The organism is Enterobacter sp. HMSC16D10, from assembly GCF_001807145.1.
GTDB lineage: Bacteria > Pseudomonadota > Gammaproteobacteria > Enterobacterales > Enterobacteriaceae > Enterobacter > Enterobacter roggenkampii.
The window spans coordinates 1-57,671 of record NZ_KV787899.1 but is presented as its reverse complement, the minus strand read 5'-3'; the positions used below and the strand labels follow the sequence as shown (position 1 = coordinate 57,671).

42 protein-coding genes, 1 tRNA gene and 2 pseudogenes (1 of these 45 running past the window's edge) are annotated in these 57,671 nt (G+C 54.0%); 28 read left to right on the top strand and 17 right to left on the bottom strand.

What is annotated here, in order from left to right:
• Positions 1-820, top strand: the 3' portion of a protein-coding gene (locus HMPREF3143_RS18515) for a LacI family DNA-binding transcriptional regulator (RefSeq protein ID WP_070534024.1). It extends 188 nt beyond the left edge of the window; the window shows 820 of its 1,008 coding nt (coding positions 189-1,008); the start codon falls outside the window, past its left edge; the stop codon is at positions 818-820.
• Here HMPREF3143_RS18515 and fosA read toward each other — a convergent pair.
• On the bottom strand, positions 806-1,231 hold the full coding sequence (gene fosA / locus HMPREF3143_RS18510) for a FosA/FosA2 family fosfomycin resistance glutathione transferase (RefSeq protein WP_070534021.1): 426 nt from the start codon (positions 1,229-1,231) through the stop codon (positions 806-808). The two genes, HMPREF3143_RS18515 and fosA, sit on opposite strands and share 15 nt — an antisense overlap.
• A 199-nt stretch (positions 1,232-1,430) precedes the next feature.
• On the opposite strand from fosA, the gene trpS reads away from it, so the two are divergent.
• Complete coding sequence (gene trpS, locus HMPREF3143_RS18505) at positions 1,431-2,432, top strand: tryptophan--tRNA ligase (protein WP_059365219.1); 1,002 nt, start codon at positions 1,431-1,433, stop codon at positions 2,430-2,432.
• Between the two features lie 44 nt (positions 2,433-2,476).
• Here the strand turns inward: trpS and HMPREF3143_RS25150 are convergent, their stop codons facing one another.
• Positions 2,477-2,932 carry a SymE family type I addiction module toxin gene (locus tag HMPREF3143_RS25150; RefSeq protein WP_075287554.1) on the bottom strand — a complete coding sequence of 152 codons (456 nt, stop codon included), beginning with the start codon at positions 2,930-2,932 and terminating at the stop codon, positions 2,477-2,479.
• A gap of 300 nt (positions 2,933-3,232) precedes the next feature.
• On the opposite strand from HMPREF3143_RS25150, the pseudogene HMPREF3143_RS18495 reads away from it, so the two are divergent.
• Positions 3,233-4,102 (top strand): annotated as a pseudogene (locus HMPREF3143_RS18495) (phosphorothioated DNA-binding restriction endonuclease).
• Positions 4,103-4,539: 437 nt separating this feature from the next.
• Here the strand turns inward: HMPREF3143_RS18495 and HMPREF3143_RS25145 are convergent.
• Both HMPREF3143_RS25145 and HMPREF3143_RS18490 read right to left on the bottom strand, forming a co-directional pair.
• The gene (locus tag HMPREF3143_RS25145) at positions 4,540-5,298 is read right to left on the bottom strand and encodes a caspase family protein (RefSeq protein ID WP_084832200.1); all 759 of its coding nucleotides are present in this window, start codon (positions 5,296-5,298) and stop codon (positions 4,540-4,542) included.
• Positions 5,299-5,303: 5 nt separating this feature from the next.
• Entirely contained in the window at positions 5,304-5,789 is a 486-nt protein-coding gene (locus tag HMPREF3143_RS18490; protein ID WP_070534019.1) for a hypothetical protein, read from the bottom strand.
• A 310-nt stretch (positions 5,790-6,099) separates the two neighbouring features.
• Between HMPREF3143_RS18490 and HMPREF3143_RS18485 the strand changes: the two genes are divergently transcribed.
• The 7 genes from HMPREF3143_RS18485 to HMPREF3143_RS18455 all read left to right on the top strand — a co-directional run bounded on the left by HMPREF3143_RS18485 (position 6,100) and on the right by HMPREF3143_RS18455 (position 21,027).
• Positions 6,100-6,702, top strand: coding sequence for a BREX-1 system protein BrxA (locus HMPREF3143_RS18485; RefSeq protein WP_102135186.1), 603 nt, complete (start codon positions 6,100-6,102; stop codon positions 6,700-6,702).
• Positions 6,699-7,301 (top strand): BREX-1 system protein BrxB, encoded by a 603-nt coding sequence (locus HMPREF3143_RS18480; protein ID WP_044865654.1) that lies wholly within the window; start codon positions 6,699-6,701, stop codon positions 7,299-7,301. Before HMPREF3143_RS18485 ends, HMPREF3143_RS18480 begins: the two co-directional genes overlap by 4 nt.
• A gap of 11 nt (positions 7,302-7,312) precedes the next feature.
• A complete protein-coding gene (brxC, locus tag HMPREF3143_RS18475; protein WP_070534016.1) occupies positions 7,313-10,954 on the top strand; it encodes a BREX system P-loop protein BrxC in 3,642 nt (1,213 codons plus the stop codon).
• Between the two features lie 44 nt (positions 10,955-10,998).
• Positions 10,999-14,679, top strand: a complete 3,681-nt coding sequence (gene pglX, locus HMPREF3143_RS18470; RefSeq protein WP_070534013.1) for a BREX-1 system adenine-specific DNA-methyltransferase PglX — start codon at positions 10,999-11,001, stop codon at positions 14,677-14,679.
• A 190-nt stretch (positions 14,680-14,869) separates the two neighbouring features.
• On the top strand, positions 14,870-17,467 hold the full coding sequence (gene pglZ, locus HMPREF3143_RS18465) for a BREX-1 system phosphatase PglZ type A (protein ID WP_070534010.1): 2,598 nt from the start codon (positions 14,870-14,872) through the stop codon (positions 17,465-17,467).
• A 10-nt stretch (positions 17,468-17,477) separates the two neighbouring features.
• Complete coding sequence (brxL, locus tag HMPREF3143_RS18460; protein WP_021240660.1) at positions 17,478-19,562, top strand: protease Lon-related BREX system protein BrxL; 2,085 nt, start codon at positions 17,478-17,480, stop codon at positions 19,560-19,562.
• A gap of 277 nt (positions 19,563-19,839) precedes the next feature.
• Positions 19,840-21,027, top strand: coding sequence for a phospholipase D-like domain-containing protein (locus HMPREF3143_RS18455; RefSeq protein WP_070534005.1), 1,188 nt, complete (start codon positions 19,840-19,842; stop codon positions 21,025-21,027).
• A 60-nt stretch (positions 21,028-21,087) separates the two neighbouring features.
• Here the strand turns inward: HMPREF3143_RS18455 and HMPREF3143_RS18450 are convergent, their stop codons facing one another.
• Positions 21,088-22,077 carry a restriction endonuclease gene (locus HMPREF3143_RS18450; protein WP_021240662.1) on the bottom strand — a complete coding sequence of 330 codons (990 nt, stop codon included), beginning with the start codon at positions 22,075-22,077 and terminating at the stop codon, positions 21,088-21,090.
• A gap of 363 nt (positions 22,078-22,440) precedes the next feature.
• Between HMPREF3143_RS18450 and HMPREF3143_RS26360 the strand changes: the two genes are divergently transcribed.
• Positions 22,441-24,210 (top strand): DEAD/DEAH box helicase family protein, encoded by a 1,770-nt coding sequence (locus HMPREF3143_RS26360; protein ID WP_070534000.1) that lies wholly within the window; start codon positions 22,441-22,443, stop codon positions 24,208-24,210.
• A complete protein-coding gene (locus HMPREF3143_RS26355) occupies positions 24,102-25,748 on the top strand; it encodes a DEAD/DEAH box helicase (RefSeq protein WP_254668441.1) in 1,647 nt (548 codons plus the stop codon). The genes HMPREF3143_RS26360 and HMPREF3143_RS26355 overlap by 109 nt, the downstream gene beginning before the upstream one ends.
• Before the next feature lie 373 nt (positions 25,749-26,121).
• Here the strand turns inward: HMPREF3143_RS26355 and HMPREF3143_RS18435 are convergent.
• From HMPREF3143_RS18435 to rraB, 4 genes are all read right to left on the bottom strand, one after another.
• A tRNA-Leu gene (locus HMPREF3143_RS18435) sits at positions 26,122-26,206 on the bottom strand.
• A 105-nt stretch (positions 26,207-26,311) separates the two neighbouring features.
• Complete coding sequence (locus HMPREF3143_RS18430) at positions 26,312-27,034, bottom strand: topoisomerase II (protein WP_070533997.1); 723 nt, start codon at positions 27,032-27,034, stop codon at positions 26,312-26,314.
• 30 nt (positions 27,035-27,064) lie between these two features.
• A complete protein-coding gene (gene miaE, locus HMPREF3143_RS18425) occupies positions 27,065-27,823 on the bottom strand; it encodes a tRNA isopentenyl-2-thiomethyl-A-37 hydroxylase MiaE (protein WP_070533994.1) in 759 nt (252 codons plus the stop codon).
• A gap of 46 nt (positions 27,824-27,869) precedes the next feature.
• Positions 27,870-28,295 (bottom strand): ribonuclease E inhibitor RraB, encoded by a 426-nt coding sequence (gene rraB / locus HMPREF3143_RS18420; protein ID WP_023324077.1) that lies wholly within the window; start codon positions 28,293-28,295, stop codon positions 27,870-27,872.
• A gap of 99 nt (positions 28,296-28,394) precedes the next feature.
• Between rraB and HMPREF3143_RS26125 the strand changes: the two genes are divergently transcribed.
• From HMPREF3143_RS26125 to xynR, 3 genes are all read left to right on the top strand, one after another.
• A complete protein-coding gene (locus HMPREF3143_RS26125; RefSeq protein WP_213014347.1) occupies positions 28,395-28,490 on the top strand; it encodes a putative translational regulatory protein ArgL in 96 nt (31 codons plus the stop codon).
• A complete protein-coding gene (argF, locus tag HMPREF3143_RS18415) occupies positions 28,460-29,464 on the top strand; it encodes an ornithine carbamoyltransferase (protein ID WP_010427327.1) in 1,005 nt (334 codons plus the stop codon). The genes HMPREF3143_RS26125 and argF (HMPREF3143_RS18415) overlap by 31 nt, the downstream gene beginning before the upstream one ends.
• A 191-nt stretch (positions 29,465-29,655) precedes the next feature.
• Entirely contained in the window at positions 29,656-30,414 is a 759-nt protein-coding gene (xynR, locus tag HMPREF3143_RS18410; RefSeq protein WP_070533991.1) for a DNA-binding transcriptional repressor XynR, read from the top strand.
• A gap of 4 nt (positions 30,415-30,418) precedes the next feature.
• On the opposite strand, the gene HMPREF3143_RS18405 is transcribed toward xynR, so the two are convergent.
• The 5 genes from HMPREF3143_RS18405 to HMPREF3143_RS18385 form a co-directional block, all read right to left on the bottom strand.
• A complete protein-coding gene (locus HMPREF3143_RS18405; RefSeq protein ID WP_070533988.1) occupies positions 30,419-32,029 on the bottom strand; it encodes a glycoside hydrolase family 43 protein in 1,611 nt (536 codons plus the stop codon).
• A gap of 11 nt (positions 32,030-32,040) precedes the next feature.
• Complete coding sequence (locus HMPREF3143_RS18400; protein WP_070533986.1) at positions 32,041-33,423, bottom strand: MFS transporter; 1,383 nt, start codon at positions 33,421-33,423, stop codon at positions 32,041-32,043.
• A gap of 226 nt (positions 33,424-33,649) precedes the next feature.
• Positions 33,650-35,617: a xylonate dehydratase YagF gene (gene yagF / locus HMPREF3143_RS18395; RefSeq protein WP_070533983.1), complete on the bottom strand. Its 1,968-nt coding sequence runs from the start codon at positions 35,615-35,617 to the stop codon at positions 33,650-33,652.
• A 14-nt stretch (positions 35,618-35,631) separates the two neighbouring features.
• Positions 35,632-36,540, bottom strand: coding sequence for a 2-keto-3-deoxygluconate aldolase (gene yagE, locus HMPREF3143_RS18390; protein ID WP_070533978.1), 909 nt, complete (start codon positions 36,538-36,540; stop codon positions 35,632-35,634).
• A gap of 223 nt (positions 36,541-36,763) precedes the next feature.
• Positions 36,764-37,216, bottom strand: coding sequence for a YhcH/YjgK/YiaL family protein (locus HMPREF3143_RS18385; RefSeq protein WP_039265386.1), 453 nt, complete (start codon positions 37,214-37,216; stop codon positions 36,764-36,766).
• 675 nt (positions 37,217-37,891) lie between these two features.
• Between HMPREF3143_RS18385 and arcA the strand changes: the two genes are divergently transcribed.
• The 5 genes from arcA to HMPREF3143_RS18360 all read left to right on the top strand — a co-directional run bounded on the left by arcA (position 37,892) and on the right by HMPREF3143_RS18360 (position 43,076).
• Positions 37,892-39,112, top strand: a complete 1,221-nt coding sequence (gene arcA / locus HMPREF3143_RS18380; RefSeq protein WP_070533975.1) for an arginine deiminase — start codon at positions 37,892-37,894, stop codon at positions 39,110-39,112.
• Positions 39,113-39,122: 10 nt separating this feature from the next.
• A complete protein-coding gene (gene arcC, locus HMPREF3143_RS18375) occupies positions 39,123-40,034 on the top strand; it encodes a carbamate kinase (RefSeq protein ID WP_023293410.1) in 912 nt (303 codons plus the stop codon).
• 26 nt (positions 40,035-40,060) lie between these two features.
• Positions 40,061-41,065 carry an ornithine carbamoyltransferase gene (argF, locus tag HMPREF3143_RS18370; protein ID WP_008501386.1) on the top strand — a complete coding sequence of 335 codons (1,005 nt, stop codon included), beginning with the start codon at positions 40,061-40,063 and terminating at the stop codon, positions 41,063-41,065.
• Between the two features lie 47 nt (positions 41,066-41,112).
• A complete protein-coding gene (locus tag HMPREF3143_RS18365; RefSeq protein WP_008501387.1) occupies positions 41,113-42,516 on the top strand; it encodes a YfcC family protein in 1,404 nt (467 codons plus the stop codon).
• Positions 42,517-42,596: 80 nt separating this feature from the next.
• Positions 42,597-43,076 carry an arginine repressor gene (locus HMPREF3143_RS18360; protein WP_025912003.1) on the top strand — a complete coding sequence of 160 codons (480 nt, stop codon included), beginning with the start codon at positions 42,597-42,599 and terminating at the stop codon, positions 43,074-43,076.
• A gap of 3 nt (positions 43,077-43,079) precedes the next feature.
• Here the strand turns inward: HMPREF3143_RS18360 and HMPREF3143_RS25805 are convergent.
• Positions 43,080-43,197, bottom strand: a pseudogene (locus tag HMPREF3143_RS25805) (hypothetical protein).
• Here HMPREF3143_RS25805 and HMPREF3143_RS25135 point away from each other — a divergent pair.
• The 4 genes from HMPREF3143_RS25135 to ridA all read left to right on the top strand — a co-directional run bounded on the left by HMPREF3143_RS25135 (position 43,177) and on the right by ridA (position 45,182).
• Positions 43,177-43,281 carry a pyrBI operon leader peptide gene (locus HMPREF3143_RS25135; protein WP_022646880.1) on the top strand — a complete coding sequence of 35 codons (105 nt, stop codon included), beginning with the start codon at positions 43,177-43,179 and terminating at the stop codon, positions 43,279-43,281. The pseudogene HMPREF3143_RS25805 and the gene HMPREF3143_RS25135 sit on opposite strands and share 21 nt — an antisense overlap.
• A 34-nt stretch (positions 43,282-43,315) precedes the next feature.
• A complete protein-coding gene (gene pyrB / locus HMPREF3143_RS18355; RefSeq protein ID WP_023326589.1) occupies positions 43,316-44,248 on the top strand; it encodes an aspartate carbamoyltransferase in 933 nt (310 codons plus the stop codon).
• Positions 44,249-44,260: 12 nt separating this feature from the next.
• Entirely contained in the window at positions 44,261-44,722 is a 462-nt protein-coding gene (gene pyrI, locus HMPREF3143_RS18350; RefSeq protein ID WP_008501390.1) for an aspartate carbamoyltransferase regulatory subunit, read from the top strand.
• A gap of 73 nt (positions 44,723-44,795) precedes the next feature.
• Positions 44,796-45,182, top strand: a complete 387-nt coding sequence (ridA, locus tag HMPREF3143_RS18345; RefSeq protein ID WP_008501391.1) for a 2-iminobutanoate/2-iminopropanoate deaminase — start codon at positions 44,796-44,798, stop codon at positions 45,180-45,182.
• 51 nt (positions 45,183-45,233) lie between these two features.
• On the opposite strand, the gene HMPREF3143_RS18340 is transcribed toward ridA, so the two are convergent.
• Entirely contained in the window at positions 45,234-47,618 is a 2,385-nt protein-coding gene (locus HMPREF3143_RS18340; RefSeq protein ID WP_070533970.1) for a beta-N-acetylhexosaminidase, read from the bottom strand.
• Positions 47,619-47,817: 199 nt separating this feature from the next.
• Positions 47,818-50,526, bottom strand: coding sequence for a magnesium-translocating P-type ATPase (gene mgtA, locus HMPREF3143_RS18335; protein WP_070533965.1), 2,709 nt, complete (start codon positions 50,524-50,526; stop codon positions 47,818-47,820).
• Positions 50,527-50,917: 391 nt separating this feature from the next.
• Between mgtA and treR the strand changes: the two genes are divergently transcribed.
• The 4 genes from treR to nrdD all read left to right on the top strand — a co-directional run bounded on the left by treR (position 50,918) and on the right by nrdD (position 57,622).
• Positions 50,918-51,865, top strand: coding sequence for a trehalose operon repressor TreR (gene treR / locus HMPREF3143_RS18330; RefSeq protein WP_021240675.1), 948 nt, complete (start codon positions 50,918-50,920; stop codon positions 51,863-51,865).
• 129 nt (positions 51,866-51,994) lie between these two features.
• Complete coding sequence (treB, locus tag HMPREF3143_RS18325) at positions 51,995-53,413, top strand: PTS trehalose transporter subunit IIBC (protein ID WP_070534080.1); 1,419 nt, start codon at positions 51,995-51,997, stop codon at positions 53,411-53,413.
• A gap of 51 nt (positions 53,414-53,464) precedes the next feature.
• A complete protein-coding gene (treC, locus tag HMPREF3143_RS18320) occupies positions 53,465-55,108 on the top strand; it encodes an alpha,alpha-phosphotrehalase (RefSeq protein WP_070533962.1) in 1,644 nt (547 codons plus the stop codon).
• Between the two features lie 375 nt (positions 55,109-55,483).
• Complete coding sequence (gene nrdD / locus HMPREF3143_RS18315) at positions 55,484-57,622, top strand: anaerobic ribonucleoside-triphosphate reductase (RefSeq protein WP_070533959.1); 2,139 nt, start codon at positions 55,484-55,486, stop codon at positions 57,620-57,622.
• The last annotated feature ends 49 nt before the right edge of the window (positions 57,623-57,671 follow it).

Here is a 57,671-nt window from a genome sequence, read left to right as displayed (position 1 = left end):
CCAGGAAGAGATCGCCCTGCTGGTGAGCTCCATGCAGAGCTTTGACCCGTTTATCGACGCCATCAGCCAGGCGCGGGAAGCGGCGTGGCGCAACGAGACCCTGCTCACCGTCTACGACTACGGCGACGACATCGAGCTGGCGCTGAACATCATCCGCCAGCTGGAGAAGCGCAACTGCATCGGGATTGTCCTCGCCTCACCGGTCACCACGCTGGTGGACATGACGGCATTCCAGGACTGCACCCGCATCCCGCTGGTGCTGCTCAACCAGCGCGACCCCGGCTCGCCGCTGTTGCCGTCGTTTATCCCGGACGACTACGCCAACGCCTTCCAGGTCACTAAACACCTCATCGCCTGCGGGGCCACGCGCATCGCCCACATCACCGGGGAGAGCTGGATGGAGGCCTCGCGCCAGCGTCTGGCGGGCTACCAGGCGGCATTACAGCAGGCCGGACTCGCGTGCGACGACGGCCTGGTGCGCCAGACCAACTGGCAGTTCAGCGAGTCCTTTACCGCGACGACCTCTCTGCTGGAACTGGCCGAGCGCCCGGACGCCATCTTCTGCGCCAGCGACTGGCTGGCGATTGGCTGCTATCAGGCGCTGGCGGTGAACGGCGTGCGCATCCCGCAGGACATGCTGCTGGCGGGCTACGACGACCAGAAGATCTCCGAGCAGCTCACCCCGCCGCTGACCAGTATCCAGCTGCCTTACAGCGAGCTGGGACGGCTGGCGGTGGAGTACCTGTGCAATCAGGAAGATGCCGCCACGCACGTGACGCTGGCGGGCAGGCTGAAGGTGCGCGCCTCAAGCCTCGTCTGAGGTAAACACCATACCCGCATAGGGCTTCTCGCGACACGCCGCCAGCCGCGCGGCGAGGCTGCCCACGTGCAGCTCCAGCTTGTGGCCGTCCGGGTCGAGAAAGTAGAACGACGCCCCCTCGCTTTTGTTCTGCTTCCAGACGGTGACGCCCGCCTGCTCAAGCCTCTGCGAGAACGGTTGAAAATCCGCTTCCGCCACGGTAAACGCGTAGTGGGTATAGTCGCTCTCCTGCGGCGGCACGTACCGGCGCGCCTCGTCGAACGACAGGCAGACCCACAGATCGCCGCAGGTGAGATAGGCCCCGGTATTCCAGCGGGCGTGCAGCGTCAGGCCCAGCAGCCCGTGCCAGAAGCTGATGCTTTTTTGCAGGTCGCTGACCGCGAGGGTCAGATGGTTGAGTGATTGCAGCATGACGTGCCCTTTTGTTTTTCGCGCCGGACATGGTACGTTGAAGAGATGAACATAAACCACGCCATGCTCACCGTAAACCGCTGGTGGCTGCCTTCTTAAAGGCGGCACGGAGTAGTTTTCCCCATTTTCAGATAGCCGCCGAAAGGCGGCTTTCTCACATCTAAGACCCCTTTCGGCAACTGCATATTAAGGAGTCTTTATGAACGCACCAACTATCCTCACCGGCGACCGCCCAACCGGCCCGCTGCACCTCGGCCACTTCGTCGGATCGCTGCGCCAGCGCGTGGCGCTCCAGCAGACGCACAACCAGTTTGTGCTGATTGCCGACCTGCAGGGGCTGACCGACAACGGCAGCAACCCGCAAAAGATCCGCGACAACATTCCCGAAGTGCTGGCCGACTACCTCGCCGCCGGCATCGACCCGAACCTGACCACGATCTGCCTGCAGTCCGCCCTGCCCGCTCTCGCCGAGCTGACGATGCTGTATATGAACATCGTCACCGTCGCCCGCGTGGAGCGTAACCCGACGGTGAAAAACGAGATTGCACAGAAGGGCTTCGCCCGCTCGCTGCCGGTCGGGTTTATGGCCTACCCCATCAGCCAGGCGGCGGACATCACCGCGTTTAAGGCCGAGTGCGTGCCCGTCGGCGACGACCAACTGCCGATGATTGAGCAGACCAACGAGATTGTGCACAAGATGAATAGCCTGCTGCCCGCCCCGGTGCTGCGCCACTGCAAGGCGATGCTGAGCGACACCAGCCGCCTGCCCGGCATCGACGGCAGCGCCAAGATGTCGAAATCGCTCGGCAACACGCTGCACCTTTCGGCCAGCGAAGAGACCATCCATCGCGCGGTAAGCGCCATGTACACCGACCCGAACCACCTGAAGGTGAGCGACCCGGGGCAGATTGAGGGGAACGTGGTGTTTACGTATCTCGATGCGTTTCATCCGGACAAGGAGAAAGTGGCGGCGATGAAGGCGCACTATCAGGCGGGTGGGCTTGGGGACCGGGTTTGTAAGAACGAGCTGGAGGCGTGCCTGCAGGAGCTGATTGCGCCGATGCGGGAGCGGAGGGCGATGTATATGCGTGACAGGGGCGAGCTGATGGCGATGCTGAAGCGCGGGACCGAACGGGCGCAGGGGGTGACGCAAGGGACGTTGAGGGAGGTGAAGGTTGGGCTGGGGGTGCCGGTGTTTTAAAACACAGCTTAAATAATAATCCCGGCGCAAGGCCGGGATATTTATCAGGCGTTACGCTTAATCACCGGAATATCACCGGTGTCATTTAACGCACCCGGAAACGTTTTTAACCACTGCGCGACTTTCTGTTTATTTATATTCACTACGCTCATACCTTCCAGGCATCCCCATAATTCTCTTGTATGTTGTGGCGTAATCACAATACAGTCTTTCATGGCGCGGATTTTTACGGGCATGCCGTTTATGAAACCCGCGCGTTTTAACCAGTCGCCACCCAGAAGAAGGTATTTCATGTCTATGCGAGCATAGAGTTCGCAGCAGGCGGCACTTTCCTGCGGCGTTTCCGCGCGAGGGTGGACGGGCGCCGCGTTGGGCGGGTTGCCGTGCAGACGGCGGGCGCTGTTTTTGCGTACCAGCTCGCGGTTTTCAATCATGCCGGTGAAAGCGTCTGATTCTGTTTTGCAAACAGTAAACTCTGGCTTAAAATTCGTCGCAGCCATTTTCAACTCCGTTATAGTTGTTTGTGGTTAGCGGTATGGGGGTGTTGCAGCACCTTCATATCGCGAATTCTCGGTTAAATTCTCTTTGATACTTCCTTTGCCGTTCGGCGTATTTTCTGATGCTTATTATACAGGGCTGAATATAAATACAGCGGTTTGGTATGGGGTAAATTTAGAATTTGCGAGGGGGGTTCAGGAAATAAGGTTGTGTGCGGTAAGGTCATATTTTTGTTGATTGTGGGTTGCCTGTCCTGAGTTTTGCGAGCATCATCGCAATTATTTACCTTCTTGCGTAACGCGATGGCTTCCAGCAAAACTCTCGAACAGGCAATTGCCGACATCACCATCTGGCGCAAAGGAGAACAGCGTGCGCCGCATAAGCCTTTATTGCTTCTGTACGTGCTGGCGAAGTATCAGCAGGGGCATGCGCGACTGTTTGATTACGGAACTGAGGTCCACGAGCAGCTGCTTAGCCTGTTAGAACGCTTTGGCCCACAGCGGAAGGCGCATTACCCGAATATGCCTTTCTGGCGGCTCAAAGGGGATGGTTTTTGGGATTTAAAGAATACTGAGTTCTGTTCGACCACGGGTAGCAAACAGCCACCAGTAAAAGAACTTGTGGAGCATAACGTCGCAGACGGGTTTGATGAAGAACACTTTGCTCTACTGAGTAAGAACAAGAAGCTGATCGGCTCGCTGGCGCAACAGATCCTTGAATCGCATTTTCCGGCAAGTATTCAGGAGGAAATTGCGGATGAGATGGGCTTTGATATTCAGCAGATCCGTAAGGTTCGCGATCCGCTGTTCCGTCAGCAGGTGCTGCGAGCTTATAACTAAGAGTGTGCTATTTGCGGGTTTAACATGCGACATAATAACGCCTCTGTTGGACTTGAAGCTGCGCATATTAAATGGAAGCAGTTTGGCGGGCCGTGTGAGGTCCCGAACGGACTGGCGCTGTGCGCAATCCATCATAAGGAGTTTGATAAGGGATCGATTGGGCTGGATGACAGTATGCGGGTACTGGTGTCTGAGGCGGTGAATGGGGGCGGAATTGTTGGGCGGCTTTTCTGGGATTTTGCAGGGAAGCAGATTGCTTTGCCGATGGTCAAAGGGAATTATCCAAGGGAGGGGTTTGTGGAGTGGCATTGGAGGGAGGTGTTTAGAGGATGAGTGCGAAGGCCGGACTCGCCTTTTCGTTTAATTTATTGAAAATTAATGGATTGTGAGGATTTGTTTTGGAGGTTTGCCCCCAGAATGGGACATAAAATTGAATACTGGGTGGAAGATCGCAAAGTTGCGTGATTATTTTCCAAGTCCGAAACGCATTCGAGGGTAAGGCCTCTGCCGGCATTTAGCCAGTCGCAGCGAGATTTTTCGAAAGCTTCCAGACCAAAACCACGAGATGGCTAAAGTGCTGTATGAGAGTGGAGAACCCTTCACTATAATCGAATAATGTTCAGTTAGCTTATATTCTGAGCGTTGTAATACCTGCGTTCTTATCATCAATATAATACTTTCTAACAGGAAGTATAGCACGAGGCGAATGGACTTCGCCTTGGCCAGTAACGAAGTCCTATGATGTTATCTAATTAGCATTGTATATATATTTATAAGTGCGCATGCAAATAAGGGTTGAGACTAAGTATTAACTGATTTTCTGGTAATAACCGCGGAGCTACCCAAGCAGGATTTTGTGCATTATTCTCTACTCGTGCAGATTTCTGCCGGACCGCATCCCGAATGTCGCCAATACAACTCAAAGCAGTTCTGTAAGACTGCGAACTGTTAGAAAACTTCTCCGCCTGTTTAAGAAGTGACGAAATAAAGAGGCCACCATTCTCAGTATCGAGAGAATACTCATCTTCGGAACAGGAATAAAGCGTCACGGTCTGAGGGGGCGTATTTTCTATTCGACGCTGATACAGCATCCTTGCCTGACTTTCCGTAAGAAATTCAGGACGAGAACTATAGCTCTCCATTGCTGCTTCAAGCATCATGTCGTTGGCGACATGGCCAGATGCTAATACTCTACAACAGTCAAAAACATTTATTTGTCGAGGACTTAATCCTTTGAGGTCATTTTCAAACATAAGTTGCCCACTATCATTAAGATTAAACCGCGTCTGTGTTTCATCGCGATCTCCATGACCAGTGAAGAATACTATAGAAAAATCTACAGTTTTTTTAACATCGTTCAGTTCAGTTATCAAGCTAGCTCTGGAAGGGTTCTCAAGAATACATATTTCATGTTCATACCATGCCCCTCCTTGTAGACTTTTTAGAAAATTACGGATATTTGCAATATCTACTTGTGTACCGGGTAAATCACTAGCAACATTTGCAATAATAATCGCCTTTCGTTTCATAACTCTTACCCTATATATCTGTTAACAATTTCAATGAATTCTCTTTCGTAGGTATCAATATTTTCGTTTTCATCATTCAAAGGTTGTTTCCAAGCTTTTTTGTGAAGACGAATCCATGATTTAATGTCGGTATGTTGCAAAAACTTATCTTCATTATATTTAAAATGTGAACAAAGACTACTGGCGTAATTAAAAACAAGAGTTGTATAAATATTATACTGAAGGTATTTAACCGCTTCCGGTGAGCCATCTTTAGCTTTGACCGGATCCCATGAATCACAAAACTCTTTGTATTCGCAGTGAGGATACGCCATAGATATTTTAAGAATGTCACTGATTTCTTTATTGAGGTAGCTGAGATTTTCATCTTTTTTACGAGCCACAAAAAACCAGTAAGTGATGCCAGTAGATACAATAACACTGGCGACAGGAGAGATGTATTTAAACCAGTCAATTCCTTGACTGGCTGCGGTTACTGCAATATCAGACAAAATTCAACTCCATGAAAAAAAAGAGAAATAGGCACAAATTAATACCACATAAAAAGTATTGTTTAAAGGTAAGAATGACTCCCCGTGCATACGATACGTTGAAATAATGTATAACTGGGACTCGTAGCAAAGGAGGGGAGAAATGAGCATTTATTATTCAAATTACAAAGAAAGTAGCCCTTCCCCCACTTTCTGCTCTTTACTATCTCACAAATTGCCTTTTCTCATGGCATCCGGCCCCTTCCCCCATTACAATCATTGTTTGTTTTTTTGCGAGCTGCATAGCAGTCTTCAGAGGGTAGATATGACGATGAAAAACGACAAGGCATGGATTGGAGACCTGCTAGGCGGGCCGCTGATGAGCAGGGAAAGTCGAATCATCGCTGAGCTCATGCTTACCGCTCCCGATGAACAGACCTGGCAAGAGCAGATCGTGGGTCATAACATTCTCCAGGCTTCCTCTGCCAATACTGCAAAGCGCTATGCCACAACGATAAAACTACGCCTGAATACGCTTGATAAAGCCGCGTGGTCACTTATTGCGGAAGGGAGCGAGCGCGAGCGTCAGCAATTGCTATTTGTCGCTCTGGTACTCCATTCACCGGTTGTTAAAGACTTCCTGGCTGAAGTGGTAAACGATCTGCGCCGACAATTTAAAGAAAAGCTCCCTATAGATAGCTGGGATGAGTTCGTGACCAGCCATCTTCGTCAGCAGCCCGTACTCACTAGTTACTCAGATTCATCCATCAAAAAAATGGGTAACAACCTGATTAAAGCACTGGCTGAGGCGGGTTATCTGGATACGCCACGCCGACGTAATCTCCAGTCAGTCTTTCTTTTACCAGAAACCCAGGCAACCTTGCAGCGCCTCGGGCAACAAGAATTGGTTTCTATTCTGGAGGGGCAACGGTGATCGATCCCGTGCTTGAATACCGCCTGTCACAGGTTCAGAGCCGCATTAGCGAAGAGCGCTTTCTCAAAAACAACGGCTCAGGTAATGAGATTGGGTTCTGGATTTTTGATTATCCTGCTCAGAATGAGCTACAGGTACGTGAACACCTGAAGTATCTTTTCCGTAATCTGGAAAAGGACCACAAGTTCACGCACCTCAACATCTTTCAGATCATTATCGACATGCTCACCGAACGTGGGTTATTTGAGCGCGTCTGTCAGCAGGAAGTGAAAGTCGGTACCGAAGCGCTGAAAAAACAACTCGTTGGCTTATTGAATCAGAAAAAGATCGCGGATTACATAGCAAAAAAAGTCGATCTTCAGAATCAAGAATTTGTCATCCTGACAGGCATGGGTAATGCCTGGCCGCTGGTTCGTGGCCATGAGCTGATGAGCGCCTTGCAGGACGTAATGGGTTTTACCCCTCTGTTGATGTTTTATCCGGGAACCTATAGCGGACACGATCTCTCCCCCCTGGCGGGTATTGATTCCCGAAATTATTATCGCGCCTTCAGGCTGGTACCCGAAAGCGGGCCTGCGGCGACATTGAATCCTCGTTAAAGAGCACAGCAATGAATATTGAACAGATCTTTGAGAAACGTCTGGACCGAAATATTAATGGCGTTGTGAAAGCCGAACAGACGGACGATGCCAGTGCCTGGATTGAGCTTGATGAATACGTCATCACCCGGGAACTGGAAGGACATCTTCGCCATTTCTTCGAATCTTATGTTCCGGCAACCGGTCCGGAGCGCATACGCATGGAAAACAAAATTGGCGTATGGGTTTCAGGGTTCTTTGGCTCAGGTAAATCACACTTTATCAAGATTCTGTCGTATCTATTGTCTAACCGCAAAGTCAGCCATAACGGTACAGAACGTAATGCATACTCCTTCTTTGAAGAAAAAATCAAAGATGCTCTGTTCCTCGCTGATATCAACAAAGCGGTCCATCATCCGACGGAAGTGATTCTGTTCAATATTGATTCTCGTGCTAACGTCGATGACAAAGAAGACGCCATCCTTAAAGTCTTCCTGAAGGTGTTTAACGAACGGGTTGGCTACTGCGCTGATTTTCCGCACATCGCCCATCTGGAGCGTGAGCTGGCTAAACGCGGCCAATACGACGCATTTAAGACCGCATTCTCCACTATCACTGGTTCAAGCTGGGAAAAAGAGCGCGATTCCTACTATTTCATCAGCGATGAAATGGCAGAAGCCCTAAGCCAGGCCACAGGTCAAAGCGTTGATGCCTCGCGTCAATGGGTGGAACAGTTGGATAAGAACTTCCCATTAGATATCAATAATTTTTGCCAGTGGGTTAAAGAGTGGCTGGATGAAAACGGCAAAAACATCCTCTTCATGGTGGATGAAGTCGGCCAGTTCATCGGTAAAAATACGCAGATGATGCTGAAGCTGCAAACTATCACTGAAAATCTCGGTGTAATCTGCGGTGGGCGCGCATGGGTTATTGTCACTTCACAAGCGGATATCGATGCTGCCATCGGTGGGATGAGCAGCCGCGACGGGCAAGACTTCTCTAAAATCGTAGGTCGTTTCTCTACCCGTTTGCAGCTTTCAAGCTCCAACACATCCGAAGTTATCCAAAAACGTTTGCTGGTGAAAACCGATGCCGCAAAACCAGCTCTGGCTAAAGTCTGGCAGGAAAAAGGCGACATTCTGCGTAACCAGCTGGCCTTTGATCCCACCACAACGGCTTCTTTACGCACCTACACCAGTGAAGAAGAATTTATTGATAACTACCCGTTTGTTCCGTGGCACTATCAGATTTTGCAGAAAGTCTTTGAATCTATTCGCACCAAAGGTGCCGCTGGTAAACAGTTAGCCATGGGCGAACGTTCACAGCTGGAAGCCTTCCAGACTGCGGCTAAGCAAATCGCTCCACAAGGGTTAGATTCTCTGGTTCCCTTCTGGCGTTTCTATGCGGCAATTGAAAGTTTCTTGGAACCGGCAGTGAGTCGCACCATTACCCAGGCCTGTCAGAACGGTATCCTGGACGAGTTCGATGGTAACTTACTGAAAACGCTGTTCCTGATCCGCTATGTCGATTTGCTGAAAAGCACACCCGATAACCTGGTCACCCTTTCTATCGATAAAATCGATACTGATAAAGTTGAGCTACGCCGTCGTGTTGAAAAAAGCCTGAATACGCTCGAACGCTTAATGTTGATCGCACGCGTTGAAGATAAATACGTATTCCTGACCAATGAAGAAAAAGAGATCGAGAACGAAATCCGCAACGTTGAAGTCGATTTCTCTGCAATCAATAAAAAACTGGCATCGATCATCTTTGATGACATTTTGAAAAATCGGAAGTATCGCTACCCGGCGAATAAGCAGGACTTTGATATCAGCCGCTTCCTGAACGGGCACCCGTTAGACGGCGCAATGCTTAACGATCTTGTGGTGAAAATTATTACCCCCAAAGATCCGACCTATGATTTCTATGATAACGATGCTGCGTGCCGCCCATACACCTCTGAGGGGGATGGCTGCATTTTAATTCGTTTACCTGCCGATGCCCGTACCTGGACCGACATTGATTTAGTCGTCCAGACTGAAAAATTCCTCAGGGACAACGCCGGTCAGCGCCCGGAACAAGCCAGCCTGCTTTCAGAAAAAGCCCGTGAGAATAGCGTTCGCGAGAAACTGCTCCGCGTCCAGCTGGATACGCTTATTGCAGAAGCGGACATCTGGGCAATTGGCGAGCGCTTACCAAAGAAATCTTCGACGCCATCCAGCATCGTGGATGAAGCCTGCCGCTATGTGATTGAAAACACGTTTGCCAAGCTAAAAATGCTGAAGCCGTTCAACGGCGATATCGCACGTGAAATCCATGCGCTACTTACGGTGGAAAATGATACGGAGCTGGATCTGAGCGAACTGGAGGAATCCAATCCTGACGCGATGCGCGAAGTGGAAACCTGGGTCAGCATGAATATCGAGTTCAATAAGCCGGTCTATTTACGCGATATTCTAAACCACTTTGCCCGCCGCCCTTATGGATGGCCAGAAGAAGAAGTGAAGCTTCTGGTTGCTCGTCTGGCACGCAAAGGCAAATTCAGCTTTAGCCAGCAGAATAACAATATAGAGCGTAAGCAGGTGTGGGAGCTCTTTAATAACAGCCGTCGCCACAGCGAACTGCGTCTGCACAAAATTCGTCGTCACGACGAATTACAAATTCGCAAGGCCGCGCAAACCATGGCGAAGATTGCCCAGCAGCCATTTAGCGAACGTGAAGAGCCGGCACTGGTTGAACATATCCGTCAGGTCTTCGATTACTGGAAGCAAGAGCTGAATGTCTTCAGAGCGAAAGCGGAAGGTGGAAACAATCCAGGCAAAAATGAGATTGAGTCAGGTCTGCGCCTGCTGAATTCCATTCTTAGCGAAAAAGAAGAGTTTGCTCTGATTGAGAAGGTCACCACCCAGGCAAACGAATTGCTGGATTTCAGCGAAGATCGCGAAGATTTGGTCGATTTCTACCGCAAGCAGTTCTCCACCTGGCAAAAGCTGGGAGCTGCGCTGAACGGAAGCTTTAAATCCAACCGCAGCGCACTGGAAAAAGACGCCGTGGCGGTAAAAGCGTTAGGTGAGCTGGAAAACATCTGGCAGATGCCGGAGCCTTACAAGCATCTCAATCGCATCACGCCGCTGATTGAACAGGTTCAGAACGTTAACCATCAGTTAGTTGAACAGCACCGCCAGCACGCCCTGGAACGTATTGACGCCCGCATCGAAGAGAGTCGTCAACGCTTGCAGGAAGCGCATGCCACATCGGAGCTGCAAAACAGCGTTCTGCTGCCGATGCAAAAAGCCAGAAAGCGCGCTGAAGTCAGCCATTCGATTCCGGAAATTCTGGCGGAACAGCAAGAGACGAAAGCGCTGCAAACGGATGCTGAGAAGAAGATTAACCAGTGGATCGACGAGCTGCGTAAAAAGCAGGAAGCCCAGATACGGGCTGCGAATGAGGCAAAAAATGCTGCCGAGCCAGAACAAACCTATGTTGTGGTAGAAAAGCCCGTTATCCAGCCGGTACCGAAAAAAACGCATCTGGTGAATGTCGCCAGCGAGATGCGAAAAGCCACCGGTGGTGAAGTGCTGGAAACCGCCGAGCAGGTGGAAAAAGCGCTTGATACGCTTCGCGCTGCCCTGCTGGCAGCCATTGAGTCAGGTGACCGGATTCGTCTTCAGTAACCCCATTTCAGGGCAGCACTCTGCTGCCCTTTGCAGGATTTTCTATGAATACCAATAACATCAAAAAATACGCTCCACAGGCCCGTAACCAGTTCCGTGATGCGGTGATCCAGAAACTAACCACGCTGGGGATTTCCGCTGATAAAAAAGGCAATCTGCAGATTGCGGATGCCGAGATCGTCGGCGAAACCGTGCGCTATGGTCAGTTCGACTACCCCAAATCCACCCTCGTCCGCCGCGATCGTCTGGTTAAACGCGCACAGGAACAGGGCTTTGACGTGCTGGTTGAACACTGTGCCTATACTTGGTTTAACCGCCTATGCGCCATTCGTTATATGGAAATCCACGGCTACCTTGACCACGGCTTCCATATGCTATCGCACCCGGATAACCCAACCGGCTTTGAAGTGCTGGACCACGTGCCGGAAGTAGCGGAAGCTTTACTGCCAGAGAAAAAGGCGCAGCTGGTCGAAATGAAGCTGTCCGGTGACCAGGACGAAGCCATCTACCGTGAACTGCTGCTGGCCCAGTGCCACGCACTGCACCGTGCGATGCCGTTCCTGTTTGAAGCAGTCGATGATGAAGCTGAACTTCTGCTGCCGGATAACCTGACCCGTACTGACTCTATTCTGCGCGGTCTGGTGGACGGTATTCCGGAAGAAGACTGGCAAGACGTTGAGGTTATCGGCTGGCTATATCAGTTCTATATCTCTGAGAAAAAAGATGCCGTTATTGGCAAGGTGGTACAGAGCGAAGATATTCCTGCCGCCACCCAGCTGTTTACCCCAAACTGGATTGTACAGTATCTGGTGCAGAACTCCGTCGGCCGCCAGTGGTTGCAGACCTACCCAGACTCGCCGCTGAAAGGTAAAATGGAGTACTACATTGAGCCCGCCGAACAGACACCGGAAGTGCAGGCGCAGCTGGCTGCCATTACGCCTGCCAGCATTGAACCGGAAAGCATCAAGGTGCTCGACCCGGCCTGCGGATCCGGGCATATTTTGATTGAAGCCTATAATGTGCTGAAAAATATCTACGAAGAGCGCGGCTACCGTGCTCGCGATATTCCACAGCTGATTCTGGAAAATAATATTTTTGGTCTCGACATCGACAACCGCGCAGCCCAGCTTTCTGGTTTTTCATTATTAATGATGGCCCGTCAGGATGACCGAAGGATATTCACCCGCGACGTGCGCCTGAATATTGTCTCCCTGCAGGAGAGTCTGCATCTGGATATTGCTAAACTGTGGCAGCAGCTAAACTTCCACCAGCAGAACCAGACCGGCAGCATGGGGGATATGTTTGCCGAAAATACCGCCTTAGCCCATACCGAAAACGCAGAATATCAGCTGCTGATGCGCACGCTGAAACGCTTTGTGAATGCCAAAACGCTGGGTTCGTTGATTCAGGTGCCTCAGGAAGAAGAGGCTGATTTAGAGGCGTTTCTTGATGCTCTGTATCGCCTGAAACATGAAGGAGATTACCAGCAGAAGACTGCAGCGAAAGCGTTTATTCCGTATATTCATCAGGCGTGGGTCCTTGCACAGCGATATGATGTTGTGGTGGCTAATCCACCGTATATGGGCAGTAAGGGAATGAATGGTGAATTGAAAGAGTTTGCCAAAAATAATTTCCCAGATAGTAAAGCCGATTTGTTTGCAATGTTTATGCAGCATGCATTTTCTTTACTTAAAGAAAACGGATTGAATGCGCAAGTCAACATGCAATCATGGATGTTTTTATCAAGCTTTGAATATTTCCGTAAATGGCTATTCAATAACGCTACTTTTCTTACGATGGCACACTTTGGAGCTAGAGCCTTTGGTCAAATTTCTGGAGAAGTAGTACAAACAACAGCGTGGATATTATTGAATTCCGTAACAGAATCCTACACTCCATGTTTTTTAAGATTGACACATGGCAAAAATGAGGTAGAAAAAGAAGCGTTACTGAAAGAAAAAAAATATTTATATACGAATTTAAATCAAAATGACTTCATAAAAATCCCAACACACCCAATAGCCTATTGGATAACCCAATCTATGATTGAGAGCTTTGGGAAATATAAAAAAATGCGTGACATATCTGATCCAAAATCAGGGATGTCTAGCACTGATAATGAACGTTTCCTAAGGATTTGGCATGAGGTATCGTACAATAATATTGAGTTATTTTGTAATTCAAGTAATGATAGCTTATTATCAAAAAAACAATGGTATCCATTTATAAAAGGTGGAACAAACAGAAAATGGTATGGAAACCAAGATTACATTATAAATTGGAAGCACAATGGAAAAGACATAAGGAAGTTTATTTCTGAAAACCCTGAAAAGCAAGTGGGTGGAAGGATAGTTAACGAAGATAAATTTTTCAAGCCATCTTTATCATGGTCGCGTATATCTAGTGACAAATTTTCCGTCCGCTATTATCCTTCTGGATTCATATTCTCTGATGCAAGCAACGGAGCATTTCCCCCAGTTCATATTCATGAAAACATTCTCGCTTTTTTAAACTCTAAAACTTGCGGTGAGTACCTTGAATTTTTATCTCCAACAGTTAACTATCAATCAGGTGAAATATCTAGGTTGCCGATTTCGGAGGGGCTGATTATTGATCAAAATATCAAAAACTTAACCCGTGAGATTATTGACATTACAAAGAACGATTGGGATAGCCAAGAAATATCATGGGAATTCACAAAAAACAGCTTATTAAAGTTCAAAGAATGTACAATCAAAAGCACTTTTTCAGCCTTCCTAGAAGATTCCATGAAAATGACTAAAAAGTGTCTTACACATGAATCAGAGCTGAATTATTTAATTTCAGAGTATTACAGAAATGGGCTTAATAATCATACTATTGAATTAGGTGATATAACGCTTTTTTCAAACCCATATAATAAATATGCTTCCAAAAAATTGGAAGATAATAACATGCTATTTCAATCAGATACGATAAAGGAATTTCTCTCTTATTCCATCGGTTGCATGATGGGACGCTATTCCCTCAATCGAAAAGGCCTAGTCTATGCCCACGAAGGCAACAAAGGCTTTACCGAACTAGTCGCTGAAGGTGCCTACAAAACCTTCCCGGCTGACAATGACGGTATTCTGCCGCTGATGGATGACGAGTGGTTTGACGATGACGTCACCTCTCGCGTCAAAGAGTTTGTTCGCACCGTCTGGGGTGAAGAGCACTTACAGGAAAACCTCGAATTTATCGCTGAAAGTCTCTGTTTATACGCGATCAGCCCCAAAAAAGGCGAACCTGCGTTGGATACCATCCGTCGCTATCTTTCCACCCAGTTCTGGAAAGATCATATGAAGATGTATAAAAAACGCCCGATCTACTGGCTGTTCAGCTCTGGTAAAGCAAATGCGTTTGAGTGCCTGGTCTATCTGCATCGCTACAACGATGCGACGCTGGCGAGAATGCGTACCGAATATGTGGTACCGCTGCTGGCGCGTTACCAGGCCAATATCGACCGCCTGAACGAACTGGTTGATGATGCCTCCGGCGGTGAAGCCACGCGACTGAAGCGTGAGCGTGATAGCCTGAGCAAGAAATTCAACGAACTGCGCAGCTTCGACGATCGTTTACGCCACTATGCTGATATGAGAATCAGTATTGATCTCGACGACGGCGTTAAGGTTAACTACGGTAAGTTTGGCGATCTGCTGGCGGATGTGAAAGCCATTACCGGCAGTGCGCCTGAGGTGATGTAAGTCAGATAGCATACCTTCCCACACCACCGGGCTTTAGTCCGGTGGTGATCTCGATACGGGAAACCGGCCTTATTCAGGCATCCGTCACCTCCAGTTCATGATAAAATGCGGCTTTGTGTCAGAACGCGGAACACAGTTTCCAGGCGTTCAGGCATCTTCGAATATACAGAATCAACATGGGATTGTGACCTTGCAAAATCAGGAATTTATTGCCGGCCTTAAAGCAAAATTCGCCGAACACCGCATCGTTTTCTGGCACGATCCCGATAAGCGTTTCCTCGAAGAACTGGGCAACCTCGAACTAGAGAACATCACGCTGCTCGATATGACCGACCAGTCACAGCTGGCAGTGAAAAAGCGCATTGAAATTGATGAGCCTGAACAGCAGTTTTTGCTATGGTTTCCCCACGATGTGCCTCCCAAAGAGTTCGACTGGCTGCTGGATATTCGTCTTTATAGTACGGAGTTCCATGCCGATTTCGCCGCCATCACGCTGAATACGTTAGGCATTCCGCAGCTTGGCCTACGCGAGCATATTCAACGCCGGAAGGCATTTTTCAGCACTAAACGTCTTGCTGCCTTAAAAGGCCTGGTCACTGAGCAGGAAAACGAAGCTTCTCTTAATAAGAAGATGATTGCGGTCATCGCTGGCGTAAAAACCGCAAAAACGGAAGAGATTCTGTTCGGCCTGATTACCCAATATGTTAATCAGCAAAAAGATGACGACAGCGACCTGGAAAACACGCTGGCAATGCTGAAACGCCACGATCTGGAAGGCGTGCTGTGGGACATTCTGAATCAGGAAATGGGTTATCAGGCCGAACATCCGACCCTGGAAAACCTGATCCTCAAGCTGTTCTGTACCGATCTCTCCGCGCAGGCAGATCCGCAGAAACGCGAATGGCTGGAAAAAAACGTACTGACCACGCCGTCAGGCAGAGCCTCCGCGCTGGCCTTTATGGTCACCTGGCGCGCCGACCGTCGCTACAAAGAAGCCTATGATTATTGCGCACAGCTGATGCAGGATGCGCTGCGACCAGAAGACCAGTACCGTCTCAGCTCGCCGTATGATCTGCACGAGTGCGAAACCACGCTGAGCATTGAACAGACCGTTATTCATGCGCTAGTGACGCAACTTCTGGAAGAGAGTACCACGCTTGACCGTGAAGCCTTCAAAAAGCTTCTGTCCGAACGCCAGAGCAAATACTGGTGCCAGACGCGTCAGGAATACTACGCCATCTATGACGCGCTTCGTCAGGCTGAGCGGCTGCTGAATCTGCGTAATCGTCATATTGACGGTTTCCACTATCAGGACAGCGCAGCGTTCTGGAAAGCGTACTGCGAAGAGCTGTTCCGCTTTGACCAGGCCTACCGCTTATTTAACGAATACGCGCTGTTGGTTCACAGCAAAGGCGCAATGATCCTGAAAAGCCTGGATGACTATATCGAAGCGCTGTATTCCAACTGGTACCTGGCAGAATTAAGCCGGAGCTGGAATAAGGTTCTGGAAGCCGAAAACCGTATGCAGGACTGGCGTATTGCGGGCGTTCCACGGCAGCAGAACTTCTATAATGAGGTGGTTAAGCCACAGTTTAACAATCCACAAATCAAGCGCGTATTCGTGATTATTTCCGATGCGCTGCGTTATGAAGTGGCTGAAGAGCTGGGCAACCAGATCAATACCGAAAAACGCTTTACTGCCGAACTGCGATCCCAGTTGGGCGTGTTACCCAGCTATACCCAGCTGGGTATGGCTGCATTATTACCTCATGACGAGATATGCTACCAACCGGGTAATGGCGATATCGTTTATGCGGACGGGCTGTCTACCTCCGGTACGCTTAATCGCGATACAATTCTGAAGAAATATAAAGGGATGGCAGTAAAATCCGACGCTCTTCTGAAATGGAAAAATCAGCAAGGACGGGATCTTATTCGCGATTACGAAGTCGTCTATATCTGGCATAACACCATTGATGCCATTGGCGACAGCGCATCGACGGAGGAGAAGACCTTCGAAGCATGCCGCAACGCGGTGGTTGAACTGAAGGATCTAGTGACCCGTGTAATAAACCGTCTTCATGGTACACGCATTATCGTCACGGCGGACCACGGTTTCCTGTTCCAGCAGCAGTCCCTTTCCGGGCAAGATAAAACCACGCTGCAGATCAAACCAGACAATACGATTAAAAACCACAAGCGCTTTATTATCGGCCACCAGCTTCCTGCCGATGATTTTTGTTGGAAAGGAAAAGTAGCGGATACCGCAGGCGTCAGCGATAACAGCGAGTTCCTGATCCCGAAAGGGATCCAGCGTTTCCATTTCTCGGGCGGCGCGCGATTTGTGCATGGTGGTGCCATGCTGCAGGAAGTCTGCGTTCCCGTATTGCAGGTAAAAGCGCTGCAGAAAACCGCTGCCGAGAAGCAACCTCAGCGTCGTCCGGTAGATATCGTTAATTACCATCCGCTGATCAAACTCGTCAATAACATTGATAAAGTCAGCCTGCTGCAAACCGACCCGGTAGGCGAACTGTTCGAACCGCGAACCCTGAATATCTTTATTGTCGATAACGCCAATAACGTGGTTTCTGGTAAAGAGCGCATCTGTTTTGATAGTGACAACGATGCCATGGAAAAACGCATACGCGACGTGACGCTGAAGCTGATTGGCGCGAATTTCAATCGTCGTAATGAATACTGGCTGATACTGGAAGATGCGCAAACGGAAACGGGTTACCAGAAGTACCCTGTGATTATCGATCTGGCATTTCAGGATGATTTCTTTTAAGTGAGGCGATATGCAAACCCATCATGACTTACCCGTTCCAGCCGTATCCGAAGGGGAACTCGTCGCAGAAGGTTACGATCTGGACGCCTTACTGAATCAGCATTTTCGTGGTCGGGTGGTGCGAAAAGATCTGACCAAGCAGCTCAAGGAAGGGGCTAACGTCCCGGTCTATGTGCTGGAGTATCTGCTCGGTATGTACTGCGCTTCCGACGATGACCAGATCGTCGAGCAAGGGTTGCAGAACGTTAAGCGCATTCTGGCTGATAACTACGTCCGCCCTGATGAAGCGGAAAAGGTGAAATCGCTCATTCGTGAGCGAGGATCCTACAAGATCATCGATAAAGTATCGGTAAAGCTCAATCAGAAGAAAGACGTTTACGAAGCCCAGCTCTCCAACCTCGGCATTAAAGATGCACTGGTTCCGCCGCAAATGGTCAAGGACAACGAGAAGCTATTGACCGGTGGCATCTGGTGCATGATCACCGTGAACTACTTCTTTGAGGAAGGACAGAAAACGTCGCCCTTTTCTCTGATGACGCTTAAACCTATCCAGATGCCCAATATGGACATGGAAGAGGTATTTACCGCACGTACGTACTTCAACCGCGACCAGTGGATTGATGTCCTGCTACGTTCCGTAGGTATGGAACCTGCTAACATTGAGCAACGAACCAAGTGGCACCTGATCACCCGCATGATCCCTTTCGTGGAAAACAACTATAACGTCTGTGAACTGGGTCCACGCGGTACCGGTAAAAGCCACGTCTATAAAGAGTGTTCGCCAAACTCACTGTTAGTTTCCGGCGGGCAAACCACAGTAGCAAACCTGTTTTACAACATGGCCAGCCGCCAGATTGGCCTGGTTGGCATGTGGGATGTAGTTGCGTTTGATGAAGTAGCGGGGATCACTTTCAAAGACAAAGACGGCGTGCAAATCATGAAAGATTACATGGCGTCTGGCTCGTTTTCCCGTGGCAGAGATTCAATTGAAGGCAAAGCATCAATGGTGTTCGTCGGCAACATCAATCAGAGCGTTGAGACGTTAGTCAAAACCAGCCATTTGTTAGCCCCCTTCCCTGCCGCCATGATCGACACGGCGTTTTTCGACCGTTTCCATGCCTATATCCCCGGCTGGGAAATCCCGAAAATGCGCCCGGAATTCTTTACCAATCGCTACGGCCTTATCACAGATTATCTCGCCGAATACATGCGGGAAATGCGTAAGCGCAGTTTCTCCGACGCGATCGATAAGTTCTATAAGCTGGGTAATAACCTCAACCAACGCGACGTTATTGCTGTAAGGCGCACGGTTTCAGGTTTATTGAAACTGCTGCATCCTAATGCCGCCTACAGCAAAGAAGATGTCCGGGTTTGCCTGACTTACGCTATGGAAGCCCGTCGTCGTGTCAAAGAACAGCTTAAAAAGCTGGGCGGACTGGAATTCTTCGATGTGAATTTCAGCTACATCGATAACGAAACGCTGGAAGAATTCTTCGTCAGCGTGCCGGAGCAGGGCGGCAGCGCATTAATTCCTGCTGGCATGCCGAAACCTGGCGTAGTGCATTTGGTTACACAAGCGGAAAGTGGCATGACGGGCCTGTATCGCTTCGAAACCCAGATGACTGCCGGTAATGGCAAGCATAGCGTTTCCGGTCTGGGATCAAGCACCTCGGCTAAGGAAGCTATCCGGGTTGGATTTGATTATTTCAAAGGCAACCTCAGCCGTGTTAGCGCAACAGCGAAATTTTCTGAACATGAGTACCACCTGCACGTAGTCGAATTGCACAATACCGGACCAAGTACCGCGACTAGTCTTGCCGCACTGATTGCGCTGTGTTCTGTTTTACTGGCGAAACCCGTTCAGGAACAAATGGTTGTGCTAGGCAGTATGACACTCGGTGGAGTAATCAACCCTGTTCAGGATCTGGCGGCTAGCTTACAACTCGCCTTCGACAGCGGCGCGAAAAAGGTACTTCTGCCGATGTCTTCCGCGGTAGATATCCCGACGGTGCCAGCCGAGTTGTTTACCAAATTCCAGGTCAGTTTTTACTCCGAACCTGTAGATGCGGTTTATAAGGCATTGGGAGTAAATTAATACATACCGAGGAATGGATCACATTTCTCGGTATGTTAATGCCCATATTATTTTTATTTAGTATAACATCATCCTAAATACATTTATTTTATGAAAAACTTCCCGGTAAAATAATAATGAAACTTATTGCCAACGGATTAAATGGAGAGTTTTTAGATCATGTTTACCCCCTCCAGGTAAAGAAATTGATGGTGTTGTTGCCGCCATTGCTTATGGAGATGATAAAACCACGCTCCTCGAGCATTGCATAAAAAACCATCACCGACTTGATATTTGGATGCGATATGATCATACAGTTCCTGTATCGCCTGCATTTTTATCAAAACTTCTCGCAAACGTTAAAAATAATATTTTTTGTAAACTTATACCAGATTGCCTGCACAGCAAAGTTATTTGGTGGAAGGGATATGGCGCTTATATTGGTTCAGCCAATTTAACTGAGCGTGCATGGTACTCGAATATAGAAGCCGGTATTTTCTTCACTGAGAGTGATTTATACAGTTCTAATTTAATTGAACAGTTAGAGGAATTCTTCGATAACTTAGCGTCACTTGACTCTTGCGTTGATCTTAGTAAAGAGATTATTGATGAACAAAGACAATTATTAAAACTAAAAGTCGAATTAGAGAAAAAAGAACGAGAGCTTATCAAAAAGCGGAAAATACCTGAATGGGGTGGCGTGAATTTTGTTGATAACAAAAAAACTGAAGATAGAAGGAAAGAGAGTTTCCATAAAGAATGGGAAAGCACATTTTCAATCATCAAGAGTATCTCAGACCAAATTAATGATTACAGACCTGCATGGATATCAGAAGATACTCCAAAATTTTGGCAAACCGATCAATTTCTACACGCATACTATTATAAGAAAGTTCATCAACAAGATAATACTTATCCTTTTGAGGATTATCACCGCACCAATAGTAAAAACCCACAAGCAGTATTGATGAATATGCTCTCCTGGTGGAAAATCCAATCAGTTCCTCCGTCTAATGAGGATATTCATCTTGGGATTTACGCCCCCTACATTCGCGAACACTTGTCAAAAAATAATATTGACTCATTGACAGAGGATAAGCTCTATCAAATATTCTCTTACACACATGCAACAATGGACCATGTGATAAAAATGAGCGCTGAAACATTTGGCTATTCAGCCAAAACATCCTTAAATAAGGAAGAGCGCGCCGTTTTATTCACAAAATGGATCATGGGCCAAACCAATCAAAAAGGTATGACTATTGCTGAATTGCTCAACTATGTCCTCTACGGTGGAAAGCCTTCATTAATGTGGGAAAGGCTCTATCTGGCAGGCAAAGACGAGGAGTACAAATTCCAGCATTACGGTATTAACTCTATTGCTGAAGTGGTCGGTTGGGCAAGGCCAGAAGATACGCCTCCCAGAAATGGCAGAACCAATAAAGCCTTGCGTGCATTAGGCTATCCAGTTCGCGTGAATATTTAGCGCCCCTCATTGTAAGAACCTACATCGCCGCCTGTTTATACAGAAACAGGCGGCGAAAACTCATGCAGGCAAATACGTCTTCTTAAGCGGAACCAACAGCTTAGTTTCAATATCCACTTGCTCATAGTTTTCCACTAACGCACGAACCAGATCGTCAAGCGTCCATAGCGTCAACGGGATTGTAGAACGATCGGCTTCATAGCGCGCATCCTTGCTGAATCCGCCTGTACTGACATACAGCCCGCGATCGTCTTTATGACGGCCCCCGATAAAGCTACGAATTTGCTGGCTACTCATCTGTTCCCGCCGATGCTTTACCTCAACAATAATGCGTGGATTTTCGAACCCAAAGCCGTCAGGTGAAGCAATGATATCTTTCCCACGGTCAGCACCAGCAGGCGATACCTGAGTTTTATATCCCATGCTGCGTAACACGCCAGCGACCAGATTTTGCATCTCATCCCAGTCGAGACGGTTGATACGATCTTTGATACCTTCAAAAGCGATCATTTCCATGTCGCGCAGAGGATTAGAAACAACCTCATCCTCTTCACCTAAAACAGTTACTTCCGGCACGACATCTGAAAAAGGCTTTTTGCCCTGCATTAATTCATTCACGGCAAACTCAGGCACCTGAAAAACCGTTAGCGTAGAGCCAAGGGTGTTTCTGGTTGCATCACTCAGACTATCGCGCTTAATCTCTTCTGCGTTCCACTTCACTTTACGGGCAATGCCCATGCCATCTTCAAGCCACTCGGCATGAAACTCAAAATCTGAGGCGATTTTCCCTATCAAATAAGTCCGATTAGAAGGTGAATAAGTGATAGCCCAGTCACCTTTCTGCATCTCATTCACAAAGCGCCAGACCTGGGAAGCACCGGAACGAACTGTGCCTGGCTTAGTCTGTGGCTCAAGCTCCTGATACCGGGTAAACAACTGCTCTCTTGAGCATCCCGGTTTCACATAGGGAGCGAGCTGCGACCAGCCGATTGCAACAACCTGTTTGTCCCTGAAGTCATCGTACAATTTTCCGCCATCACCGCGGATCATCCACATTTTCCATGTCATAGTTTGCCCTTTTGAATCAGCTTCTGGCCGCTACTTTAGCATGATGAGAAGCACTTTACCGGGAGTTAATCATTTATACGTTATATCTGCTTGTTCACTTCTGCGAAGCTATTCTGCATAAGCTTACCCCTAAGCTAGCATTAATTTCGTTCGTTCACGAAGCCGCAATACGTACCTTCTAATATAGCTCTTCCAACTAACCAGCCTCGCAGCGCTTTAGTTGCACCTCAGGTTGGGTTCAGTTAATTTTTTGCTCCACCAAGAGTAGTCTGGCTCTACACAAACATTGCAGAAGAGAGTAATCTTAACAGCCTAAATAGAAATTGTAGAAATAAAAGGGCTAAGATGGCCAGAACATCTCAACAACATGATATATTACGAGCATGGCAACGTATTGAATTTTTTCACCCTTACACTCTTGAGCATAAAGAGAGTTTCCTGAGAATTTCTCTTGAGAAACTCATCAAATATGGTGATATTTTACTTCCGTGGCATTCAGAGGAATTATGTCAACAACAACAAATCCCGCTTAAATCTAACTTTACTCTACATATTGGTATCTTTGACAAAAGCATTGCGAACGAAATTAGCCGAGAAATATTAGGTGACAACCATGATGAAGAGTGCGAGCAGCGACTGAATCAGGAAGGAATGACATGTTTTGCCAAAGTACAGTTAAATAATGAAGGCGTACCAGCCCTAGATAAGTTATCAGTTAGCTCACTCCCCTGGGCTCTTGGGCATTTAAAAAATGAGCGATTCCAGAAGCTTGAATCAAAGATATTTGCCACGGACTGCAGGCAACTTGCCGATACGCTCAGTATGTTCAGGAATACACTAAAACCAGCACAAAAAGAGGGTCCTGGTGTATTACGCTCTAGTGACATCATTACGCTACTGCTAACACATTTAGTTGAGTGGGCTGATTTTAGGCCTGAATGGCAATATGCAATACAAATTGAATGGTTTGAGAGTAATGCAACCAGAGAAAAATCTCAACAGGATGAATTAGATGAGGATGAAGCAGAAAAAATATTTTCACTCCCCATCCTAAATAGTTTCTATTTCGAAGACCTGGAAAGCACTATTGAGGAACTACGGCATAACAAGGGGAAAGCTCTTAATAGTTATCTTTCTCAAGGGATAAATAGAAAGCCAGACCTATACTCAAAAGGGGGCCTTGCTTCAATTATTGATAAATTGCATCCAAGCAGAATGCCGCAAGGACGATGGCCTTCAGAGCCAAATCATACCATGTCGCTAATGCAACAATTTACGATAAATACAGCTGTAGAAGAACTTGTAGATGGAGGCCTTTTATCTGTCAATGGACCTCCAGGCACAGGAAAAACGACTCTTCTCCGAGATCTTGTAGCACATAATGTAGTTGAGCGTGCGAAAGTACTTGCAAAATATGACAACGCTGAAGATACATTAGATCAGCAGGGCTTTATCATCCCGGAATTAACCGGGTACGAAATGATCATTGCGTCTTCCAATAATTCGGCAGTAGAAAACATTTCAAAGGAGTTACCGCAAAAAAATTCCCTGGCGAAAAATTTTCAAAACTTTGAATATATTTGTGCTACAGCTAACCAAGTTGCAGCCGAATACTTACCAAAAAGCAAACGAAAAAAATACAAATCATTAAGCGGCAATGAAAAAGAATTTAATATTTTTCGACCACTTGATGATGATAAACTGTGTTGGGGCTTAGTATCAGCGGCGTTAGGGAAAAAGCATAATAGGGAAAACTTTTCTCAAAGACTATTATTTGATGAACATTTCTTACGCAATACTTTATCTGAATCGCAGCGCTCAGATAAAGATAATTTCCTGAGCCTGTGGCGATGGAAAGCGTGTCAACATAAGCTTTCATTCGCTGATTCTAAAAAGCATTTTGTCAATGCCCTTCGTAAAGTCGAAGAAGAGCAAAGACTGTTAGAAACCTACTGCAAGCTCTTGGATGAAAAACCAGACAATACTATACTGAGCTTTCTTTTGAGTTGGAAAAAAAAACAATCCAACGCGAAAATGACCTCAATAAAATCAATGAATTGGAACTGGAAAGAGATATCATTTCCAAAAAAATCGATCATACAAATCGTCAGTTAAAACTCATAAAAAGCGAAGCACCTGGATTTCTGTCGCGTCTATTTAATAGAAAAAAAACAAATTCCTATAAAGATCTAACAAATAAAACAAAACAGCAATTAGTTGAGTTGACAAAACATTTGATTGAGAAAATGCAGCACGTTGCGGACAGTAATATTGAGCTGATAAAAAACCAAACGGCAATCCGAGATATAGAGTTTAGATTGAATGAAATAAAAAAACAAAAAGCAACAAGCGAGCAAAAATTAAAAGATTTACAAAATAGATTCCATAATATCGCTATCCCTAACCATAATTTATCCATTGATGATGCAAATCTGCAACGTACTGCATTCTGGCAAAATGAGGAGATAAATCGTCTGCGTTCAGAACTTTTTCTGACAGCGATGAGCTTACATGAAGCATGGCTATATGAAGCAATGGAGATAAAGCGTTTCAAGAGTTTCATTTTTACACTAAACAAATTTCTCAGCGCTCCTCAACATCACCCTACCCCATTACGATGCTGGCAAACGCTATGTATGTTCGTTCCTGTACTGTCTACTACTTTTGCCTCTATCGGCCGAATGTTGACGGGAGTGAAAAGTGAAGAAATTGGATGGTTAATGATTGATGAGGCAGGTCAGGCATCTCCGCAACAGGCTGTTGGGGCCATTTTTCGAGCAAAACGTGTATTAGTCGTAGGAGATCCATTACAGATCGAGCCGGTATTTACTGCCTCGCCAAGTTTGGTTAAACGTCTCTGCGAAGATGTTTTACAAGAACGAGCGGATGACTGGAATCCTGCAAAACTATCAGTTCAGCAGCTGGCAGATCGCATTAACCATTGGGGTTGTGAATTAGAAGTAATGAATAAAAATATATGGATTGGTATCCCATTATGGGTGCATCGGCGTTGTATCGAGCCTATGTTTAGCATAGCCAACAAGCTCGCTTATAATAATCGAATGATCCATGGTCTCGATGCTGCAAAAATTCGTAGTCAATTTGTAAATGGAAATCTTGATAATCACTGGCTCGTTGCGAATGGCGGCCAGGGCGAACGACAGTATCGGGACAGCCACGGGCAAAGCCTACTTATATTACTTGATCGTCTTTTATATGAAAATGTCCCTCTGGAGTCAATTTTTGTAATTACCCCTTTTAAAGCGGTGAAATCGGAAGTATCTAAACTTATAGCACAACGCCCCTTGCAAATCTGGCAACAATCCTCACCATTGATTAAGGCAAAAAGTATTAAGCAATGGCAAAAAAATTGTATTGGAACAGTGCATACATTTCAGGGAAAAGAAAATGATATTGTAATTTTCATCCTTGGATGTGACGAAGAAAATAATGGCGGTGCTAAGTGGGCCTCAAGCAAACCGAATCTGTTAAATGTTGCTGTAACGCGCGCCAAAAAGAATATATTTTTCATTGGTGATCCGAATGTTTGGAGCGCTTTACCTGGATTTAATAGTGTTACATATACTCTAAAAGAGCTTCAGCCTAATGACATTGCAATGCTCAGCGACCGTGAACATTTTTTAGAGCTTTAAGGCTGGCAAAGCTGAAGTAGCAGGTGGACAGAACCGTTACCACCAAATTCCATAGCAGAAACATCAAAGCCATGCTGGACCAGAAGCAATCTACTGCTCCAGCAACTTCTTTAGGCTCTCCGCTAGTTTGCTTGGAATAGTTATCGATTAAATTGCAGTACTTCTGTATGAATCAGACGACTGTGTTGTACGGAACAAGAACGCGTGCCTTGGCTAGCCGGAATGCAAATGGAGTTTTTACACAATATACGTAAAAGGAAGTCGTTTGCCAGCATGCACGTTAAAATCCCTGCATAGAGGTATGTCAAAAAATCTCTTCACACATTGATTTTAAAGAAATAAAAACTTTCTCGGATGGTCTTGGAAGTACTAATGGTGCCGAAGGCCGGACTCGAACCGGCACGTATTTCTACGGTTGATTTTGAATCAACTGCGTCTACCGATTTCGCCACTTCGGCACTGAAGGGGATGCGGAAACGTTGTGGATTATACCTGTCGCGCGCCGCCATGCAAGCGACGACGCGCTAAACCCGCGCTAAGTGCCCAAAAAACCAGCGCTACCGTCAGTCCAGCTCAGACACCGCCAGCCGAATCACCCTCGCTGCCTTCTGCTCCGGCAGCGCCAGCACCTTCGCCCACATCTCCTGCACCATATCGCAGGAGAGCTTCTCTTTGCCCGCCGCCTTCTCCGGCATCTGCAGCAGCTGGATGTTCTCGCCGTACTTATCGGCAAGCGCCTTCATAATCGGCCGCACATCCTCGACAGCCGCCTCGCGTTCGGCCGGGGTCACGGTGTGGCGATTTTTGCCGTAGGCCGCGCGCATCATGTCGGCATCGGCCTGCATGCGCCGCGCCATCAGATCTTTATCCAGCATGCGCATTGGGTTGATGCCGCCCTTCACCATCGGGTAGAGGAAGCGGAAGCAGGCGTCGTCGCTCACCTTCTGGATGGCGGCGGTCTGCTCCATGTTGATGGTCATGTAGTTCACCACGTTGGCGTCCGGGGCGTTTTGCAGGCGCGACATCTGCAGATGCAGGATCTGCGGCTGGATGGTGTCGATAATCTGCTGCTCCGGCTCGCCCGCTTTTTGCAGGGCGGCCATCTGGTCGAGGATGCGCTGATGCAGCGCGGGCTCCTGCTCCTTAATCACCTGCCAGGCGGGCATCGCGTTAAGGGCGTTATCCATCTGCCGTTCCGGGGCGCGCTGCCTGTCGAAAAACACCCAGAACGCCACGGCGGCAGCCGCAATGACGACAATCACAATACGGGTCCACGTTTTATTCATCTCGCATCCTTATCCTTGAGTTATGCCGGTTTACACCGGCACGCCGCTGTGGAAGCGAAACTCGTTGTCCGGTGTCGAGATAAGTGTGGCTTCAATTTCGCCAAAAAGCTTTATGCGCGGTGAGATATCGTCGTCGCTCACCTGCCGGGCAAGCGTCAGGTAGTCCTGATAGTGGCGCGCTTCCGAGCGCAGCAGCGAGAGATAAAACTTCTGCAGGTCGTCGTCGAGGAACGGGGCCAGCGCGGCGAAGCGTTCGCAGGAGCGGGCTTCGATGTAGGCGCCGCAGATGAGCTTGTCGATCAGCGTCAGCGGTTCGTGAGTGCGCACTTCCTTCAGCATCCCTTTGGCGTAGCGGCTGGCGGTGATTTTGACGTACGGAATGTCGCGGGCCAGCATCGCCTCGCGCACCTGCCAGAAGTGGTGCAGCTCCTCTTTAATCAGCAGCACCATGCTGTCGATGAGCGCCTGGCCCCACGGGTCGTCGGTTTTGGGCATCACGCTTTTGCCTATCTGCCTGTGCAGGGCGATGAAGTCCGGCTCCGGGCCGTCGCGGAAGGTGAACTGTTCGTAGGGTTTGAGCCAGTCGAGCAGCGCGTCGGCACCGCTTTCGTCGGCGACGTATTTACGCACCAGCAGCAGCGCGGTCTGGGCGGCCTTGAGCTCGCACACCATGTGGTCGGCGAGCAGCAGCGGCAGGTTCGCCGGGTCGCGGGCTTTATCAATCCATGCTTGCGGGGTCGGACACTGGAGGAAGTTGAGTACGGGGGCGAGTATCTGCGGGTAATCCATGGTTCTGCCTTGAAAAAGCGGTGGCGCGTGCCACCGCCTGAATCACTTAGTGACGCACGCCGTCGTCGTCTTCGTCGATGTAATCTTCGTCGTCGCCTTCTTCGCCGTCTTCACCGTTCGGATCTTCGAAGTAGGTTCCCCAGCCGTCGTATTCCACGTCAAACTTCTCGGCCAGGTTCATCAGCTGTTCGACCTGCGCGTCGATCAGCTCCGCCTTCAGCGCGCCTTCGCTCAGGATGTCGCAGCAGATGACGGTGTCGCCCTCTTCCACTTCCAGCTCTTCCGGCTCGGTCACTTCGTAGCCCAGCTTGAAGGCTTCTACGGCCATTTTTTCCAGCGCGTCGAAATCATCCGCAGAGAAATGGTGCTCGATGGTGTACAGCGCGTCCGGATCGCTACCGTCTTCCAGCAGCTCTTCAATAATCAGACGCGTCTCTTCGCGTTGCTCTTCCAGTAATTCCGGGTTTGCCATGGCTCAATCCTCTTTAAAGTGCGGCAGATACTTCTATTTTCACACACGGACGGGTTTGCCTCCACCTTTGTTGGAAAGATTTGTGAAACGGGGTTGCAAATGAATAATTACACATATAAAGTGAATTTTAATTCAATAAGTGGCGTTCGCCATGTGAGGATAAAATGTCTGATCTGTACAAGAAACACTTTCTGAAATTGCTCGACTTTACCCCTGCACAGTTCACTTCTCTGCTGACCCTTGCCGCACAGCTCAAAGCCGATAAGAAAAATGGCAAGGAAGTACAGAAGCTTACCGGTAAAAACATCGCGCTCATCTTCGAAAAAGACTCGACCCGTACACGTTGCTCTTTCGAAGTTGCCGCATTTGACCAGGGTGCGCGCGTTACCTATTTAGGGCCGAGCGGCAGCCAGATTGGGCATAAAGAATCAATTAAGGACACCGCGCGCGTGCTCGGGCGGATGTACGACGGCATTCAGTATCGCGGCCACGGCCAGGAAGTGGTCGAAACGCTGGCGCAGTATGCGGGCGTGCCGGTGTGGAACGGGCTGACCAACGAGTTCCACCCGACGCAGCTGCTGGCGGACCTGCTGACCATGCAGGAGCACCTGCCGGGCAAGGCGTTTAACGAGATGACGCTGGTCTACGCGGGCGACGCGCGCAACAACATGGGCAACTCGATGCTGGAAGCGGCGGCGCTGACCGGGCTGGATCTACGCCTGGTGGCCCCGAAAGCCTGCTGGCCGGAAGAGAGCCTGGTGGCGGAGTGCAGCGCGCTGGCGGAGAAGCACGGCGGGAAAATTACCCTGACGGAAGACGTGGCGGCGGGCGTGAAGGGCGCGGACTTTATCTATACCGACGTGTGGGTGTCGATGGGCGAAGCCAAAGAGAAGTGGGCGGAGCGTATCGCGCTGCTGCGCGGGTATCAGGTGAACGCGCAGATGATGGCGCTGACCGGCAACCCGGACGTGAAGTTCCTGCACTGTCTGCCGGCGTTCCATGACGATCAGACCACGCTCGGCAAGCAGATGGCGAAGGAGTTCGATCTGCACGGCGGAATGGAAGTGACGGACGAGGTATTTGAGTCGGCGGCGAGCATCGTGTTCGACCAGGCGGAAAACCGGATGCATACGATTAAGGCGGTGATGGTGGCGACGCTTGGGGAGTGATCCTTTCTCCCACTTTATTGATTCGGTGCGCTCTTCTTGCCGGGTGGCGCTGCGCTTACCCGGCCTACACAACCCGTAGGCCCGTGCAAGCGTAGCGCCGCCGGGCGAATCAGGCCAGCTCCATTTCATTGATTTTTCACCCCGAAAAAGGTACGTTTTCGCCTTAATTCCAGCGTGGACATACCAGCATTATGCCGATTATTCAGTCTGTTGAACGTGCGTTGCAGATCCTCGACCTGTTCAACGAGCAGGCCACCGAGCTTAAGATCACCGACATCAGCAAACTGATGGGGCTGAGCAAGAGTACCCTCCACTCGCTGCTAAAAACCCTGCAGCTGCATGGCTATATCGATCAGAACCCGGAAAACGGTAAGTATCGCCTCGGCATGAAGCTGGTCGAGCGCGGCCATTTTGTCGTGGGCTCCATCGATATTCGCCAGAAGGCGAAGGGCTGGCTGACCGAACTGTCCCAGCGTACCGGGCAGACCACCCACCTGGGGATCCTGGACGGGCGTGAAGGGGTCTATATCGAGAAGATTGAAGGCAAGCTGGCCGCCATCGCCTATTCGCGCATTGGCCGCCGCCTGCCGGTTCACGCCACCGCCATCGGCAAGGTGTTGATTGCCTGGCTGGGCGAGACCGAGCTGAACGCCCTGCTGGAGGGCTATCAGTACACCACCTTTACTCCAGCCACTCTCTCCTCTCGCGAAGCCCTAATAAGCGCCCTGGCGCAGACCCGCGAGCAGGGCTACGCCCTGGATAGCGAAGAGAACGAGCAGGGCGTGCGCTGCGTGGCGGTGCCGGTGTGGAACCATGAATCCCGCGTGATTGCCGCCCTGAGCCTGTCAACGCTGACCTCCCGCGTGGACGACGCTGAGCTGGCTAATTTCCGCGAGCAGCTTCAGCAGGCCGGGCTCGCGCTGTCACGCGCGCTGGGCTACCCGGCCTGAGCCGTTAAACCGGCTCGTAGGTGAAGTAGTCGAAGTCCGCGTGGCAGCCGTCGCCGCTGATGTCCTCGCAGTGCAGCCCCACAAACGCGCCGGTGAAGAAGCCGCGCCCGCCAATGTAGTCGTCCGATAGCTTCCACGCCTCATACGTTACCGGCACGGTGTGCCACGTCTCGCCGTCGAACGAGTAGCTGTAGCGGTAGACCAGCGTATCCACGTCCACCCGCAGCCAGATGCTCTCCGCACTCTCCGGCACCGGAATCGGCTGCTCGTGCAGCGGCCATGACGGCACGTTGTGGTCGAGCTGAATAACCTTGATGGTTCTCCCCTGCCCCTCCTCGTAGTCCACAAAGCAGTAGCTCCAGTTTTTACTGTTGTAGTAGCAGGTCAGTCCGGCGCTCTGCTGGAAGTGGACCGGCGAGAACTGCATCCGCGTCTCCGCCCGGAAGACGAAGTGCTGCCAGCGGCGCGCCACGGTCGACTGGGTAAAGGTCGAGTTGAGCGAGTCGTTGCCGTAGAGCCGTAAATAGCCCGGGCGCGCGGTGAGTGAGCCGAGGGTGTCGTCGAACGGGATGCGCAGGGTCTGCAGTTCCGGGTCAAGCGTGCTGCCGTCAAAGTCCTCCCGCCAGCTGCTCTGAACGGCTGCAGGCTGTTCCGCCACCTGCGGGCCTTTCACGGCTAGTTGCGCGTGCTTGCCGCCTTCCACGTACGGCCAGCCGTCGCGCCATTCAATGCGGGCGATACCGGTCTCGCGGCCCAGCGGACAGTAGCCTCGTCCGCCGGAGGCCAGCAGCGGCACGCCGGGCAGGCGCAGCGGGCGGCTGGTGAGATAGGCCATGTACCATTCCCCGGTGTGGGTCTGCAGCAGCGAGCCGTGGCCGCTCTTCTGCAGCGGATTCTCCGGCAGGTGCCAGCTGGTCATCATCGTCACGTCCGGGTGCAGCTCGTACGGCCCGTCGATTGTTTTTGAACGCAGCACCACGACGGCGTGCTCGTAGCTGGTGCCGCCCTCGGCAACCATCAGGTAGTACCATCCCGCGTGGCGATACAGGTGCGCGCCCTCGGTGTAGCAGAGCGGCGTGCCGGTAAACAGGGCTTTACGCTCGGGCGAGAGCGTGCCGGTCTGCGGGTCAAACGCCTGCATGACGATGGTGTTGTGCGGGTTGCTGTGGTGGCGCGGCCCCCACGGGCGGTAGAGGTAATACTTGCGGCCATCGTCGTCATGGAACAGGGACGGGTCAAACCCGCCGTTGCCCATCGGGATCGGCTCGCTCCACGGTCCCTCGATGGACGGCGCGGTAACCAGGAAGTTGCGGCCGTTTTTCCACGGCGAGTCGACAATCTTCACGTCGGTGTAGAGCAGCCAGAACCTGCCGTCGGCGTAGCTCAGGCACGGCGCCCAGATGCCGCCGGAGTCCGGGTTGCCCTTCATGTCCAGCATCGACACGCGGTCCAGCGGCGTGCTGACCAGCGACCAGTTTTTCAGGTCGCGGGAGTGGTAGATGCGCACGCCGGGGAACCACTCGAAGGTCGAGGTGGCGATGTAGTAGTCCTCGCCCTGGCGGCACAAAGACGGGTCCGGGTTGAAGCCGGTGAGTATTGGGTTGGTGATTTCCATATTGCCTCCGGTTAATGGGATGCGGCTGTCGCGGCGTCGGGAACGGCCTCGCCCTGCGCCGCGCGGTGCTTGATCAGCTGCTGGCTGATGGCCTCCACGCGGGCGTCGGTGAGCTTGTAGAACGACAGCATGATGAACATGCCCGCGTAGAGCACCACCGGCACCACGCAGAACAGGATTTTGATGGTGGTCAGCACCTCGACCGGCTGCACGCTGCTGCTGGCGGAGTAGTTCACGTACGCCAGGATCCAGCCCACCACCGCCCCGCCAATCGCCAGGCCAATCTTCAGGCTGAACAGGTAGGTGGAGAACACCAGCCCGTCGAGGCGGCGCCCGCTGCGGCTCTCCTCGTAGTCCACCACGTCAGAGGCCATCAGCCACTGCAGCGGCGTGGTGGTGTTAAAGACGAACAGGAACAGGATGTTGAGGGCGAAAATCAGGGCAATATGCTCCGCCGGGGTGACGAAAATCAGCAGGCTGATCAGCGAGTAGGCGACGATGATCCACTTGAAGGCGGTGACGCGATCGAAGCGGCCCAGCAGACGAGACGAGCAGAGCGAGCCAAACATGGTGGCGAGGCTGCCGTAGAGTAAAAACTGGGTCGCCATCTCCGGGTGATCCATCACGTATTTGACGAAGTAGAGCGTCGCCCCGCCGCGCACCACGTTGGAACAGGTCGCCATCATCTTGAACGCGCACATGATCCGCCACTGGCCGTTGCCGAGCAGCAGCCTGAGATCTTTCGCCACCGACGAGCCCGGCTGCACCTCAAAGGTGTAGCGCTCTTTGGTGGTAAAGAAGCAGACGTAGAGCAGCACCACGCCGGTCAGCCCCAGCACGCACATGGCGCCGAAATAGCCCACCTGCTCATCCCCCTTGCCGATGATGCTCACCAGCGGCAGGGCAATGCCGCTGATGGCGAGCGATCCCGCCGCCGCCAGGAAGAAACGCCACGACTGCAGGGCGTGACGCTCTTTCGGGTCGGCGGTAATGACGCCCGGCATGGCACAGTACGGCACGTTAACGAAGGTGTAGACCAGGGTCAGGAGAATGTAGGTCACGCAGGCGTAGATGATTTTGCCCTGCGCGGAGAAGTCCGGCGTGTAGAAGGTAAGCACGCAGACGATGCCAAACGGGATGGCGCCCCACCGCAGGAACGGGCGGAACTGGCCGTGCCGCGTGCGGGTGCGGTCGACCAGCAGCCCCATCAGCGGGTCGGTCACGGCGTCGAGCACGCGGGAGATTAAAAACAGCGTCCCCATAATGCCCGCCGACAGGCCGAAGACGTCGGTGTAGAAGTAGGCCAGCAGGAACATGGTAGCCTGCCAGACGAAGCCGCAGGCGGTGTCACCCAGCCCGTAGCCAATTTTGTCTTTCATGGTTAATTGCGTCATCAGAATTACACCCTTATGTAGTGTGCTGAATTACAACATCGTGTTAATGGAGTGTAATGAGCTGTTCAATTAACCAGCAATGGTCATATCTTATTTCCGAATTACGTTATTTTGCTTTTGTGACGCCAACGATATATCGCAACTTATTGTTTAAATTGATAAAATAAAGACACGCAAAAACCGCCCGCGAAATATTTCCCTCAGACGGTTTTATCTAATGAAATAATTAAATGCCGAGCGCTTTTTTACCGGCTTTAATTACCTCGATAATTTTATCGGTGTCATAAATACAGCCTTTCCAGGTGCCGCCGCTGACGGACTGTAATGCTGCCCACAGCCGGGTATCGTCCGGCAAAAAGTCGTGGGCGTGCAGGTCCGGGTGCGTCTGCCGCATTGCCAGCTCGCGTGCCCCCTCCTCCGGCGTCAGCGGGTTATCCGCGGTGCCGATAAAGTTCACGCTGCCCGTTAATGTCAGTCGGTCGACGGCTATCTCGATGATGTCGTTATCGCGCAGCTTGCCAATCGGCCCGCCCGCCAGCGCCTCCGGCGACACGTGGCCGAAGCAGGCGCCCGTCGACACGCCCGAGAAGCGCGCATCGGTGATGAGCGACACCGTCTTGCCCCACGAGATATGCTTCAGCGCGGAGGTAAGCTGGTAGGTCTCTTCCATGCCGGTGCCGGACGGCCCGCCGCCGATCACCACCATGATATCGCCCTGCTTGATCTCTTCCCGCTTGATGGCCTTGATCGCCTGCGCTTCCGAGACAAACACCCGCGCCCGGCCGGTGTGGCGGTAAACGCCATCTTCACCGACGACCGACGGGTCGATCGCCGTGGCCTTGATCACCGAGCCTTCCGGCGCGATGTTGCCCGTCGGGAAGCAAACCGTTGAGGTCAGCCCTTTCGCTTTTGCCTTCTCCGGCGGCAGGATCACGTCATCCGGATCCACGCCATCCTGCTCGCGCAGGCACTGGCGGAAGCGTGCCCGGCGCTCGGATGCCTGCCACCAGTCGAGGTTTTCGCCCACCGTCTGGCCGGTCACGGTCATGGCGTCCAGATGCAGCAGGCCAAGATCGCGCAGGTGAAGCATCACCTCCGGCACGCCGCCCGCGAGGAACGCGCGCACGGTCGGGTGATAGTCCGGGCCGTTGGGCAGCACGCTGACCAGGCGCGGCACCTTACGGTTGACGCGCGTCCAGTGCTCTACGTCCGGGATCGTGCAGCCCGCCGCGTGGGCGATGGCCGGAATGTGCAGCAGTAAATTCGTCGAGCCGCCGAACGCCGCGTGGATCACCATGGCGTTTTCGATGGCTTTATCGGTGAGGATATCGCGCGTGGTGATGCCGCGGTTATCCAGCTCGCTCACCGCCCGCGCCGACTGGCGGGCGATCTCCAGCCACACCGCCTGCCCGGACGGCGCCAGCGCGGAGTGCGGCAGCGCCAGACCCAGCGCTTCGGCCACCACCTGCGAGGTGCCCGCCGTGCCGAGGAACTGACACCCGCCGCCCGGCGAGGCGCAGGCGCGACAGCCCAGCTCGGCGGCCTCCTGCAGGGAGAGTTCGTGGTTGGCAAAGCGCGCGCCGATGGTCTGCACCTTGCCCGCGTCTTCCCCCACGGTTGGCGGCAGCGTCGCCCCGCCCGGCACCAGAATGGTCGGCAGGTCGTGCATCGCGGCCAGGGCAATCATGGTGGCGGGCAGCCCTTTATCACAGGTGGCGACGCCAATCACCGCCCGGCGCGTCGGGAGGGAACGGATCAGGCGGCGAAACACGATCGCCGCGTCGTTACGGTACGGCAGGGAGTCGAACATGCCGTGCGTGCCCTGAGAGCGCCCGTCGCACGGATCGCTGACGAAGGCCGCAAACGGGATCCCGCCGTTGCGGGTGATCTCTTTCGCCGCCGCCTGCATCTGCATGCCGATTTCCCAGTGGCCGGTGTGGTAGCCCAGCGCAACCGGGCGTCCGTCCCCGGCGCGAATGCCGCCCTGGGTGCCGATAATCAGCACCTCTTTGCCGGTCAGCTTGTTGGCATCCCAGCCCATTCCGGCGTTCTGCGTCATGCCGAACAGGTTGCCGCTGGGGGATTCCATCAGCATCTGCGGGGTCAGCGGCAGCGCGCCCTGCGGCCCCGCCGCGTGGGTGATGACGGCATAAAACGCCTCGTCCTGCGGGGTGAAAATTTTCTCGATGGTCATGGTTATCGTCCGGCTCAGCAGAGCTTGAGCTGTTGCAGCAGGGTTTTCAGCTGCGCCTTACGCGGCTCGTCCAGCGCAGAGGCGGGCGGCAGCACGTGCGTGGAAATCGGGCGGCCGCAGAGCACAATCGCCTCTTTAATAACGTTCACAAACGGCGTATCCAGCTGATACATCTGCGGAATTTGCAGCAGGGTCTGATGATACTCAGCCGCCTTCGCCACGTCTTTATCCCGCCAGGCTTTCAGCAGATTCACCGACACCTGCGGGGCAAAGTTGCCGCTGGCCGAAATCGTCCCGTCGCCGCCGAGCAGCAGGGTATTAAAGAGATGATCGTCGTAGCCGCACAGCACGGTGAAGTGCGGATGGGCACCTTTAACGGTGTGGATCATGCTGCGCAGGTGGGCGACGGAGTCGATGGTGTCTTTGATGCCGACGATGTTGCTGCGCGAATCGGCCAGGGTTTTCACCAGCGCCGGGGTCAGATCCTGCCCGGTCAGCGCCGGGAAGTTATAGAGCATCACCGGCAGCGTGACGCTGTCCGCCACCTGCTCGAAATAGCGGATCAGGTTCGCTTCCGACACTTTCCAGTAGTAAGGGTTGATCACCACGATGCCGTCCGCCCCCGCCTGCTGCGCGTGCTGGCTGAGCGCAATGGTTTCCCGGGCGTTGGTGCCGCCGGTGCCGATCAGGACCGGCACGCGACGATCGACATGATCGATCGCAAATTGGGCAATGGTTTTACGCTCTTCGGCGCCGAGCTGGGAGAACTCGCCGCCGCTGCCCAGGAAGAACAGGCCGTCAACGCCTGCTTTGATGAGATCGTCGATCAGCGCGGCGGTGCCCTGCTTATCGAGTTGGCCATCGGCAGTAAAAATGGTGGAGACAGGGGGAATGATTCCCGTAAACAACGCGGACTGCGGCATGAGATCTCCTTGCTGAATCATTTTGTTCTACATTATAGAACAGCGTTCATTAATTTAACGATCATACTATGACGCAGAAAAAGGAGAGGTAAATGGGAAGGGAAGAAGGAGTGCGGGAAATTTAAGCTGGATCACAAATTGGAAGGGGCGGCCTGATGCCCTCACCCTAACCCTCTCCCACAGGGAGAGGGAACTTTTACACCCTCTCCCCTTGGGAGAGGGGTTACTCTACAAGCATCTTCACCACCACTTTCCTGACCTTAGCAGGTGCCCCCACCGCGCACAGCGGCTTGTGCACCTCACCCGGCCAGAACACCACAAAATCCCCTTCGCTCAACACGACGGTTTTCTCCTGCTCGCCTTCCGGCAGGAACGCGATGTCTTTGTCCGCCAGCCAGTCGGTGTCCGGCGTGCCGGGCGGCAGGGTGCTGAATGTCATCCCTTCCTGTCCCTTCATCACGATCTGAATATCCAGATAGCGCGCGTGGTACTCGGCGCGACGCTCGGCGAACGGCTGGGTTGTATCTTCAGAGACCAGATAAAACAGACTGTTGCCGTTGACGTCGTGCTTGCCGAGCGGCGTCGCGTCGGTGACGTGAGATTTAACGTGCTCAATGGCCTGACGCAGATCCTCAGGCAGCCAGGACTGCAGATGGTGGATGTTGCCGATAATCATCAGAATACCCTCAATATAAAACAACGTTTCATTTTTATCTTTTATACGAGAATCCCGACTGCCATACCAGCGCTTTTTAGACGGGTTTTGCGCGAACGCATGTTTATCGGGAATGGTGTTAATTTGCTGTTAAGCCCTCGCAGGCATTTATGCAGTCATTATGCATATCTTCAGTTCTTCGTTATCACGGCCTTGCGCTAACTTACTGATCGTCATGCCTTAACAACAAAACTCGCTACAGCTTCACATTTTATCACTTTGATAATTTGCTATTAAATTCAATAAATATTTATTGATTTTCCTTAAGCCAAAAATAGTTAATTAGCAATATTGCATAGCCATTCCCTTCCGCTTTTAAAAACAATTAAAATCAATGGCTTAACAAAATATTTCAAAGCATGAAATTCTACAAAACACTAACAACTGCAAATAATGACAACGGATAGTGCTTAGCTATTCACCTCGCCAGAATAGCCAATTAATCATTATGTGATGCGAATCATGCTAATGAAAACAAACCGCATAATATCCATTTTCGCGTGAGCAACATCACAATACGGATTATTTAACTGCCTAGTATGAACCACGAAATCAATTGAGCTTAGCCGCCATGCAATTAAATAGATGACATGGCGCATGCCCTTTTTATTCTGAAAAACAGTTAAAGGAATAATTATGGAAAAGCATTACGTCGGTTCTGAAATTGGTCAATTGCGTAGCGTTATGCTGCACCGCCCAAATTTAAGTCTGAAACGCTTAACGCCATCAAACTGTCAGGAGCTGCTATTTGATGACGTGCTCTCGGTTGAGCGGGCGGGTGAGGAGCATGACATCTTCGCCAACACGCTGCGCGAGCAGGGGGTGGAAGTCCTGCTGCTGACCGACCTGCTGACACAAACCCTTGATATCGCTGAGGCGAAAGCCTGGCTGCTGGAGACGCAAATCTCTGACTACCGCCTCGGCCCAACCTTTGCTGGCGACGTGCGCGGCTGGCTGGCGGATATGCCGCACCGGGAACTGGCGCGCAGATTAAGCGGCGGATTAACCTACGGTGAAATTCCGGCAGCCATTAAAAATATGGTGGTGGATACCCACACGGCGAATGATTTTATTATGAAGCCACTGCCGAACCATTTATTTACCCGCGATACCTCCTGCTGGATCTATAACGGCGTCTCTATTAACCCAATGGCCAAACCAGCGCGTCAGCGTGAAACCAATAACCTGCGGGCAATATATCGCTGGCACCCGGCGTTCGCCGACGGCGGTTTTATTAAGTATTTCGGCGACGAGAATATTAATTACGACCACGCCACCTTAGAAGGCGGCGACGTATTAGTCATTGGCCGCGGTGCGGTATTGATCGGCATGTCCGAGCGCACGACGCCGCAGGGCGTGGAGTTCCTCGCCAACAGCCTGTTCAAACACCGTCAGGCCGAGCGCGTCATCGCCGTTGAGCTGCCAAAACACCGCTCCTGCATGCACCTCGACACCGTCATGACCCACATCGACGTGGACACTTTCTCCGTCTACCCGGAAGTGGTGCGTAAAGACGCCCAGTGCTGGACGCTCACCCCGGACGGCCGCGGCGGCCTGCTGCGCACGCAGGAAACCGACCTGCTGCACGCCATCGAGAAAGCGCTCGGCATTAACCAGGTACGTCTGATCACCACCGGCGGCGACGCCTTTGAGGCCGAACGCGAGCAGTGGAACGACGCCAATAACGTCCTGACCATCCGCCCCGGCGTGGTGATCGGCTACGAGCGCAACGTCTGGACCAACGAGAAGTACGACAAAGCGGGTATCACCGTACTGCCCATCCCGGGCGACGAACTCGGACGCGGCCGCGGCGGCGCGCGCTGCATGAGCTGCCCGCTGGAACGCGACGGAATTTAAAGGAGCCATCATGGAACGAAAACCCACTCTGGTTGTGGCCCTGGGCGGCAACGCGCTGCTCAAGCGCGGCGAGCCGCTGGAAGCGGAGATCCAGCGCCAGAACATCGAGCAGGCCGCCCGCACCATCGCCGGCTTAACGGCGCAGTGGCGCGTGGTGCTGGTGCACGGCAACGGGCCGCAGGTCGGGCTGCTGGCGCTGCAGAACAGCGCCTACGACAAAGTCACGCCCTACCCGCTGGACGTTCTTGGCGCCGAAAGCCAGGGAATGATCGGCTACATGCTCCAGCAGGCGCTGAAAAACAGCCTGCCGCAGCGGGAGGTGAGCGTTCTGCTCACCCAGGTAGAAGTGGACGCCGCCGACCCGGCCTTCAGCAACCCGACCAAATACATCGGCCCGGTGTACAGCGAAGCCCAGGCAAAAACGCTGGCCGCGGAGAAAGGCTGGGTGTTTAAGGCCGACGGCAGCTACGTCCGCCGCGTGGTGCCGTCTCCGCAGCCGAAGCGCATCGTCGAGAGCGACGCCATCACGGCGCTGATCCAGCGCGACCATCTGGTGATCTGCAACGGCGGCGGCGGGGTGCCGGTGGTGGAACAGGCCAACGGCTATCGCGGGATCGAGGCGGTAATCGATAAAGACCTCTCCGCCGCCCTGCTGGCGCGCCAGATCGAGGCCGACGCCCTGCTGATCCTGACCGACGCCGACGCGGTGTACCTCGACTGGGGCAAACCGACCCAGCGTCCGCTGGCGCAGGTAACGCCGGAGCTGCTCAGGGGCATGCAGTTCGACGCCGGATCGATGGGGCCGAAGGTGGCCGCCTGCCGCGAGTTCGTTGAAGCCTGCAATGGGATAGCCGGGATCGGCGCGCTGGCCGACGGCGCGGAGATCCTCGCGGGCGAGAAAGGCACGTTGATTCGTAACTGAACACTCATTTTAAAAAGGATTTACCCATGACCATCAACCTGAAAAACCGCAACTTCCTCAAACTGCTGGACTATACCCCGGCGGAGATCCAGTACCTGATCGACCTCGCCATTGAGCTCAAGGCCGCCAAAAAAGCCGGGCGCGAGAAGCAAACCCTGGTCGGGAAAAACATCGCCCTGATCTTTGAAAAAACCTCCACCCGCACCCGCTGCGCCTTCGAAGTGGGCGCGTTCGACCAGGGCGCGCAGGTCACCTATCTCGGCCCAAGCGGCTCGCAGATCGGTCACAAAGAGTCGATGAAAGACACCGCCCGCGTGCTGGGCCGCATGTACGACGGCATCGAATACCGCGGCTACGGCCAGGCCATCGTCGAAGAGCTGGGCGAGTACGCGGGCGTGCCGGTATGGAACGGCCTGACCGACGAGTTCCACCCAACGCAAATTCTCGCCGACCTGATGACCATGCTGGAGCACTCCCCGGGCAAAACCCTGCCGGAGCTGAGCTTTGCCTATCTCGGCGACGCGCGAAACAACATGGGCAACTCCCTGATGGTCGGTGCGGCCAAGATGGGGATGGATATCCGCCTCGTTGCGCCGAAATCCTTCTGGCCGGAGGCAGGCCTGGTTGAGCAGTGCCGCGCCATTGCGAAAGAGACGGGCGCGCGCATCACCCTCACCGACGACGTGGAAGAAGGCGTGCAGGGGACCGATTTCCTCTACACCGACGTGTGGGTCTCCATGGGCGAGCCGAAGGAAGCCTGGGCCGAGCGCGTCAGCCTGATGAAGCCGTATCAGATTAACGCCCAGGTGATGAAGGCCACCGGCAACCCGAACGTCAAGTTCATGCACTGCCTGCCCGCGTTCCACAACGAGCACACGAAGGTGGGCCGCGAGATCGAGATGGCGTACGGGCTGAAGGGGCTGGAGGTGACGGAAGAGGTCTTCGAATCACCGAACTCCATCGTCTTCGACGAAGCAGAGAACCGCATGCACACCATTAAAGCGGTCATGGTGGCGACACTCGGCGACTAATCATCGCCCGGCGCGCCGCGGGGTGCGCCGGGTTTCAGGAGAACATCATGGGCAAGTTCAAGTTTCCCTCCGCTTACACCATTCTCTTTTTTCTGATTGCCGTCGTGGCCGTGCTGACGTGGATTGTCCCGGCCGGGCAGTACCATATGGCAATGAACGAGGCGCTCGGCAAAGACGTCCCCGTTGCAGGCACCTACGCGCATGTCGCGGCGCATCCGCAGGGGCTGGTTTCGGTGCTGATGGCGCCGATTGCCGGGCTGTACGATCCGGAATCCGGCCAGGCCGGGGCGATCGACGTGGCGCTGTTTATTCTGATCATCGGGGGATTCCTCGGGATCGTCACCAAAACCGGGGCGATTGACGCCGGGATCGAGCGTGTGACCACCCGACTGCGCGGACGCGAGGAGTGGATGATCCCGATCCTGATGGCGCTATTTGCCGCAGGCGGCACGATTTACGGTATGGCCGAAGAGTCGCTGCCCTTCTATACCTTACTGGTGCCGGTGATGCTGGCCGCGCGGTTCGATCCGGTTGTCGCCGCCTCTACCGTGCTGCTCGGGGCGGGGATCGGCACCCTCGGCTCCACCATTAACCCGTTTGCCACGGTGATCGCCGCCAACGCCGCCGGGATCCCCTTCACCAACGGCATCGCCCTGCGCGTGGCGCTGCTGGTCATCGGCTGGATCATCTGCGTGGCGTGGGTGATGCGCTACGCCCGCAAGGTGCGTAAGGATCCCTCGCAGTCCATCGTTGCAGACAAGCAGGAGGAGAACCTCGCCCATTTCCTCGGCAACAAGGGCGAACAGTCCCTGGAATTCACCCCGGTGCGCAAAATCATCCTGGTGATTTTCGCTCTGGCCTTCGCGGTGATGATTTACGGCGTGGCGGTGCTGGGCTGGTGGATGGCGGAGATTTCAGCGGTATTTCTCGCCAGCGCGATCATCGTCGGCCTGATTGCCCGCATGAGCGAAGAGGAGCTGACGTCGACGTTTATCAACGGCGCGCGAGATTTGCTGGGCGTCGCGCTGATTATCGGCATCGCGCGCGGTATCGTAGTCATCATGGATAAGGGCATGATTACCCACACCATTTTGCACAGCGCGGAAGGGCTGGTCAGCGGGTTGTCCACGGTAGCGTTTATCAACGTGATGTACTGGCTGGAAGTCGTGCTGTCGTTTCTTGTGCCTTCTTCATCCGGCCTGGCCGTTCTGACGATGCCGATCATGGCGCCGCTTGCTGATTTCGCTAACGTCAACCGCGACCTGGTGGTTACGGCTTACCAGTCGGCCTCCGGCATCGTTAACCTCGTCACGCCGACCTCTGCGGTGGTCATGGGCGGGCTGGCTATCGCCCGGGTACCTTACGTGCGCTACCTGAAATGGGTGGCGCCGCTGCTGGCGATCCTGACGGTGGTGATTATGGTGGCGTTAAGTCTGGGGGCGTTGTTGTAATTTGCCGGATGGCGCTGCGCTTATCCGGCCTACGGATCGGTGCGGTGTCACCGGTTATTTCGGGAACTGATATGGGAAACATGATGGATTACGAAGAGTACTCTCCCAAAGAACAGCTGCAGCTCACGGTGTGCCAGCGTTTGATCGCCGAAAAGAGTTACCTTTCGCAGGAAGAGATTCGCCGCGACCTGCAGGAGAGAGGGTTTGACAGCATCAGCCAGTCGACCGTTTCGCGATTGCTGAAGTTGCTCGGAGTCATAAAAATTCGAAATGCCAAAGGGCTAAAGATTTATTCGTTGAATCCTCAACTGCGCCCTGCCCCCGACGCCGCGCGTACCGTTTCGGAAATGGTGGTCAGCGTTGAGCATAATAGCGAGTTTATCCTTGTCCATACCGTCGCCGGATATGGCCGCGCGGTGGCGCGTATTCTGGATTATCACCAGCTTCCGGAAATTTTAGGCGTGGTGGCCGGCAGCAGTATTGTCTGGGTCGCCCCCCGAGTGGTGAAGCGCACTGCGCTGGTGCATAAGCAAATTAATTATTTACTCAGAACGCATTAATATTCACAAAGAACCGTTTGCATTGAGTAAAGCGTGCATTAAATCGCTTGATCCGAAAAGCGAGCTGCGTATAATGCCCGACAATTTGCCGGGAGGAAGCATGGTCAAGCGTGTACGACATAACGTCTTACCGCGTCTGAAATCAGACGCTGGCCTGCCGTTTTTCTTCCCGTTGCTAAACCTATTCCCAGAGCCCCTCATTTGAGGGGCTTTTTTTTGCCCGGCGTCAGGAGATAAACATGAATCCGCTTTATCAAAAACACATCATTTCCATAAACGACCTCAGCCGCGAAGAGCTGGAACTGGTTCTGGAAACCGCGGCAAAACTGAAGGCCAATCCGCAACCGGAGCTGCTGAAGCACAAGGTGATTGCGAGCTGCTTCTTTGAAGCCTCGACCCGCACCCGCCTCTCCTTTGAGACCTCCATGCACCGCCTGGGCGCGAGCGTGGTGGGCTTCTCTGACAGCAGCAACACGTCGCTGGGTAAAAAAGGCGAGACCCTGGCGGATACCATTTCAGTGATCAGCACCTACGTCGACGCGATTGTGATGCGTCACCCGCAGGAGGGCGCGGCGCGCCTGGCGACCGAGTTCTCCGGCGGCATTCCGGTGCTGAACGCCGGTGACGGTGCCAACCAGCACCCAACGCAGACGCTGCTGGATCTGTTCACCATTCAGGAGACCCAAGGCACGCTTGAGAACCTGAACATCGCCATGGTTGGCGACCTGAAGTATGGCCGCACCGTCCACTCCCTGACCCAGGCGCTGGCGAAATTTAACGGCAACCGCTTCTACTTCATTGCCCCGGAGGCGCTGGCGATGCCGCAGTACATTCTCGACATGCTGGACGAGAAAGGCATTGCGTGGAGCCTGCATGCCAGCATCGAAGAGGTGATGAGCCACGTGGATATTCTGTACATGACCCGCGTGCAGAAAGAGCGTCTGGACCCGTCCGAATACGCCAACGTGAAGGCGCAGTTCGTGCTGCGCGCCAGCGACCTGGAAGGCGCGCGCGACAACATGAAGGTGCTGCATCCGCTGCCGCGCATCGATGAGATCACCACAGACGTGGATAAAACGCCGCACGCCTGGTACTTCCAGCAGGCCGGGAACGGCATCTTCGCCCGCCAGGCGTTACTGGCACTGGTTCTGAATCGCGAATTAGCTCTGTAAGGGGAGACGACCATGACACACGATAACAAACTCCAGGTTGAAGCCATCAAGCGTGGCACCGTGATTGACCATATCCCTGCGCAGGTGGGCTTTAAGCTGCTGACGCTGTTCAAACTGACCGAAACTGACCAGCGCATCACCATCGGCCTGAACCTGCCGTCGGGCGAGATGGGCCGCAAAGACCTGATCAAAATCGAGAACACCTTCCTGACCGACGAGCAGGTTAACCAGCTGTCGCTGTACGCGCCGGACGCCACCGTCAACCGCATCGACGAGTACGAAGTGGTCGGCAAATCACGCCCGAGCCTGCCAGAACGTATCGAAAGCGTGCTGGTCTGCCCGAACAGCAACTGCATCAGCCACGCCGAGCCGGTTTCCTCCAGTTTCGCAGTGAAAAAGCGCGCGAATGACATCGCTCTCAAATGCAAATACTGCGAAAAAGAGTTTTCTCATTATGTGGTGCTGGCCAACTAATTGAGGTTGGTAATGAAATCCCGGCTGTTATAATGGCCGGGAACATTCTTAACGCTGTAATTCTGGAGAAAACATGAGCAAAGTACTCGCGACGGAAAATGCACCAGCCGCTATCGGCCCTTACGTTCAGGGCGTTGATCTGGGCAGCATGATCATCACTTCAGGTCAGATCCCCGTAAACCCAAAAACCGGCGCGGTGCCGGAAGATGTCGCGGCGCAGGCGCGTCAGTCGCTGGAAAACGTGCAGGCTATCGTGGAATCTGCCGGCCTGAAAGTGGGTGATATCGTGAAAACCACCGTGTTCGTGAAGGATCTGAACGATTTCGCGACCGTTAACGCCACCTACGAAGCGTTCTTCACCGAGCATAACGCCACCTTCCCGGCGCGCTCCTGCGTGGAAGTGGCGCGTCTGCCAAAAGACGTGAAAATTGAAATCGAAGCGATTGCCGTTCGTCGCTAATTCGCTTTGGCGATGAAAAAAGGCAGCCCAGGCTGCCTTTTTTGTTGCTTGCTACTGATTCCGCGTGGCGCGCAGCAGCGTCTCCAGCGGGTACACCGCCGCAATCACCACTTCGTCCTGCACCTTCGCCGCGTTATCCAGCTCGCTCTGAATCGAGGCGATCTCTTTGTCATCCAGCGTGCCCTGACGCGCCACCAGGTCGGTGAGCCGCAGGCCAATCGAGGCCAGCTTATCCACCTCCTGGATCACCGGCTTCATCGCCTTCAGCTGATAGCTGTTTTCGCTTAAGGCCAGCGCGTCGCTGGTGTTGCTCTGCCAGCGGTTAAAGACGTGGCGCAAGGCGTCGGCGCTTTCCGTGTCTTCCGCATCGCTCACCAGACGGTCCGCCCATTTGTGCATCTGGCGCACGGTGGTGCTTTCGGCGTTCAGCGCATCCGCAAAGCGGTTGAGCGGCTCGAACTGATGGTAGTTTCCGGCCCGGAACTTCAGGTGCTGGCGGGTGTAATACTGAGCCGGTTCAATCGCCTGCGCGAGGACCTGCAGCGGCAGGGTGTCGGCATTACCGGCGAGGCGCGTGAACTGCACCTGCTGCTGGGTATGCTGCTGCAGCCCGACCGACACCGTCGACCAGCTGTCCATCGCCTGCAGGCGGGTGTACATGTTGTCGACGTCGTTGACGTCCTGCGCGGACCAGAGCCGCTCCGCCACCGCAAACGTACGTGGCCACAGGCGAATATCCAGCACCGGCGCCACCACGTTTTCCGCCCACAGCGCCGCTTCGCCGCCGAGCAGGTTGGACTGGTTCGCCACGTCCGGCACGACGGGCGGAACGCCTTTCGGCACGTCGTCCAGACGCGTGCCGCTAATCGGGTAGCGCGTATTCCCGACGAGGAAATAACCGGAGAGTTTGTCGTTATCAACGGTGACAACCGGGCGCGTTTCGCCCATCCAGGTATCGACGGTGAAGGTCACCTGATTGTCATCCCGCCATTCAATATCCTGCACCGCGCGGCGGGATTTCCCGGCAAAATCAATAACCCCGCGCCAGCCGGCATCCCCTTTCACCAGCGTGAAGCTCCCCTCCACCGGCTTGCCCTTCAGGCGCGGCATGGAGAAGGCCCAGCTCTGGGCGCTGTCGGTGTCCGCTATCACATCCACGCCGTTTAACCCCTGCGGGACAATCTCGTTGCGGTAGTGATAGGCGGTGGACTGGGGCTGGTCGAGATAAAAGCCGGTCGACAGAATGCCCCTGTAGCCGTTCTGCGCCACCTGCCCCAGCGCGTCCTGGCCCTGCCAGGACTGGATCAGAATGCTTTTCGGCAGATCGGGATGGTAGATCTCATCCCAGCCGACCATCTGGCGGTGATGCTTCTCGAGGATCGTTTCCAGCTTGCGGTTGAAATAGGCCTGCAGCGCGTGGCTGTCCGCCAGCCTGTTGTCGCGCATAAACTGCTGGATGGCCGGATTCGCTTTCCACTGGCTGTCGTCCACCTCGTCGCCGCCGATATGCAGATACGGATCGGGGAAGATCGCCGCCAGTTCGCTGACCATCGCGTCGGCAAAAGCGTAAGTTGCGTCTTTTGTCGGATCCAGCACCGGCTTCAGCACGCCCCAGTGGCGTTCCATGGCGTACGGTCCCGGCGCGCTCATTAGCTCCGGGTAGGCCACGGCAATCGCCGAGGCGTGGCCCGGCATGTCGATCTCCGGCACCACGCGAATGCCGCGCTCGGCGGCGTAACGCACCACCTCGCGCATCTGCTCAGGCGTGTAGAACAGCCCGTCGCTGGCAAGCTGCGTCAGCTTAGGGTAGCGCTTCGAGCTGAAGCGCCAGCCCTGGTCGTCGGTCAAATGCCAGTGCAGCACGTTGAGCTTCGCCGCAGCCATGCCGTCGATCTGGCGTTTGATATCCGGCAGCGGGAGAAAGTGACGTGCCGAATCGAGCAGCAGCCCGCGCCAGGGGAAACGCGGCGAATCTTCAATGGTCACCCACGGCAGAGAGGTATTTTCCGCCCCGTTCTGCATCAGCTGGAGCAGGGTTTCCATGGCGCGCAAGGCACCGAAACGGGTGTTGGCAGAGATGTTCACGCCGTTGGCATCCACCGTGAGCTTATAGCTTTCGTCGCTGTCCGGCAGCGGCTGCGGCTTCACCTTTTTAGCGATGGCGATGCGGATAGTTGGTTTGTCTGGCTTTTCAGCCTGAGGCTGCAGCGTCCAGCCGGTTTGCAGGGCGATGCGCTGGCGCAGTCGGTTGACGGCGTCACCGAGATCGTCCCCGCTGACGCTTACAGAAACGTTGTTGCTAAGCACCAGTGCGCCCTGGGTCGTCGGGCGTTCGACCTTCGCAGGCCAGGGCATTAAGGGGAGATCCCCTGCCGGGGCGGCAAAGGCAGAGGCGCCGAGCATCAGCCCGGCGGTTAAGAGACTGTACCGTAACATGAATGTTCCTTATCTGACGGGCCAAATAAAGGCAAAACATTCTGTTAACATGCGCTCATTTTGTCGGCAAGCGAATGCGCCGACGGAGATCACAGGTTGTTGAATTTGGGAGGAAAGCTATTGCCGGGTGGCGGCTTCGCCTTACCCGGCCTACGTTTGGATCGTAGGCCCGGTAAGCGCAGCGCCACCGGGCTTGCCGTTACTGCCAGCCATACCGACGCGCATAGAACCCTTTCACCATCTGGGTCAGCACCATATAACCGGCGAGGATCGCCACCAGCCACGGGAAGTAGCTCAGCGGCAGCGCCTGCAGCTGCAGGTAGCTTGCCAGCGGTGAGAACGGCAGCGCGATGCCGAGCGCCATCACAATGCCCGTCATCATAATCAGCGGCCACGCGGCGCGGCTCTGGATGAACGGAATGCGGCGGGTGCGGATCATATGCACAATCAGCGTCTGCGACAGCAGCCCCACCACGAACCAGCCGGACTGGAACAGCGTCTGATGTTCCGGGGTGTTGGCATGGAACACAAACCACATCAGGCAGAAGGTCAGGATGTCGAAGATGGAGCTGATCGGGCCAAAGAACAGCATAAAGCGCCCAAGATCTGCCGGGTTCCAGTGCTGCGGCTTCTGGATCTGCTCGTCGTCCACGTTATCAAACGGGATCGCCACCTGAGACACGTCGTACATCAGGTTCTGGATCAGCAGGTGCAGCGGCAGCATCGGCAGGAACGGCAGAAACGCGCTCGCCACCAGCACGCTGAAGACGTTACCGAAGTTGGAGCTGGCGGTCATCTTGATGTACTTGAGCATATTGGCAAAGGTACGGCGCCCTTCGATCACGCCCTCCTCCAGCACCATCAGGCTCTTTTCCAGCAGAATGATATCCGCCGCTTCGCGGGCAATATCCACCGCCCCGTCTACGGAGATACCGATATCCGCCGCACGCAGGGCGGGCGCATCGTTGATGCCGTCGCCCATGAAGCCCACCACGTGCCCTTCTCGCTTAAGCAGGGTGACGATGCGCTCTTTGTGCATCGGCGTCAGGCGGGCAAACAGCGTGGTGCGCTGGGCCAGCTTCGCCAGCTCGTCATCGGAGAGATGTTCAATATCGCTCCCGACCACCACGTCACCCGCGTCCAGCCCCACCTCGTGGCACACTTTCGCCGCCACCAGCTCGCTGTCGCCGGTGAGGATTTTCACGGTAATACCGCTCGCCTTCAGCGCTTTGAGCGCCGGTGCGGTGGTCTCTTTTGGCGGATCGAGGAAGGCGATGTAACCCTCGAGGATCAGATCGGATTCGTCAATACGCTGGTAATCCCCCTCCCGCGCGGGCAGGAACTTGCTCGCCACCGCCACCACGCGCAGCCCCTGACGGTTGAGGTTGTCGGTGACGCGCTTGATGCGGCGCAGCATGGTGTCGTCCAGCGGCACGATGTCACCGTTATAGCGCACCTGCGTCGACACGTTGAGGATCTCCTGCAGCGCCCCTTTGCAGATCAGCTGATGCACGTTCGGCTGCTCGCTCACCACCACCGACATCCGGCGGCGCTCGAAGTCGAACGGGATCTCATCCACCTTCTGCCAGCGGCCGGAGAGCGTGCGGGCGGCCTCCTCGTCCACGCCTTCCAGCACGGCGACGTCGAGCAGGTTTTTCAGCCCGGTCTGGTAATGGCTGTTCAGCCACGCGCTGTGCAGCACGCGCTCGCTGGTTTTGCCGGAGATATCGGTGTGGTTCTCCAGCACGATTTTGTCCTGCGTCAGAGTGCCGGTTTTATCGGTGCAGAGAATGTCCATCGCGCCAAAGTTCTGAATGGCATCAAGGTGTTTGACGATCACCTTTTGTTTAGAGAGCTTCACCGCCCCGCGCGCCAGCGTAGAGGTCACAATCATCGGCAGCATTTCCGGCGTTAAGCCGACCGCCACGGAGAGCGCGAACAGCGCCGCCTCCCACCAGTCGCCTTTGGTGTAGCCGTTAATCAGCAGCACGATTGGCGTCATCACCATCATAAAGCGGATCAGCAGCATGCTGACGCGGCCAATCCCTTTCTGGAAGGCATTCGGCTCGCTCTCCTGCTCGCTGACGCGCCCGGCAAGCTGACCAAACCAGGTGTTGCCCCCGGTGGCGGTGACAATCGCCTGCGCGGTGCCGCTGACGACCGTGGTCCCCATAAAGCACAGGGTGTCGCACTCGAGCGGGTTCATCTGCTGCGGGTCGCGGCTGCGCGCCACCTTCTCAACGGGCAGGGATTCGCCGGTCAGGGAAGCCTGCGCCACAAACAGATCGCGCGCCTGGATGATGCGTAAATCCGCCGGGATCATGTCCCCCGCGGCCAGCTTCACCAGATCGCCCGGCACCAGCTGGTCGATAGGCAATTCCACCCAGGCGTTTTCGCCGAGATCGTTGATCACGCGCGAGACGGTCGCAGTGTTGCTGACCATCGCCTTCAGGGCGTCCGCCGCTTTGGTGGAGCGGGCCTCCTGAATAAAGTTCAGCAGCGTGGAGATGCCCACCATCAGGGCAATCACCCCTGCGGCAAACAGATCTTCCGTCGCGTAGGAGATGAGGCCGAGCACGGTCAGCAGCAGGTTGAACGGGTTGCGGTAGCAGAGCCACAGATGCACCCACCACGTAGAGGGCTTTTGCGCCGGAATGAGGTTATCGCCATGCACGGCGCGGATTTTTTCCACTTCTGCCGCGTTCAGCCCTTCCGGGTGTCCGCCAAAGGCGCGCCAGACTTCGTTTTCATCCATCGCCGCCACGTTCAGGCAGCGTTCGGTCAGGGACGCGGGGATCGCCGCCCCCGCCATGTTTTTGGCGTTTGGCAGCGGGTCGCGCTGAACAAGACGGTGTGGCAGGTGGCGGCTCAGCAGGGCCTGCAGCTGCCGGGTGATATTTTTAAACATCGTCATTCCTCCGCATCCGCAAAGGCGGACGCAGCATTTCCTTCAGGCGTGGCAAAGCCGTACCTGAGAGGCACTCAATTTTTCAAGCAGGAACGTTTGGAACGCTGCTGCCTCACATCACCGGTGAGTCAGCAACAGGCTGGCTTACCGGAAAGAACGCATTCTCCCGTTCAGGAGAGGTGTGGGATCGGGATCCATGAAGCCTCCGGTAAGTAAAAAGTAGGGTGTCGCCGCGCAGTATAAGGATTTAAGCGTACCCTTTTTGATGATTCGGGCGGTATTATACCCCCCTGCAAATAAACCGAACGTAAACCAGATTTAGCCCATAGCGAAATCGCGCTATAGCATTAGGCTCAATTCATTACATTGTCGTTGTTACAGGGAATACAGCATGCAGAACCGCCTTACGATTAAAGACATCGCGCGTTTAAGCGGCGTGGGGAAATCGACCGTCTCACGCGTGCTGAACAACGAAAGCGGCGTCAGCGAACGCACCCGCGAGCGCGTTGAGGCGGTCATGAATCAGCACGGTTTTTCCCCTTCCCGATCCGCGCGCGCCATGCGCGGGCAGAGTGACAAAGTGGTCGCCATCATTGTCTCGCGTCTGGATTCTCTGTCTGAAAACCTCGCCGTGCAGACCATGCTGCCCGCCTTCTATGAGCAGGGATATGACCCGATCATGATGGAGAGCCAGTTCTCGCCCCAGCTGGTGGAAGAGCATCTGGGGATGCTTCAGCGGCGCAACATTGACGGCGTGGTGCTGTTCGGCTTTACCGGCATTAAAGACGAGATGCTGAAACCCTGGCAGCCGTCGCTGGTGCTGCTGGCGCGCGATGCCCACGGTTTTGCCTCCGTCTGCTATGACGACGAGGGGGCGATTATCACCCTGATGCAGCGCCTGTTTGACGAAGGCCATCGCCACATCAGCTTCCTCGGCGTACCGCACGCGGACGTTACCACCGGCAAGCGACGCCATGAGGCCTATCTGGCGTTTTGCAAAAAGCACAACCTCTCCGCCGTGGCCTCCCTGCCGGGGCTGGGCATGAAGCAGGGCTACGAGCAGGTCGCCAGCGTCCTGACGCCGCAGACCACCGCGCTGGTGTGCGCCACGGATACGCTGGCGCTGGGCGCGAGTAAATATCTGCAGGAGCAGCGTATCGACGGTCTGCAGGTGGCGAGCGTCGGCAGCACGCCGCTGATGAAGTTTTTGCACCCGGAGATCATCACCGTCGATCCGGGCTACGCTGAGTCCGGCAGACAGGCCGCCGCGCAGCTGATCGAGCAGATCAACGGGCGCGCAGAGCCGCGTCAGATCGTTATTCCTGCCCACCTTTCATAACCCCCACCAATCGGTTTATTGTGATCTTCGCCCGATTTCGGGAACGTTCCCATTTTCGCCGTCACGCTGAAGGAGTAGGCTTGCGCTCAGGTCATTACACCCCCTCACCATCTGTCATGAGGTTTCATGATGAGTAAAGTCAAACAAGCAGATATTGATCAGCTGATCGTCCTGGTCGGCGGCCGCGAAAACATCGCAACCGTCAGCCATTGCATTACCCGCCTGCGCTTCGTGCTGAACGAACCGGCCAAAGCGAACCCGAAGGCGATTGAAGAGCTTTCCATGGTAAAAGGCTGCTTCACCAACGCCGGTCAGTTCCAGGTGGTGATTGGTACCGAAGTGGGCGATTACTATCAGGCTCTGCTGGCGACCACCGGGCACAGCGCGGCGGATAAAGAGCAGGCCAAGAAGGCTGCGCGCCAGAATATGAAGTGGCACGAGCAGCTGATTTCCCACTTCGCGGAGATCTTCTTCCCGCTGCTGCCGGCGCTGATCAGCGGAGGCCTGATTTTAGGCTTCCGTAACGTCATCGGCGACGTGCCGATGAGTGACGGCAAGACCCTGGCGCAGATGTACCCGGCGCTGAAAACCGTGTACGACTTCCTGTGGCTGATTGGCGAAGCGATCTTCTTCTATCTGCCGGTCGGGATTTGCTGGTCCGCGGTGCGCAAGATGGGCGGTACGCCGATCCTCGGTATTGTTCTCGGCGTCACGCTGGTCTCTCCGCAGTTAATGAACGCTTACTTACTTGGTCAACAGGTGCCAGAGGTGTGGAACTTTGGCCTGTTTACCATCGCCAAAGTGGGCTATCAGGCGCAGGTCATTCCGGCCCTGCTGGCGGGCCTGGCGCTGGGCTTTATTGAAACCCGACTGAAACGCATCGTGCCGGATTACCTTTATCTGGTGGTGGTGCCGGTGTGCTCGCTGATTCTGGCGGTCTTCCTGGCGCATGCCTTTATCGGTCCGTTTGGCCGCATGATTGGCGACGGCGTGGCCTTCGCGGTGCGTCACCTGATGACCGGCAGCTTCGCCCCGATTGGCGCCGCGCTGTTTGGCTTCCTGTACGCCCCGCTGGTGATCACCGGCGTGCACCAGACCACGCTGGCGATTGATATGCAGATGATCCAGAGCCTCGGCGGCACGCCGGTCTGGCCGATTATCGCCCTGTCTAACATTGCTCAGGCGTCCGCGGTGACCGGCATCATTATCGTCAGCCGCAAGCACAACGAACGCGAGATCTCCGTTCCGGCGGCCATCTCCGCCTACCTCGGCGTCACCGAACCGGCAATGTACGGTATCAACCTGAAATACCGCTTCCCGATGCTCTGCGCGATGATCGGTTCCGGTCTGGCTGGCCTGGTGTGTGGACTGAACGGCGTGATGGCGAACGGGATTGGCGTCGGCGGCCTGCCGGGCATCCTCTCCATCCAGCCCGCTTACTGGCAAGTGTTTGCCCTGGCAATGGCCATCGCCATTATCGTCCCAATGGCGCTGACCACCGTGGTTTACCAGCGTAAGTTCCGTCAGGGCTCGCTGCAGATTGTTTAACTTCATCTTTCGGGGCGCAGTTGCGCCCCTTCGCATTTGCAGGAACGCATTATGAATACCCTTCCTCACTGGTGGCAGAACGGCGTCATCTACCAGATTTACCCAAAGAGCTTCCAGGACACCACCGGCAGCGGCACCGGCGATTTACGCGGCGTGACGCAGCGTCTGGACTATCTGAAAACCCTCGGCATTGACGCCATCTGGCTGACGCCGTTTTATATCTCTCCGCAGGTGGACAACGGCTACGACGTGGCGAACTACACCGCCATCGATCCGGCCTACGGCACGCTGGATGATTTCGACGAGCTGGTCGCTGAGGCGCACGCGCGCGGCATTCGCATCGTGCTGGACATGGTGTTTAACCACACCTCCACGCAGCACGCCTGGTTCCGCGAGTCGCTGAATAAAGCGAGCCCGTACCGCCAGTTCTACATCTGGCGAGACGGCACGCCGGAGCAGTTGCCCAACAACTGGCGCTCCAAGTTTGGCGGCAACGCCTGGCGCTGGCACGCGGAGAGCGAACAATATTACCTGCACCTGTTCGCGCCAGAGCAGGCGGACCTCAACTGGGAAAACCCGGCGGTGCGCGCCGAGCTGAAAAAGGTGTGCGAGTTCTGGGCCGATCGCGGCGTGGACGGCCTGCGTCTGGACGTCATTAACCTGATTTCAAAAGATCAGGATTTCCCGGACGACAACATCGGCGACGGTCGCCGCTTCTATACCGACGGGCCGCGCATTCATGAATATCTCCAGGAGATGAGCCGCGACGTCTTTACCCCGCGCAACCTGATGACGGTAGGCGAGATGTCCTCGACCTCGCTGGAGAACTGCCAGCAGTATGCTTCTCTCGACGGGCGCGAGCTGTCGATGACCTTTAACTTCCATCATCTGAAGGTGGATTACCCCGGCGGCGAAAAGTGGACGCTGGCGAAGCCGGACTTCGTGGCGCTGAAAACCCTCTTCCGCCACTGGCAGCAGGGGATGCACAACAAAGCCTGGAATGCGCTGTTCTGGTGTAACCACGATCAGCCGCGCATCGTGTCGCGCTTCGGTGACGAAGGAGAATACCGGGTTCACGCCGCGAAAATGCTCGGCATGGTGCTGCACGGGATGCAGGGCACGCCGTATATCTATCAGGGTGAAGAGCTTGGCATGACCAACCCGCACTTCAGCCGCATCACCGATTACCGCGACGTGGAAAGTCTGAACATGTTCGCCGAACTGCGCGCCAGCGGCCGCGAGCCGGATGAATTACTGGCGATTCTGGCGAGCAAGTCCCGCGACAACGGGCGAACCCCAATGCAGTGGGACGCGTCGCACAATGCGGGCTTTACCGAGGGCGAGCCGTGGATTGGGGTCTGCGATAACTACGAAACCGTGAACGCCCGCGCGGCGCTGGACGATGCGGATTCGGTGTTCTACACCTATCAGTCGCTGATTCGCCTGCGCAAAACCCTGCCGGTGCTGACGTGGGGGGATTATGAGGATCTCCTGCCGGAACACCCTTCCCTGTGGTGCTATCGCCGCCAGTGGCAGGGGCAGACGCTGATAGTGGTGGCGAACCTGAGTCATACGCCGCAGGAATGGCAGACAGAGGCTCTCAGCGATAAGTCGCAGGTGCTGATGAGTAACTACCCGGCACCGCAAACGACGTCGCTGCGTCCGTTTGAAGCCGTCTGGTGGTTGCAGCAGTAACTTTCCCTGCCGGGTGCGGCTCAGCACCCGGCTTACTTTACTGTTTTTGTTGAATAATTAATCAGATTTTTCTCGCCCGCCTTTACAATCGCTGAAGCGCCCGTCGTTTGTACTCTCGTCTTTTTACTTTGTTCTGCATCAAATAAATCGCAAACATGTTTGATGCAAATCACTATATGTAGCACTTAAAATGCACGCCGACCCAACATCTTGTATTTATCGTCTACTATTCCAACAACAAGACGGCGCTTACGCTGGCCGGAATTGTGGATAACACGAGCTGGGAACGCGGGAAGTCTTTGGCCTGGCGGGAAATGCGTCCGGTGAATACTTCTCCACCTCTGTGGATAACCTGTTTTTAAAAATGGAGTGATCATGACACCGCATGTGATGAAACGTGATGGCTGTAAAGTGCCGTTTAAATCAGAGCGCATCCAGGAAGCCATTCTGCGTGCAGCTAAAGCAGCGGGAGTCGATGACGCAGATTACTGCGCCACCGTCGCAGAAGTCGTTAGCAGCCAGATGAATGAACGCAGCCAGGTTGATATCAACGAGATCCAGACCGCGGTTGAGAACCAGCTCATGGCAGGGCCCTACAAGCAGCTGGCGCGCGCCTACATTGAGTACCGCCACGATCGAGACGTGCAGCGCGAGAAGCGCGGCCGCCTGAACCAGGAGATCCGTGGCCTGGTGGAGCAGACCAACTCTGCGCTGCTCAATGAAAACGCCAATAAAGACAGTAAAGTGATCCCCACCCAGCGCGACCTGCTGGCCGGTATCGTCGCCAAACACTATGCCCGTCAGCATCTGCTGCCGCGCGACGTGGTCTCGGCGCACGAGCGCGGCGAGATCCACTACCACGATCTCGACTATTCGCCGTTCTTCCCGATGTTTAACTGCATGCTGATCGATCTGAAAGGCATGCTGACCCACGGCTTTAAAATGGGTAACGCGGAGATTGAACCGCCTAAGTCGATCTCCACGGCTACCGCGGTCACGGCGCAGATTATCGCCCAGGTCGCCAGCCATATTTACGGCGGCACCACCATTAACCGCATTGACGAAGTGCTGGCCCCGTTCGTGACGGCGAGCTTCAACAAGCACCGTAAAACCGCCGAAGAGTGGCAGATTCCGGACGCGGACGGCTATGCGCATTCCCGTACCGAGAAAGAGTGCTACGACGCCTTCCAGTCGCTGGAATATGAGGTGAACACGCTGCACACCGCCAACGGCCAGACGCCGTTTGTAACCTTCGGCTTTGGGCTGGGCACCAGCTGGGAATCACGCCTGATCCAGCAGTCGATCCTGCGCAACCGTATTTCCGGCCTCGGCAAAAACCGTAAAACCGCCGTGTTCCCGAAACTGGTGTTCGCGATTCGCGACGGCCTGAACCACAAGTTTGGCGACCCGAACTACGACATCAAACAGCTGGCGCTGGAGTGCGCGAGCAAGCGCATGTACCCGGACATCCTGAACTACGATCAGGTCGTCAAAGTGACCGGTTCGTTTAAAACGCCAATGGGCTGCCGCAGCTTCCTCGGCGTGTACGAGGATGAAAACGGCGAGCAGATCCACGACGGGCGTAACAACCTGGGCGTGATCAGCCTCAACCTGCCGCGCATCGCGCTGGAGGCAAAAGGTAATGAAGCTGAATTCTGGAAACTGCTGGATGAGCGCCTGCAGCTGGCGCGTAAGGCGCTGATGACCCGCATTGCGCGCCTCGAAGGGGTCAAAGCCCGCGTGGCGCCGATCCTCTATATGGAAGGGGCCTGCGGCGTGCGCCTGAAGGCGGACGATGACGTGTCCGAGATCTTCAAAAACGGCCGCGCCTCGATTTCGCTGGGCTATATTGGCATTCACGAAACCATCAACGCCCTGTTTGGCGACACGCACATGTACGACAGCGAAGCCCTGCGTGAGAAAGGCATCGCCATCGTTCAGCGCCTGCGCGACGCGGTAGACCAGTGGAAAGAGGAAACCGGATACGGATTTAGCCTCTACAGCACCCCAAGCGAGAACCTGTGTGACCGCTTCTGCCGCCTGGACACCGCCGAATTCGGGATTGTGGAAGGCGTGACCGATAAAGGGTACTACACCAACAGCTTCCACCTCGATGTGGAGAAAAAGGTGAACCCGTACGACAAGATCGACTTTGAAGCACCGTATCCACCGATCGCCAGCGGCGGCTTCATCTGCTACGGCGAGTACCCAAACATTCAGCACAACCTGAAGGCGCTGGAGGACGTGTGGGACTATAGCTACCAGCACGTGCCGTATTACGGGACCAACACGCCTATCGACGAGTGTTACGAGTGCGGCTTTACCGGTGAGTTCGAGTGTACGAGCAAGGGCTTCACCTGCCCGAAATGCGGCAACCACGATGCGGCCCGCGTCTCCGTGACCCGTCGCGTATGCGGCTATCTCGGCAGCCCGGACGCCCGTCCGTTTAACGCCGGCAAACAGGAAGAAGTGAAGCGCCGCGTGAAGCATCTGGGAAATGGGCAGATCGGTTAATCCGCTGCCACATTAATGCCCGGTGGCGCTGCGCTTACCGGGCCTACGG

Coding starts and splice junctions, on each gene's coding strand:
- fosA (WP_070534021.1), bottom strand. CDS start 1,231: ATGCTGCAATCACTCAACCATCTGACCCTCGCGGTCAGCGACCTGCAA.
- trpS (WP_059365219.1), top strand. CDS start 1,431: ATGAACGCACCAACTATCCTCACCGGCGACCGCCCAACCGGCCCGCTG.
- HMPREF3143_RS25150 (WP_075287554.1), bottom strand. CDS start 2,932: ATGGCTGCGACGAATTTTAAGCCAGAGTTTACTGTTTGCAAAACAGAA.
- HMPREF3143_RS25145 (WP_084832200.1), bottom strand. CDS start 5,298: ATGAAACGAAAGGCGATTATTATTGCAAATGTTGCTAGTGATTTACCC.
- HMPREF3143_RS18485 (WP_102135186.1), top strand. CDS start 6,100: ATGAAAAACGACAAGGCATGGATTGGAGACCTGCTAGGCGGGCCGCTG.
- brxC (WP_070534016.1), top strand. CDS start 7,313: ATGAATATTGAACAGATCTTTGAGAAACGTCTGGACCGAAATATTAAT.
- pglX (WP_070534013.1), top strand. CDS start 10,999: ATGAATACCAATAACATCAAAAAATACGCTCCACAGGCCCGTAACCAG.
- brxL (WP_021240660.1), top strand. CDS start 17,478: ATGCAAACCCATCATGACTTACCCGTTCCAGCCGTATCCGAAGGGGAA.
- HMPREF3143_RS18455 (WP_070534005.1), top strand. CDS start 19,840: ATGCGATATGATCATACAGTTCCTGTATCGCCTGCATTTTTATCAAAA.
- HMPREF3143_RS18450 (WP_021240662.1), bottom strand. CDS start 22,077: ATGATCCGCGGTGATGGCGGAAAATTGTACGATGACTTCAGGGACAAA.
- HMPREF3143_RS26360 (WP_070534000.1), top strand. CDS start 22,441: ATGGCCAGAACATCTCAACAACATGATATATTACGAGCATGGCAACGT.
- HMPREF3143_RS18430 (WP_070533997.1), bottom strand. CDS start 27,034: ATGAATAAAACGTGGACCCGTATTGTGATTGTCGTCATTGCGGCTGCC.
- miaE (WP_070533994.1), bottom strand. CDS start 27,823: ATGGATTACCCGCAGATACTCGCCCCCGTACTCAACTTCCTCCAGTGT.
- rraB (WP_023324077.1), bottom strand. CDS start 28,295: ATGGCAAACCCGGAATTACTGGAAGAGCAACGCGAAGAGACGCGTCTG.
- HMPREF3143_RS26125 (WP_213014347.1), top strand. CDS start 28,395: ATGAATAATTACACATATAAAGTGAATTTTAATTCAATAAGTGGCGTT.
- argF (WP_010427327.1), top strand. CDS start 28,460: ATGTCTGATCTGTACAAGAAACACTTTCTGAAATTGCTCGACTTTACC.
- xynR (WP_070533991.1), top strand. CDS start 29,656: ATGCCGATTATTCAGTCTGTTGAACGTGCGTTGCAGATCCTCGACCTG.
- HMPREF3143_RS18405 (WP_070533988.1), bottom strand. CDS start 32,029: ATGGAAATCACCAACCCAATACTCACCGGCTTCAACCCGGACCCGTCT.
- HMPREF3143_RS18400 (WP_070533986.1), bottom strand. CDS start 33,423: ATGACGCAATTAACCATGAAAGACAAAATTGGCTACGGGCTGGGTGAC.
- yagF (WP_070533983.1), bottom strand. CDS start 35,617: ATGACCATCGAGAAAATTTTCACCCCGCAGGACGAGGCGTTTTATGCC.
- yagE (WP_070533978.1), bottom strand. CDS start 36,540: ATGCCGCAGTCCGCGTTGTTTACGGGAATCATTCCCCCTGTCTCCACC.
- HMPREF3143_RS18385 (WP_039265386.1), bottom strand. CDS start 37,216: ATGATTATCGGCAACATCCACCATCTGCAGTCCTGGCTGCCTGAGGAT.
- arcA (WP_070533975.1), top strand. CDS start 37,892: ATGGAAAAGCATTACGTCGGTTCTGAAATTGGTCAATTGCGTAGCGTT.
- arcC (WP_023293410.1), top strand. CDS start 39,123: ATGGAACGAAAACCCACTCTGGTTGTGGCCCTGGGCGGCAACGCGCTG.
- argF (WP_008501386.1), top strand. CDS start 40,061: ATGACCATCAACCTGAAAAACCGCAACTTCCTCAAACTGCTGGACTAT.
- HMPREF3143_RS18365 (WP_008501387.1), top strand. CDS start 41,113: ATGGGCAAGTTCAAGTTTCCCTCCGCTTACACCATTCTCTTTTTTCTG.
- HMPREF3143_RS18360 (WP_025912003.1), top strand. CDS start 42,597: ATGATGGATTACGAAGAGTACTCTCCCAAAGAACAGCTGCAGCTCACG.
- HMPREF3143_RS25135 (WP_022646880.1), top strand. CDS start 43,177: ATGGTCAAGCGTGTACGACATAACGTCTTACCGCGTCTGAAATCAGAC.
- pyrB (WP_023326589.1), top strand. CDS start 43,316: ATGAATCCGCTTTATCAAAAACACATCATTTCCATAAACGACCTCAGC.
- pyrI (WP_008501390.1), top strand. CDS start 44,261: ATGACACACGATAACAAACTCCAGGTTGAAGCCATCAAGCGTGGCACC.
- ridA (WP_008501391.1), top strand. CDS start 44,796: ATGAGCAAAGTACTCGCGACGGAAAATGCACCAGCCGCTATCGGCCCT.
- HMPREF3143_RS18340 (WP_070533970.1), bottom strand. CDS start 47,618: ATGTTACGGTACAGTCTCTTAACCGCCGGGCTGATGCTCGGCGCCTCT.
- mgtA (WP_070533965.1), bottom strand. CDS start 50,526: ATGTTTAAAAATATCACCCGGCAGCTGCAGGCCCTGCTGAGCCGCCAC.
- treR (WP_021240675.1), top strand. CDS start 50,918: ATGCAGAACCGCCTTACGATTAAAGACATCGCGCGTTTAAGCGGCGTG.
- treB (WP_070534080.1), top strand. CDS start 51,995: ATGAGTAAAGTCAAACAAGCAGATATTGATCAGCTGATCGTCCTGGTC.
- treC (WP_070533962.1), top strand. CDS start 53,465: ATGAATACCCTTCCTCACTGGTGGCAGAACGGCGTCATCTACCAGATT.
- nrdD (WP_070533959.1), top strand. CDS start 55,484: ATGACACCGCATGTGATGAAACGTGATGGCTGTAAAGTGCCGTTTAAA.